At 65.0% G+C, this 56,390-nt stretch carries 52 protein-coding genes (1 of these 52 running past the window's edge); 24 read left to right on the top strand and 28 right to left on the bottom strand.

Annotated elements, in window-relative coordinates:
• Positions 1 to 1,049, top strand: the 3' portion of a protein-coding gene (locus CYD53_RS15045) for a patatin-like phospholipase family protein (protein WP_103719072.1). Its footprint begins 91 nt before the window's first position; 1,049 of the gene's 1,140 nt are visible here — the last part of the coding sequence; its start codon lies beyond the left edge, outside the window; the stop codon is at positions 1,047 to 1,049.
• 924 nt (positions 1,050 to 1,973) lie between these two features.
• On the opposite strand, the gene CYD53_RS15040 is transcribed toward CYD53_RS15045, so the two are convergent.
• Together CYD53_RS15040 and CYD53_RS15035 are read right to left on the bottom strand one after the other, a co-directional pair.
• Entirely contained in the window at positions 1,974 to 2,615 is a 642-nt protein-coding gene (locus CYD53_RS15040) for an NrsF family protein (protein ID WP_103718914.1), read from the bottom strand.
• An 81-nt stretch (positions 2,616 to 2,696) separates the two neighbouring features.
• Complete coding sequence (locus CYD53_RS15035) at positions 2,697 to 3,269, bottom strand: sigma-70 family RNA polymerase sigma factor (protein ID WP_103718913.1); 573 nt, start codon at positions 3,267 to 3,269, stop codon at positions 2,697 to 2,699.
• Positions 3,270 to 3,807: 538 nt separating this feature from the next.
• Here CYD53_RS15035 and CYD53_RS15030 point away from each other — a divergent pair.
• The 3 genes from CYD53_RS15030 (at position 3,808) to CYD53_RS15020 (ending at position 6,533) form a co-directional block, all read left to right on the top strand.
• Complete coding sequence (locus tag CYD53_RS15030; RefSeq protein ID WP_245928250.1) at positions 3,808 to 5,457, top strand: thiamine pyrophosphate-binding protein; 1,650 nt, start codon at positions 3,808 to 3,810, stop codon at positions 5,455 to 5,457.
• A gap of 84 nt (positions 5,458 to 5,541) precedes the next feature.
• Entirely contained in the window at positions 5,542 to 6,027 is a 486-nt protein-coding gene (locus CYD53_RS15025; RefSeq protein ID WP_146055925.1) for a hypothetical protein, read from the top strand.
• 23 nt (positions 6,028 to 6,050) lie between these two features.
• Positions 6,051 to 6,533, top strand: a complete 483-nt coding sequence (locus tag CYD53_RS15020; RefSeq protein ID WP_103718910.1) for a YHS domain-containing (seleno)protein — start codon at positions 6,051 to 6,053, stop codon at positions 6,531 to 6,533.
• Between the two features lie 81 nt (positions 6,534 to 6,614).
• Here the strand turns inward: CYD53_RS15020 and CYD53_RS15015 are convergent, their stop codons facing one another.
• The 3 genes from CYD53_RS15015 to CYD53_RS15005 form a co-directional block, all read right to left on the bottom strand.
• Positions 6,615 to 7,289, bottom strand: a complete 675-nt coding sequence (locus tag CYD53_RS15015) for a peroxiredoxin-like family protein (RefSeq protein ID WP_103718909.1) — start codon at positions 7,287 to 7,289, stop codon at positions 6,615 to 6,617.
• Positions 7,290 to 7,364: 75 nt separating this feature from the next.
• Positions 7,365 to 8,135 carry an enoyl-CoA hydratase/isomerase family protein gene (locus CYD53_RS15010; RefSeq protein WP_103718908.1) on the bottom strand — a complete coding sequence of 257 codons (771 nt, stop codon included), beginning with the start codon at positions 8,133 to 8,135 and terminating at the stop codon, positions 7,365 to 7,367.
• Between the two features lie 35 nt (positions 8,136 to 8,170).
• Complete coding sequence (locus CYD53_RS15005; protein ID WP_103718907.1) at positions 8,171 to 8,809, bottom strand: glutathione S-transferase family protein; 639 nt, start codon at positions 8,807 to 8,809, stop codon at positions 8,171 to 8,173.
• Between the two features lie 111 nt (positions 8,810 to 8,920).
• Between CYD53_RS15005 and CYD53_RS15000 the strand changes: the two genes are divergently transcribed.
• The 5 genes from CYD53_RS15000 to CYD53_RS14980 all read left to right on the top strand — a co-directional run bounded on the left by CYD53_RS15000 (position 8,921) and on the right by CYD53_RS14980 (position 13,395).
• Positions 8,921 to 9,808 (top strand): LysR family transcriptional regulator, encoded by an 888-nt coding sequence (locus CYD53_RS15000; RefSeq protein ID WP_103718906.1) that lies wholly within the window; start codon positions 8,921 to 8,923, stop codon positions 9,806 to 9,808.
• Positions 9,809 to 10,228: 420 nt separating this feature from the next.
• On the top strand, positions 10,229 to 10,624 hold the full coding sequence (locus tag CYD53_RS14995) for a thioredoxin family protein (protein ID WP_103718905.1): 396 nt from the start codon (positions 10,229 to 10,231) through the stop codon (positions 10,622 to 10,624).
• Positions 10,625 to 10,637: 13 nt separating this feature from the next.
• Positions 10,638 to 11,354, top strand: coding sequence for a cytochrome c biogenesis CcdA family protein (locus CYD53_RS14990; protein WP_103718904.1), 717 nt, complete (start codon positions 10,638 to 10,640; stop codon positions 11,352 to 11,354).
• Between the two features lie 123 nt (positions 11,355 to 11,477).
• A complete protein-coding gene (locus CYD53_RS14985; protein ID WP_103718903.1) occupies positions 11,478 to 12,668 on the top strand; it encodes a YeeE/YedE family protein in 1,191 nt (396 codons plus the stop codon).
• A 22-nt stretch (positions 12,669 to 12,690) separates the two neighbouring features.
• Positions 12,691 to 13,395 (top strand): haloacid dehalogenase type II, encoded by a 705-nt coding sequence (locus CYD53_RS14980; RefSeq protein WP_103718902.1) that lies wholly within the window; start codon positions 12,691 to 12,693, stop codon positions 13,393 to 13,395.
• A 928-nt stretch (positions 13,396 to 14,323) separates the two neighbouring features.
• On the opposite strand, the gene corA is transcribed toward CYD53_RS14980, so the two are convergent.
• On the bottom strand, positions 14,324 to 15,391 hold the full coding sequence (gene corA / locus CYD53_RS14975) for a magnesium/cobalt transporter CorA (protein ID WP_103718901.1): 1,068 nt from the start codon (positions 15,389 to 15,391) through the stop codon (positions 14,324 to 14,326).
• A 182-nt stretch (positions 15,392 to 15,573) separates the two neighbouring features.
• Between corA and CYD53_RS14970 the strand changes: the two genes are divergently transcribed.
• Complete coding sequence (locus CYD53_RS14970) at positions 15,574 to 16,188, top strand: glutathione S-transferase family protein (RefSeq protein WP_103718900.1); 615 nt, start codon at positions 15,574 to 15,576, stop codon at positions 16,186 to 16,188.
• Between the two features lie 129 nt (positions 16,189 to 16,317).
• Here the strand turns inward: CYD53_RS14970 and CYD53_RS14965 are convergent, their stop codons facing one another.
• The 3 genes from CYD53_RS14965 to CYD53_RS14955 all read right to left on the bottom strand — a co-directional run bounded on the left by CYD53_RS14965 (position 16,318) and on the right by CYD53_RS14955 (position 21,888).
• Positions 16,318 to 18,123 (bottom strand): peptidoglycan L,D-endopeptidase MepK, encoded by a 1,806-nt coding sequence (locus CYD53_RS14965; protein WP_103718899.1) that lies wholly within the window; start codon positions 18,121 to 18,123, stop codon positions 16,318 to 16,320.
• Between the two features lie 180 nt (positions 18,124 to 18,303).
• Entirely contained in the window at positions 18,304 to 20,205 is a 1,902-nt protein-coding gene (locus CYD53_RS14960) for a L,D-transpeptidase scaffold domain-containing protein (protein WP_103718898.1), read from the bottom strand.
• Positions 20,206 to 20,394: 189 nt separating this feature from the next.
• Entirely contained in the window at positions 20,395 to 21,888 is a 1,494-nt protein-coding gene (locus CYD53_RS14955; protein WP_092175060.1) for a sigma-54-dependent transcriptional regulator, read from the bottom strand.
• A gap of 232 nt (positions 21,889 to 22,120) precedes the next feature.
• Here CYD53_RS14955 and CYD53_RS14950 point away from each other — a divergent pair, with 232 nt between their 5' ends.
• Positions 22,121 to 23,956 (top strand): M3 family oligoendopeptidase, encoded by a 1,836-nt coding sequence (locus CYD53_RS14950; RefSeq protein WP_103719071.1) that lies wholly within the window; start codon positions 22,121 to 22,123, stop codon positions 23,954 to 23,956.
• A 90-nt stretch (positions 23,957 to 24,046) separates the two neighbouring features.
• Here the strand turns inward: CYD53_RS14950 and CYD53_RS14945 are convergent, their stop codons facing one another.
• Entirely contained in the window at positions 24,047 to 25,570 is a 1,524-nt protein-coding gene (locus CYD53_RS14945) for an outer membrane beta-barrel protein (protein WP_103718897.1), read from the bottom strand.
• Between the two features lie 155 nt (positions 25,571 to 25,725).
• Between CYD53_RS14945 and CYD53_RS14940 the strand changes: the two genes are divergently transcribed.
• Complete coding sequence (locus tag CYD53_RS14940) at positions 25,726 to 26,700, top strand: KpsF/GutQ family sugar-phosphate isomerase (RefSeq protein ID WP_103718896.1); 975 nt, start codon at positions 25,726 to 25,728, stop codon at positions 26,698 to 26,700.
• A gap of 147 nt (positions 26,701 to 26,847) precedes the next feature.
• Here CYD53_RS14940 and serA read toward each other — a convergent pair whose 3' ends face one another.
• The 3 genes from serA to CYD53_RS14925 all read right to left on the bottom strand — a co-directional run bounded on the left by serA (position 26,848) and on the right by CYD53_RS14925 (position 29,728).
• On the bottom strand, positions 26,848 to 28,104 hold the full coding sequence (gene serA, locus CYD53_RS14935) for a phosphoglycerate dehydrogenase (RefSeq protein ID WP_103718895.1): 1,257 nt from the start codon (positions 28,102 to 28,104) through the stop codon (positions 26,848 to 26,850).
• Between the two features lie 188 nt (positions 28,105 to 28,292).
• Positions 28,293 to 28,742: an NfeD family protein gene (locus tag CYD53_RS14930; protein ID WP_103718894.1), complete on the bottom strand. Its 450-nt coding sequence runs from the start codon at positions 28,740 to 28,742 to the stop codon at positions 28,293 to 28,295.
• An 8-nt stretch (positions 28,743 to 28,750) separates the two neighbouring features.
• Entirely contained in the window at positions 28,751 to 29,728 is a 978-nt protein-coding gene (locus CYD53_RS14925; protein WP_103718893.1) for an SPFH domain-containing protein, read from the bottom strand.
• Between the two features lie 146 nt (positions 29,729 to 29,874).
• On the opposite strand from CYD53_RS14925, the gene CYD53_RS14920 reads away from it, so the two are divergent.
• A complete protein-coding gene (locus CYD53_RS14920) occupies positions 29,875 to 30,147 on the top strand; it encodes a hypothetical protein (RefSeq protein ID WP_103718892.1) in 273 nt (90 codons plus the stop codon).
• 166 nt (positions 30,148 to 30,313) lie between these two features.
• On the opposite strand, the gene secA is transcribed toward CYD53_RS14920, so the two are convergent.
• Positions 30,314 to 33,094: a preprotein translocase subunit SecA gene (gene secA, locus CYD53_RS14915; RefSeq protein WP_103718891.1), complete on the bottom strand. Its 2,781-nt coding sequence runs from the start codon at positions 33,092 to 33,094 to the stop codon at positions 30,314 to 30,316.
• Positions 33,095 to 33,470: 376 nt separating this feature from the next.
• Between secA and CYD53_RS14910 the strand changes: the two genes are divergently transcribed.
• The 3 genes from CYD53_RS14910 to mutT all read left to right on the top strand — a co-directional run bounded on the left by CYD53_RS14910 (position 33,471) and on the right by mutT (position 36,291).
• Positions 33,471 to 34,319 (top strand): peptidylprolyl isomerase, encoded by an 849-nt coding sequence (locus CYD53_RS14910; protein ID WP_103718890.1) that lies wholly within the window; start codon positions 33,471 to 33,473, stop codon positions 34,317 to 34,319.
• A gap of 114 nt (positions 34,320 to 34,433) precedes the next feature.
• Positions 34,434 to 35,684, top strand: coding sequence for a bifunctional glutamate N-acetyltransferase/amino-acid acetyltransferase ArgJ (gene argJ / locus CYD53_RS14905; RefSeq protein WP_103719070.1), 1,251 nt, complete (start codon positions 34,434 to 34,436; stop codon positions 35,682 to 35,684).
• A 202-nt stretch (positions 35,685 to 35,886) separates the two neighbouring features.
• Positions 35,887 to 36,291: an 8-oxo-dGTP diphosphatase MutT gene (gene mutT / locus CYD53_RS14900; protein WP_103718889.1), complete on the top strand. Its 405-nt coding sequence runs from the start codon at positions 35,887 to 35,889 to the stop codon at positions 36,289 to 36,291.
• A gap of 15 nt (positions 36,292 to 36,306) precedes the next feature.
• Here the strand turns inward: mutT and CYD53_RS30730 are convergent, their stop codons facing one another.
• From CYD53_RS30730 to CYD53_RS14845, 12 genes are all read right to left on the bottom strand, one after another.
• On the bottom strand, positions 36,307 to 36,954 hold the full coding sequence (locus CYD53_RS30730; RefSeq protein WP_245928249.1) for a DUF930 domain-containing protein: 648 nt from the start codon (positions 36,952 to 36,954) through the stop codon (positions 36,307 to 36,309).
• Positions 36,955 to 37,002: 48 nt separating this feature from the next.
• On the bottom strand, positions 37,003 to 38,019 hold the full coding sequence (locus CYD53_RS14890) for a serine hydrolase domain-containing protein (RefSeq protein WP_103718888.1): 1,017 nt from the start codon (positions 38,017 to 38,019) through the stop codon (positions 37,003 to 37,005).
• 77 nt (positions 38,020 to 38,096) lie between these two features.
• Positions 38,097 to 39,323, bottom strand: a complete 1,227-nt coding sequence (locus tag CYD53_RS14885; protein WP_103718887.1) for a winged helix-turn-helix domain-containing protein — start codon at positions 39,321 to 39,323, stop codon at positions 38,097 to 38,099.
• Between the two features lie 126 nt (positions 39,324 to 39,449).
• Entirely contained in the window at positions 39,450 to 39,875 is a 426-nt protein-coding gene (locus CYD53_RS14880; RefSeq protein WP_103719068.1) for a GNAT family acetyltransferase, read from the bottom strand.
• 88 nt (positions 39,876 to 39,963) lie between these two features.
• Positions 39,964 to 40,236, bottom strand: coding sequence for a hypothetical protein (locus CYD53_RS14875; protein ID WP_103718886.1), 273 nt, complete (start codon positions 40,234 to 40,236; stop codon positions 39,964 to 39,966).
• Between the two features lie 9 nt (positions 40,237 to 40,245).
• On the bottom strand, positions 40,246 to 41,256 hold the full coding sequence (locus tag CYD53_RS14870; RefSeq protein ID WP_103718885.1) for a WD40 repeat domain-containing protein: 1,011 nt from the start codon (positions 41,254 to 41,256) through the stop codon (positions 40,246 to 40,248).
• Between the two features lie 173 nt (positions 41,257 to 41,429).
• Positions 41,430 to 42,392 carry a CobW family GTP-binding protein gene (locus CYD53_RS14865; protein ID WP_103718884.1) on the bottom strand — a complete coding sequence of 321 codons (963 nt, stop codon included), beginning with the start codon at positions 42,390 to 42,392 and terminating at the stop codon, positions 41,430 to 41,432.
• Positions 42,393 to 42,588: 196 nt separating this feature from the next.
• On the bottom strand, positions 42,589 to 43,533 hold the full coding sequence (locus CYD53_RS14860) for a metal ABC transporter substrate-binding protein (RefSeq protein ID WP_103718883.1): 945 nt from the start codon (positions 43,531 to 43,533) through the stop codon (positions 42,589 to 42,591).
• Positions 43,534 to 43,570: 37 nt separating this feature from the next.
• Positions 43,571 to 44,452, bottom strand: a complete 882-nt coding sequence (locus tag CYD53_RS14855) for a metal ABC transporter permease (RefSeq protein ID WP_103718882.1) — start codon at positions 44,450 to 44,452, stop codon at positions 43,571 to 43,573.
• Positions 44,453 to 44,467: 15 nt separating this feature from the next.
• The gene (gene aztA, locus CYD53_RS14850; protein ID WP_069693271.1) at positions 44,468 to 45,202 is read right to left on the bottom strand and encodes a zinc ABC transporter ATP-binding protein AztA; all 735 of its coding nucleotides are present in this window, start codon (positions 45,200 to 45,202) and stop codon (positions 44,468 to 44,470) included.
• A gap of 39 nt (positions 45,203 to 45,241) precedes the next feature.
• A complete protein-coding gene (locus tag CYD53_RS30315; protein ID WP_181011875.1) occupies positions 45,242 to 45,388 on the bottom strand; it encodes a hypothetical protein in 147 nt (48 codons plus the stop codon).
• A 184-nt stretch (positions 45,389 to 45,572) separates the two neighbouring features.
• Positions 45,573 to 47,207 carry an OpgD/OpgG family glucan biosynthesis protein gene (locus CYD53_RS14845; protein WP_103718881.1) on the bottom strand — a complete coding sequence of 545 codons (1,635 nt, stop codon included), beginning with the start codon at positions 47,205 to 47,207 and terminating at the stop codon, positions 45,573 to 45,575.
• Positions 47,208 to 47,482: 275 nt separating this feature from the next.
• On the opposite strand from CYD53_RS14845, the gene CYD53_RS14840 reads away from it, so the two are divergent.
• The 3 genes from CYD53_RS14840 to CYD53_RS14830 all read left to right on the top strand — a co-directional run bounded on the left by CYD53_RS14840 (position 47,483) and on the right by CYD53_RS14830 (position 51,110).
• On the top strand, positions 47,483 to 48,451 hold the full coding sequence (locus CYD53_RS14840; RefSeq protein ID WP_103718880.1) for a TAXI family TRAP transporter solute-binding subunit: 969 nt from the start codon (positions 47,483 to 47,485) through the stop codon (positions 48,449 to 48,451).
• A 158-nt stretch (positions 48,452 to 48,609) separates the two neighbouring features.
• Positions 48,610 to 50,748 (top strand): TRAP transporter permease, encoded by a 2,139-nt coding sequence (locus CYD53_RS14835; protein WP_103718879.1) that lies wholly within the window; start codon positions 48,610 to 48,612, stop codon positions 50,746 to 50,748.
• Entirely contained in the window at positions 50,745 to 51,110 is a 366-nt protein-coding gene (locus tag CYD53_RS14830; RefSeq protein WP_103718878.1) for a DUF1850 domain-containing protein, read from the top strand. The genes CYD53_RS14835 and CYD53_RS14830 overlap by 4 nt, the downstream gene beginning before the upstream one ends.
• A 10-nt stretch (positions 51,111 to 51,120) precedes the next feature.
• Here CYD53_RS14830 and CYD53_RS14825 read toward each other — a convergent pair whose 3' ends face one another.
• Complete coding sequence (locus CYD53_RS14825) at positions 51,121 to 51,360, bottom strand: hypothetical protein (protein WP_092175382.1); 240 nt, start codon at positions 51,358 to 51,360, stop codon at positions 51,121 to 51,123.
• 142 nt (positions 51,361 to 51,502) lie between these two features.
• Between CYD53_RS14825 and CYD53_RS14820 the strand changes: the two genes are divergently transcribed.
• From CYD53_RS14820 to CYD53_RS14800, 5 genes are all read left to right on the top strand, one after another.
• Complete coding sequence (locus CYD53_RS14820; RefSeq protein ID WP_103718877.1) at positions 51,503 to 53,098, top strand: gamma-glutamyltransferase family protein; 1,596 nt, start codon at positions 51,503 to 51,505, stop codon at positions 53,096 to 53,098.
• A gap of 5 nt (positions 53,099 to 53,103) precedes the next feature.
• Positions 53,104 to 54,300, top strand: a complete 1,197-nt coding sequence (locus tag CYD53_RS14815) for an amidase (protein WP_103718876.1) — start codon at positions 53,104 to 53,106, stop codon at positions 54,298 to 54,300.
• Positions 54,301 to 54,457: 157 nt separating this feature from the next.
• Positions 54,458 to 55,084, top strand: coding sequence for a nitrile hydratase subunit alpha (gene nthA, locus CYD53_RS14810; RefSeq protein ID WP_103718875.1), 627 nt, complete (start codon positions 54,458 to 54,460; stop codon positions 55,082 to 55,084).
• Positions 55,081 to 55,740 (top strand): nitrile hydratase subunit beta, encoded by a 660-nt coding sequence (gene nthB, locus CYD53_RS14805; protein WP_103718874.1) that lies wholly within the window; start codon positions 55,081 to 55,083, stop codon positions 55,738 to 55,740. The genes nthA and nthB overlap by 4 nt, the downstream gene beginning before the upstream one ends.
• Positions 55,727 to 56,116: a nitrile hydratase accessory protein gene (locus tag CYD53_RS14800; RefSeq protein ID WP_245928248.1), complete on the top strand. Its 390-nt coding sequence runs from the start codon at positions 55,727 to 55,729 to the stop codon at positions 56,114 to 56,116. The genes nthB and CYD53_RS14800 overlap by 14 nt, the downstream gene beginning before the upstream one ends.
• A 52-nt stretch (positions 56,117 to 56,168) precedes the next feature.
• Here the strand turns inward: CYD53_RS14800 and CYD53_RS30310 are convergent.
• A partial coding sequence (locus CYD53_RS30310; protein WP_210202346.1) for a hypothetical protein occupies positions 56,169 to 56,390 on the bottom strand: 222 nt, incomplete at its 5' end.

The raw sequence follows: 56,390 nt of genomic DNA, 5'->3' as shown, positions 1-56,390 counted from the left end.
AGGCCGGGGTCTACCAGGCCCTGCATGAGGCGGGCATCGAGCCGGACTGGGTCATCGGCATCTCGATCGGCGCGATCAATGCCAGCCTGATCGCCGGCAACGCGCCGGAAAACCGGCTGGAACGCCTCAGGGAATTCTGGCGGCGCATTGCGCAGGAGCCCCACCTGGATTTCATGTCCGGGATGCCCTGGCTCGGGCGGATGCTGCCGAACTGGAGAACCATTACCAATGGCGTCGAGGGCTTCTTCAAGCCCAATCCGCTCGCCTTCCTCGGCATGCATGCGCGGCTCGCTCCCGATGCGGCGGGCTATTATTCGACGCGCCCGCTCGAGGCGACGCTGACCGATCTCGTCGATTTCGAACGCCTGTCCGATCACGGCGTGCGCCTGACGGTCGGTGCGGCGAATGTTCGAACAGCCCAGATGCGCTATTTCGACAGCCGCGACACCGCGCTGACGGTTCGCCATGTGATGGCGTCGGGCGCGCTGCCTCCGGCCTTTCCGGCGGTGCGGATCGATGGGGAGCTCTATTGGGACGGCGGCATTCTATCGAACACACCGGTCGAGGCCGTGTTCGACGATAATCCCCGGCGCAACTCGCTGATCTTCGCCGTGCATGTCTGGAATCCGCAGGGCGACGAACCGGAAACGATCTGGCAAGTGATGAACCGGCAGAAGGACATCCAGTATTCCAGCCGCGCTGTCAGCCATATTGCGCGGCAGAAGCAGATACACACGCTGCGCCACATCATCGCCGACTTGGCACGACGCCTGCCAGATGGCGAGCGCCAGAGCGAAGCCGTCCGAGCGCTTGCGGCCTATGGTTGCCTGACGCAGATGCACGTGGTGCGCCTGCTCGCGCCGCAGCTCGACAACGAAGACCACACCAAGGACATTGACTTCAGCCCAGCCAGCATCAGGGAACGCTGGGAGGCCGGCTTTGGCGCGACCGCACGCATGCTGGAGACGACGCCCTGGGAGCAGGAAGTTGACCCCTTGGAGGGGTTCTATCTCCATGAGGCGAACCGATCAGACAAGACTGCTGGCTAGCTAGCTGACAATGCCGAAACTACCAAACATCAGCTTAGTCACGGTTCTTTTACTTCGTGGGCCTCACCATGCGTTGTGCTGCACGCACCCGGCCGCCTCTATTACGCGTCCCAGGACAGGCTGAACCACATAAACAGTACGCTACGCGGCAAACGCTTGCCGCTGCGGTTGAGCATCTTTAGCATAATGTCTTTTCGACGATCTTGGTGATGCTTGGCGCCGCCGCTACCGCTACAGCATTTGGTTGCCCGCTGCTGCCCGTCGCTATGAAGCTAGCTTGGTCGGCGGCGCGATCGTGATCCTGTTAGACTACTGCGTAGTAGCCCGCCCTGCCGGCGAACCTGACGGACCACGACAGTCCGTCATCCGGCAGCAGATCCACGATCTCCACCAAATGTCGGAAAATCCGCTTCGCCGACTCCATTGGTCACTGCCCGGCGCCTCATCCACGGGCCGCACCTCTGCTGATCGCCGTTCCCCAAGAAGCCATCGACCTCTTCACGGGCGTAGCACAGCTACCAGGCCTCCTCATCCATGCCAGCAGTCGTTGAGCTTGTCGTGAAGACACCCCCCGTCTGCAAACTCAAATGCCTCTCGGCAGGCTGAGCGTTGCCCTTTATCCAGAACGGGCAGTGCTGATTCATGCGCTGCCTCCCTGAGTTAGAGCCCAGTCGTCGATGTCGCATTCAATCGAGACCATGCTAACGCGGCGACCATTCATGCTGCTGGATATATCCGACCATCCTACGCATTGCTGCGTGCAGACCCGGTAATCGCCGTCCCGCCCGACATCCTTGCAGCTGCTACCTCCTGCCCTCGCCGGACAGCAGGGGGGGGGGCAGATGCCGACCACCCTGATCAGTGAAACGATTGCCTCAGAACTTCAGCACTGGAGATTGTCAGCGCTCTCCTGGATATGCTGATTCACCATCGAACAACGCGCGGGAAGAGTAAGGCACCAAGACCAGCGGTTGCCGCCATGGCAAGCGGGTACCAGCTTCCGAGGAACGGTGCCGAGTCGTCCGGGCAATGAAGACTATAGGCAATGGCAGCGAGGCCGGCAGAAGCCATGCCTGCACATAGCCCGGTCAGGTGCCCATTGACCGGCGCGCCCCGACGCGCCAGCGCAAGCAGGACAACGAATGGACAAATCGCGTAGAGCGGAACGGCAATAAGGCAGGCACGCCAGCTCCTCCCAAAAGTCAGCGCACTCCATTGGTCGAACGGCGCCTGCGATAGCGAAATGAACGCCCAGCCTGCAATCAGCCCAACTGGGACCGCCATCAACCACAGGAGGCGTGCCGGCTTCAGTCCGGGGCGCAGGCTGCTCTGGAAGACGCTGAGCGCCACCGCTGCGATGCTAGCGCCGAGCAGGACTTTTGCGATGACAGGGAGCGTCATCCAGGCACTGGCGATGTCGTGGCGCACGCCGAGCGTGAGCAGGACTAGGCCGGCCGTTGCGATCAATGCAATGAGAGCGGAAAGCCAAGTCGCGCGCGACAACCAGCCGGTATCCACCGGGTGGTTGCTTGCGGCCATGAGGGAGATCAGATCGTCAGTTTTCATGTCGGGCCGGGGGATGAACTCTCGATAAGCGGGACTTCGCAGGAAGTCGGCAAAAGGTTACAGAGCGTACTGTCAGAAGCCTCATATCGACGTGGCACCCCGTTTCGACAGAAATTTTGCCATGGCCTGCAAGCCACGGTGAATAGCTACCTTGGCCGCCGTCTCGGTCATGCCGGTCGCGCTAGCTGCCTCCGCCACGCTCGTGCCTTGAAGCTTGACTCGATCGATCAAAGTTCGTGTCCGCTCCGGCAATGCCTGCATGGCACGCGCCAGGTCGAGCTTTGCGTCGGAGGCCGCTTCATCTGGCGCCGCCAACTGGTATTCCTCGTCATCAATCGGCAGGTTGGAAGCATGGCGGCCTGTGCGGCGCAGATGATCGACGAGCTTGTAACGCGCGATCGCACGGGCCCAGGCTGTCACCGGGCTAGCCGGGTCATAGGTGTGGCGGGAGAGATGTAGCGCCAAGAGCGTCTCTTGCAGCACGTCCTCCGTCTCGCTCATCTCGCTGCGTCCGACGCGTGCCAGCATCTGGCGGACGTAGCCGCGCAGGCGAGTGCTGATAGTATCGAGGAAGAGTCGGTAGGCCGCGGCGTCGCCGCCAAGCGCAGCGAGGAAAACGGGCCGAAGCTGCGTTTCGAGTTCAGCGAGCGACAAGGGTTAAGCGCTTTTCCCAGTAGGGCGGAATTCGCCTTATTCCGTCGCATGGCGACAAGAGGCTCACAAGCCTGCGCCGGGCTTTTGGGCACCATTCCCTCGTCAATTCGATCAGCCACGTCGGAGTTGTCGACGAAAATGGCGTATGTCAGGGGCTACCTAAAATTCGCGGCGGCTGTTGATCGCGAGTTCGGGCTGTTCCGGTTAGCAGCAAGGCGACATCATCAAGGGTCTCGTTATCCCTGCTGCTGGCGACCGAGCATTCTCGCGACGGTCAACGTTCGGCCCTCGCCGACGACCTATGCGACCTGCCAACTCGCCACCGACTGCGACGGCCGGGTGCGATCCGAGCTGTGTGAACCTCGGGGTTGCATCGCCGGATCCGCATGGATCGAGCAGGCCTGCAAGACGCCCATGCCATCAGATCTCCTCAACCATCACAGCGGTGAAGCTCACGTTTCCGTGAACATGTAACCGATGCGCATCGCAGAGCGATCTCTCACGGGAACCCAATGCCGCGACATGCGGGGGAGAGAAGATGCATCACGATACAAGTTCAGCGGCGGTGATGGCCCAACCAGTCCGAGTCGATCTCGTCACAGGCGCCGATCTGCTTGCTGCACGATTGGCGGCGGCTGGCGCGACGCATGCGTTCGGCATCCCCGGCGGCGAGGTGCTGGCGCTGATCGATGCGCTGGAGCGCGCGGGAATTCGGTTCCTCCTCGCCAAGCACGAAAACGCCGCCGGCTTCATGGCCGAGGGTCTCTGGCACACAACGGGAGCATTGCCGGTTCTGGTTGCAACGCTGGGACCGGGCGTAGCCAACGCCGTTAATGTCGTCGCCAATGCCCAACAGGATCGTGTGCCGCTGGTCTTCATCACAGGCTGTGTCGATCATGCCTTGGCCGAGAGCTACACGCACCAGGTCTTCGACCACCAAGCGGTATTGCGACCGCTGGTGAAGGCGAGCCTGCGCGCCGCGCCAGGCACAGAGGATCTTGTCGTCGAGAAGGCGATCGCCATTGCCAGGAGCGGCCGCCCAGGCCCGGTGCACATTGATCTGCCAATCTCCGTTGCTGAAGCGCGCACTGCAAGGCGTGGACCACTGGTTACGCCACAGCTTCAGGCCAACATCCCCGCCGATCTTTCGGTCGCCCGTGATTTGATCGCGAGTGCAAAGAGGCCCTTGGTGATAGCCGGACTCGACCTGGTCAATCAGGGGGGTGCCGCGGCGCTCGATGCGTTTCTGACGCGTACCGGGGCACCGCTTCTCACGACCTACAAGGCCAAGGGACTTGTGCCGGAAGGCGATCCGCGTGTTATCGGCGGTGTCGGCCTATCGCCGAAAGCCGACGCGATTGTGAAGCCGTTGATTGAGGCGGCCGATCTCATTATCTTAGCTGGCTACGATCCTATCGAGATGCGTCAAGGTTGGCGCAATCCTTGGCCTACGAGCAAGCGTGTCATCGATATCGTCGCGCAGGATATGCCCCACGGCATGCACCGCGCGAGCATTCTGCTGGAAGGCAATGTCGGAACGATCCTGACGAAGCTTGCCGAAGGACCAAGGCGCGGCAACGTCTGGTCGGGGGGCGAGCCCGAGAGGGCCAGAACGGCCATTCGCTCGGCCTTTGCCGATCGACCAGAATGGGGGCCGCACGCGGTATTTACGATCCTGCGGGAAGTGGCGCCGACAGGAACGGTAGCCACCGCCGACTCCGGCGCCCATCGAATCCTGCTCAGCCAGATGTGGAACAGCGATGGGCCGCGTCGGCTGCTGCAATCGACCGGGCTCTGCACCATGGGCTGCGCACTACCGCTGGCAACGGGCGCCGCACTCGGCTCGGGCCAACCAACTCTTTGCTTCGTCGGCGATGCCGGTCTCGAAATGGTGCTCGGTGAGCTAGCCACTCTTCGCGATCTCATGGTGCCTGTCGTGATCACCGTGCTTGTCGATGAGAGTCTCGGCTTGATCGCACTGAAGCAAAAACAGCTCGGCCTCAAGCGTGCCGGCGTCGAATTCGGCTCGTCCAATTTCGCAGCAGTGGCGGAAGCATTAGGCGGATACGGCGTCGCGGTCGCCGACCGCGAAGCCTTGAAACGCGAAGGGCAAGCTGCGTTCCAACGAGGTGGCTTTACTGTGCTTGCCTGCCGGATCGACGCCCAAAGCTACGAGGGAGCCTTCTGAAGTCTCGGTTCACAACGAGCAGGTGCGGCCGCCGTCGCAGCCCATTTTTCCCCTTCGATCACTTAACATACAGGAGTGCAGATCATGATCACCGCAACCATGCCGCGCAATTTCGCGCTGCCCTCTACGCGTACCGTCATTAGCCTTGCACTCGGCGGCTTTGCCGGCCTTGGATTTTGGGAATTGTTCGCAGCGGTTCCTACGGCCTGGTTCGCTGAATACCCGCTGGAGCCGCCAGAGTTGGTGAAGTCTCTGTTTGCGCACCAGTTCGGCCTGGACATTTCAACGCCGGTCGCCAAGCTGCTGCATTACCTTACGGGATTTCTGTTCTACCCGCTCGGCTACTACGGTCTGACGCGTTGGGTGAAAAGTTTCGGCATGCCTGCCGATGGCTGGATCTGGGGCATCATCACCTACTTCATCGCCTTGGGCTTCTTCGCTCCACTGGCCGGTCAGTACTTCCTTCTCAACGACGTGCCCCGCCTTTCTTTCATGAGCTTCGTCGGCCACGCGATCTACGGATATCTCGCCGCCTACGTCTTCGAGGTGCTCGAAGCGCGCGCTGCTTAAGCAACGAGCAGGGGAGATAAGACATGCTCAACAGGCGCAATTTCATCCGCCGCATCGGGGCCGCTGTTGCCACAGCTTCGCTTGGTGTCACCTGCGCGCGCGCTGAAAGCTACGGACCGGTCAATACTCTGGGATCGACCGACGGGACCGCAATCCAGGGCTTCGACCCAGTCGCGTATTTTCGCGACGGCGGTCCGCGCAAAGGTAAGCCCGAGTTCTCCGTTCGATATCGAGGCGCCACCTGGCGCTTCGCGAGCGCGGAGCACAAAGCGCTCTTCGAGGCAGATCCGATACGGTATATGCCAGCTTATGGTGGATTTTGCGCCTATGGCACATCGCGTGGTTACCTGGTCAAGATCGAGCCAGACGCCTGGTCGATAGTCGACGGCAAGCTGTATCTGAACTACGATCTTGACGTCCGTCGAACTTGGCTGCGCGACACCAAAAAATACCTCGCCCGCAGCGAAGCAGGCTGGCCTGGACTAACGGCGAAAGACATCCGCTAGGACCAGGTGGGAACGCCCGTCAGCCAAGATCGATGTCTTGGCTGACGTCAGTCTCCAGCGTTCCGGCGCAAGCGGGGGCCTCTAGCAGGCGGCAACGGCAGCGCGGCGCAGCGCTGGCAGCATGTCGTCAGGTTCCGGGCGAAGGGTATAGTCGGGATTGACCTCAGCGTAGAGGAGGATTCCGTCCCGCCCGATCACGAAGCGTGCGGGCATCGGCAACGTCCAGCTAGGGTCGCCGTTGAATGACGGCAGGTCGTTCTTGAGCTCCTTGTAAAGGGCGACCAGATAGTCGGGCAGCGAAAATCGCAGGCCGAAGGCGGCAGCGACATCGTTGTGCGGGTCCGACAGGATCGGGAAAGTGAGTTCGTTCTGGCGCACCGATTTACGGCTGTTGGCCGCGGTCTGAGGCGAAATGGCAACCAGCCTGGCGCCTAATTTCTCGAATGCGGGCAGCGCGGACTGCAGCGCCTGGAGCTCCATATTGCAATAGGGACACCAGACGCCACGATAGAAGCTGAGAACCAGCGGCCCACGAGCCAGCAGTTCAGCCGACGAGACCGCTTTGCCGTCAGAATCGTTCAGCGTGAAGACGGGCGCCTTATCACCGGCCTTCAACGTGCCCTGCACTGCGCCCGAAGCAATCAGTTCGGTGGTAGCGCGATGCATCGTCTCGATCACCGATCGGGGGACGCTATAAGGCGCCTTTCCCGCTTCGAAATCGGCCTTGAAGGCGTCAAGTTCGGCTTGAAGCGACATAGGGAACTTCCCTGATTTTGGAGTGTTGGAATCTCCGCCGATTGAAGGGACATCGGCGGAGAAAGACGCGAGCTGTCAGGCCTTGGTGGCCATTGTACGGGCGACTTCGGCTGCGCTGATGCCTTCGAGAGCGAGGCCGTAGCCCACGCCTTCATCGATGATCCGACGAAGCTTCTGTGTCAGCGCAATGCGCGTGTAACGGCCAGTCAGTGGTGGCAATGCGGCCAGCCCCTCGGCTATCTCACGGGCGCGGTCGAGCAATCGGTCGGCCGGTACGATCTCGTTCACCGCGCCGTATTCCCTCGCGGTTTCCGCATCGAGGATCTGACGCGTCAGAATGAAATAACGCCCACGGACGCTGCCTATCACCTCGGGCCAAAGCAGATTGACGCCATCACCCGGAACGATGCCGAAGTCGAAATGCGGCTTGTCTTGGAACACCGTCTCGGGCGTCGCCAGGATTATGTCCGCCAGCAGCACGTATTCCGAATGGAGCAACACCGGTCCGTTGAGCGCCGCGATCATCGGGACCTCGATGTCGAGGATGTTCATCAGGACCTTTTTGCCCTCCCGATAGATCTTGTCGTAGCCGCGGGGGGTGAAGAAATCGAAGCCTTCAGGGCTGATCGCATCCATGAAGGCATCGCCGGAGCCGGTGAGGATCACCACGCGATTGTCAGGATCCGACCCGATTGCGTGGAACAGGTCGACGAATTGCTCGTGGACTTGGCCGTCAAACACGAGCTTGCCGCCATTCGTGTGCAGCGCGACCTCCAGCACGCCGCTCAGAGAGCGCGTCAGTCGAGCATTGGGGAAGGCATCGCGGTAATTCTCGAAGCGTGACATGCGTCGATTCCTTGCTGAGGAGGCTGAGGGAGATTTCAAGCTTGGGAGATGAGCGCTTCGACACGGGAAAGCGCGCGCCGAACAGCGGGACGCTCGGCAATGCCTTCGAACCAGCGAGCCAGATATGGGCGCCCGTCGAAGCTCATGCCCGAAAAATCGCGCCGCCAGAGCCAGCCGAAATGAGCGATGTCAGCGATGCTGTAATCGTCGCCAGCCATAAATCGACGCTCACCGAGCATGACTTCCAACAGGTCGAGCACTCGTGCCGCTTCGGCAGCAAAACGTGCCTCAGCGAGGGGCTGCGGTTCGGAAACCAAACGCTTGAAGAAGCCAGCATTGCCGAAGGCGGGGCTGAGCGTCGAGGCGTGGAAGAACAACTGCTCGAAGACGCGCGCGCGATCGTCCCCGCCAGCCGGAAGCAGCTTGCCGGTTTTCTCGGCGAGATAGACGAGGATCGCCGCACTTTCGGTGAGCGTTACTGCCGTGCCTGTCGACCCTTGCGGGTCGATTAGTACCGGCACCTTGGCATTGGGATTGAGTGCGACGAACGCCGAAGTCTTCTGCTCGCCTTGGCGAATATTGACCCGCTTCAGCACGTAATCGACGCCCATCTCCTCAAGCGAAATAGGCACCTTGACGCTGTTGGGCGTCGCAAATGCATGAACTTCCATCATCTCTGGATTTCCCTGCGCCGTATCGTCGGCAATGGGAGGAGTTATGGCCATTCCTAACGAAGCGTGGCAGACAGGCGAGAGGGATGGAACTTATTCTCAGAAGGAATAACCATGGATCGCTTGCAGGCGATGACCACTTTTGTACGCGTGATCGAGGTTGGCTCGTTCTCGGGTGCCTCGAGGCTCCTGGGCGTAGGACAGCCTGCGGTATCGAAGACGATCGCGCAGTTGGAGGAACGACTGCAGGTTCGGCTGCTGCTGCGCTCAACGCATGGCCTCACGCCGACTGAGGCGGGGCTGCGCTTCTACGAGCGGGCACGTCTGGCTATCCAGGAAGTCGATGAAGCGGAGTTGGAGGCCCGCGGCGCAGGCGCAGGGCTCTCCGGCCGACTGCGCATCTCGGCGGCGCCAACCTTTGCGCGTCTACTGATCGTACCGCGCCTGCCCGAGTTCCTCACGCGTCACCCGGATCTGGAGATAGACGTAATCCTAGACGATCGGGTAATCGACCTAATTTCGGAAGGGATTGACGTATCCCTGCGCATGGGCGACCTGCCAGACTCAAACGCGGTCGCACGACGGATAGCGACCGGCGGCCGCTCTGTCGTTGCCACGCCGGCCTATCTTGCACGGGCCGGTACTCCGCGTGTGCCGGCCGACCTCGCTGGACACGAGGCAATTATCTATAGCCAGCTTAGCAACAACTGGGTCTTTCGACGGAGCGGCACCGAAGCATCGGTGGCGGTCCGCGGCCGCCTGCGGGTCAGCGCGGCAGAGGGTATCCGTGCGGCAGTGCTCGCAGACTTGGGGCTGGCAATTGCCTCCGACTGGATGTTCGGCCCCGAGTTGGCGAGCGGAGCCGTGCATCGGGTGCTGGAGGATTGGCTGCTGCCGCCGATCGACCTTTGGGCGCTGTTTCCCACGGGGCGCCTCGCCAGTACAAAGGCACGTGCATTCGCGGATTTCGTTGAGGCGATTATCAAGCGGCCAACGAACTGATCCCTTCAACGCCCGCCGTTCTCTTTGGCCGGGATTCTCAGCAAATCGTCGCCTGGTGGCAAGCTGGCGTGCACCGGAGAGGGCCAGAGACTCCCTCCCTCTCCTGGGTTAATTGCGCCAGGCGCAGAAACTCAGCTGCTGTCCAAAACGGAACTTTGCCGTCCGACTGCAGAGATGTTCGCTGCGCGACCGGCTTATAGTCGAAACCGCACCTGATCCTGTCTGCCTTCAGGGGTGCGCTCAAAACAGGCTCCGTTCCCTGCGCACTGATACTGGTCGGGCGCATCGCGCCGGTATCCTCGACCGAATGCGCGATCAACTCCGCGTGAGCGCTGTAACGAAGTCCGCCGTCATTTCGAATCCCCGTAGTCAGACACATGTCGGGCCTTCGCCGAGTCACGAACATAACTGAGGTCGCCTATGATCAACCGTCGTCATGCACTTGCCGCGCTTGCCGCATTCTCGCTCGCCTTGGTGGGGTGGGGGGTCTCCGCTCAGGAGGAGAAAGCTTACTCACCCGCGGCGCTCGACGCGGCGATCAAAGCCGGCAAGCCGGTTCTGATCGACGTCACAGCAACTTGGTGCCCGACGTGCAAGGCGCAGGCGCCGATCCTCTTGGAACTCGCCCAGCAGCCCAAGTTCAAGGACCTTGTCGTCTTCAATATCGACTTCGACAGCCAAAAGGACGCGCTCCGCAGTCTCAAGGTCCAACACCAGAGCACCTTGATCGTCGTCAAAGGCGGCGCCGAGGTCGGACGTTCCGTTGGGGACACGAACAGGGCTTCGATCGAAGCTCTGCTGTCGCGCGCTCTTTGAGGTAACCGGGCCAATGGCCACATCAGGCTTCGCACTGCTCGCCGGCATTCTGTCGATCCTGTCCCCGTGCGTCCTACCACTTCTGCCGATCATCCTTGGCACGGCGGTCTCCGAGCACCGTTTCGGCCCCGTCGCTGTGGCGGCGGGACTGGCGCTATCGTTTACCGCTATCGGCCTATTTGTGGCGACGATTGGCTTTGCGATTGGCCTCGACACCGGCATCTTCCGCATTGCCGCAGCAACCATGCTGATCGCGCTGGGCCTGGTGCTTATGTTGCCTGCGCTTCATGCGCGTGTAGCGGCCGCCGGCGGCCCGCTCAGCAACTGGACCGAACAGCGTTTCGGCGGATTTTCACCGAGCGGTCTGCAGGGCCAGTTCGGCGTCGGCCTGCTGCTGGGTGCCGTCTGGAGTCCGTGTGTCGGACCAACGCTGGGCGCAGCCTCGGTGATGGCAGCGCAGGGCCAGGACCTCGCGGCAGTCACACTGACTATGCTGTCATTCGGTGTGGGCGCAGGCCTGCCGCTAGTCGCGTTGGGGATGTTGTCCCGCGCGCGCCTCACGGCGATGCGGAATCGGATGATGGCAGCTGGGCAAGGCGTCAAATCCGCACTCGGCGGCTTTCTAGTCGCTGTAGGGCTTCTGATCCTGACCGGTTGGGACAAGAACCTCGAATCTAAGCTCGTAGCGGCTTCTCCCGAATGGCTAACCCGTTTGACGACATCGTTTTGAACGCGATGCATCGTGACACTGGCAAAGGCTAAACGGGATGTTCGTGCTCACTTGGTACTGTCTTGCGGTTGCGATCGTTGCGCGAATCGATGCCGTCGCCGGACGTTTGCTCCTGAGGTGGTGATGGCCGAAGCCACCTCGACCACCACCGCAGTAGACCCCAGTGGCGGTCGTGACATTCGCAGTGAAACCACCCAGCCGATCGTTGTCGTTGTGGCGACGGTCGCGGCTGCCGCCGTGGTCTTTGTACCGCTCTATCATGCCTCAAACTGGCGACTTCCGGTTCTTGCGCTCGTTGGCGCTGGCTTGGGTTTCGTTTTGTTTCAAGCGACCTTCGGATTTGCCGGCAGCTTCCGCGCCGCGCTGGAGCGTCGGGATTTTTCTGGCTTCCGCGCCCAGACCATTGCACTCGCCCTCACGAGTTGCATCTTCTTTCCGCTGCTTGCGGCGGGACATCTGTTCGGGCTCCCATTGTCCGGGTTCGTCACGCCGATCGGCATCTCGTTCATCGTGGGCGCCATACTTTTTGGCGTCGGAATGCAGATCGGCGGCGGATGCGCCTCAGGCACCCTCTTCGGTCTTGGAGGTGGCAATGTGCGCCTTCTCATGACGCTGGCATTTTTTGTCGTGGGCTCAGCAGTCGGCGCAGCCCATCTCGGATTCTGGTGGACGCTCCCTGCCGTCCAGACGGGGACGTCGCAGGACCTGCTCGGATGGCCACTCGCGCTAGCGATCCACCTGACGATATTCATGGCCATTATTCGCCTGGTGCCTGCGTCAGAGACCGATGTCCGCGCGCTATCGTGGCGCTGCCTATTTCGGGAACCGTGGCCGTTGGCTTGGGGAGCAATCGGCCTGGCCCTCTTGAATATCTCGACGCTGGTACTCGCCGGACGACCTTGGGGCGAGACGGCCGGATTCACCCTTTGGGGTTCGAAGCTGGCGGCGATCGTCGGCTTCGAGCCTGCGAACTGGCCCTATTGGCAGGGCAACGCCGGCCCTATCGCGACCAGTGTATTCGCTGACACTACGTCGGTGATGGACTTTGCGATGATAGCAGGCTCGGCTGTGGCAGCAGGGCTTAGCGGCCGCTTTGCTGCCCGATCGGGAGGCAGCGGTCGTGCTTGGTTTGGAGCCGCTCTTGGCGGATTCCTAATGGGCTACGGCGCGCGGCTGTCGGATGGCTGCAACATCGGTGCATATTTCTCGGCACTCGCGTCGGGTAGCCTTTCCGGCTGGGTCTGGGTCGCAGCTGCTTTTCTTGGCAGCGCCATCGGGCTGAAGCTGCGCCCCGCGTTTCACCTGGATCGATAGAAGTCCAGAATGGGAGGAATCCATGAACATTGAGCCCTTGCATGGCGTTAAAGGCTGCATTTTCGATGCGTACGGGACGCTGTTCGACTTCGCTTCGGCAACCCGCGCCTGCGAGGACGTTTTGGGAGATAAACTTGCTCCCCTGACAAACCTCTGGCGCGACAAGCAGCTTCAGTACACTTGGCTGCTCGCCGCACAGGAGCGGCATCGCGATTTCTACCAGGTTACCGCGGACGCTCTCGATTTTTCACTCGAAACGCTGAATGTGTCTTCTCCCGGGCTGCGCGAAAAACTGCTGAATCTGTACCTGTTCCTCAGCCCGTTCCCTGAGGTGGAAGGCGTACTCAAGCACTTGAAGGGCGCCGGCTTGAAGCTCGCGATCCTGTCAAATGGCACTCAGGCCATGTTGGATAGTGCTGTACGTCACGCTGAACTCGAAGGTTATTTTGATGCGGTACTCTCGGTTGAAGCCGTCGGTGTCTTCAAGCCGAGCCCCCGCGTATATCAATACGCACTGGACCGGCTGGACATGCCAGTGGGCGCGGTGACCTTCCAATCGTCCAACGGGTGGGATGCTCATGCCGCATCGGCCTTCGGAATGAAAACGATCTGGTGCAACCGGTACGGCCAGCGGCGGGAACGCCTGCCAGGATCTCCGGACAGGGAAATCACTACACTCTCAGCCATGCCGAGCCTTGTTGTCGGAAGCGAGGCGCCGACAGGGTAGCTGGGCGAGCTGATACAGCTCGTGGCCGCCCTTCTCCTGGTGCACGCCGCCTTCAACTGATTGGCAGACAATGCCCGGAGCCTCGCTAGCTAGCCTGCTTCAGTTGGGCGCGTCGCAATGCTCGAAGCCTCGGACAACGCTTGGGTCCTCCACTAGGCTGACGTTGTGTTTCAAAATACGGGTTCGAAATTGAAATTCCTGAATGAAATCAGTGCGGCTTATTTCAAAATATGGGTTCAAGCCTCACGGGCTAAGGGCCCCTGAGAGGCCTGCTATCGACGTTGTCGCTCTCCGAATAAGGCCGCGGAGGCCACGCCACTCGAGTGGCTGCTTTCATGAGGCTTTAAAGCAGAGTTGGATGTCGCGTTTCCGCGTGGAATGGCTAAGTCCTCTGCTCCCTAGGGCGTCGGGGCCCCAACATCTCAGACCAATCCGTTGAGGGAGAGCGGGCAATGCCGGTGCCGTTGAGCACAGGTCCATAGATCGCAGGATTCAAGCACTAGGGCCGTCTGCTTGCTCAGCTTGAAATGTGTTTCAGATTATGGGGTAACGAAGGGCACGCATGACCAAAATATGGGTCCCAAAGTGACAAAGTATGAGGGCACTTCGGGCGAAAAATCTCAATGATTTCAGTGATAACTTTTCAGGTTATGAGTACCTGCACATATTCCCCTCATCGTCATCGCGGGTAGAGCCCACGGGTTTGATCTTTGATCGGTCCAACGATAAACTCCACGCAAACCCGAGTTTCCAGGCGCGCCATGGTCGGGCTTGACCCGACCATCTCTGAATTCAGCTAGCTGGTCATGAGGTTCTCGGGGCAAGCCCGAGAATGACGATCTACGATCGATCCCGGATCGGAGCGACTTACGCCGCTTGTCCGGGACGACTGAGCGGGCGGTGCCGATTTCGGAGCGTGAAGGCCCGCTCACAGCCAGCCATTCTTCCGGAAGCGCCAATAGAGCACCGTGCAGGAGATCACGATCAGCACCAGGACGGTGTGATAGCCGAACTGGAGTTCGAGCTCCGGCATGTTCTTGAAGTTCATGCCATAGATGCCGGCGACCGCGGTCGGCACCGCCAGGATCGCGGCCCATGAGGCGAGTTTCTTGGTGATCGCGTTTTCCTGGCCCTGGCCGATGAGCAGGCTCACTTCGAAGGCGAAGGCGAGCACCTCGCGCAGGCTGTCGATCTTTTCCTGAACCGTGCGGACATGGTCGGTCACGTCGCGAAACATCGGCGCGAGCGTCGGACGCACCTGCGGTACGCTCGCATTGGCGAGGCGCTGGCAGACATCGACCAAAGGCGCGGCTGCGTTGCGCAGGCGCAGAAGATCGCGCCGCAGCATGTAGAGCCGCTCGATGTCGTCGCGGATCATCGGCTTCGCCAGCACCTTGTCCTCGATCTCCTCGACCTCCTCATGGATCGCCTCGAGCACCGGCATGTAATTGTCGACGATGAAATCGAGGATCGCGTAGAGGATGAAATCCTCCCCCTTCGCCAGCGAGGTCGGACAGGTCTCCCAGTGCTGTCGCACCGTCCTGTAGGAGGTCGAGGCGCCGTGGCGGACGCTGACGATATAGCCGTTGCCGACGAAGATATGCGTTTCGCCGAACGCGATGCGCTTGTCGACCAATTGGGCCGTGCGCGCGACGACGAACAGGGCATCGCCATATTGTTCGAGCTTGGGACGTTGATGAGCGTTCGTCGCGTCCTCGACCGCGAGCGGATGCAGGTTGAACTGCTGCTGCACGCGACGGAGCAGATCGGCATCGGGCTCGAGCAGGCCGATCCAGACGACATGACCGTCCTTGCGGGCCCATGCGCCCGCCTCCTCTACGGGTATGTCGGCGATGCGCACGCCATGGGCATAGACGCTGGAGGCGACGACGCCGGTCTCGTGGAGATGGCCTTGCTCGGGGACCTTGGCGGGCGCGGGTTCGGCGGGCGACGAAGACGGGGTTTCGGCGGCAAACCGCTTTTCGGCGACTGACATGGGCGCACCTCGTCCTGCCTGGAGCTTGTCCGACAGGCTAGCGCGTTTGTTAGCCCGGACAAGGGTTTTCGCGATTCGCGCTGGGCAGCATCACACCCCGTGATGCGTCAAATCACCCGAATTCGCGTGGCTTCACGCCGGTCTCGCAGCATTGTTGCGATGCACGCGAACCGGAGACCGCCATGTTGCTCGTTGGAATGCTGGACAGCCCCTATGTCCGCCGCGCCGCCGTCACAGGCAGGCTTCTGGGGCTCGATTTCGAGCACCGCTCGGTCTCGGTGTTCCGGCACATGGAAGCCTTCGCCAAGATCAACCCGCTGATCAAGGCGCCCTCGCTCGTCTGCGACGACGGCACGGTGATCACCGATTCCAATCTGATCATCCAGCATTTCGAGGATGTCGCCGGCCGCTCGCTACGCCCAGGCGATCCGGCAGCGCGGACACGCGATCTCGGCCTGACCGGCATCGGCATCGTTGCCGCCGACAAGGCCGTCTCGATCGAATATGAGCGCAAGCGCCCCGACGCACAGCGCTACGCGCCCTGGCAGGAGCGCATCGTCGCCCAGCTCGACACCGCGCTCGACCTGCTCGATGCCGCGGCCAGGCGCGGCGAACTCGGCGCAGGGCCGACGCTGCGGCCCGGCGACATCTCCGCCGCGATCGCCTGGGGGTTCTGCCGCTTCGTGATTCCGGAGTTCGCACCAGAGGAGCGCTGGCCGGCACTGGCCGCGCAAGCGAAGGCCTGCGAGGCGCTCGACGTGTTCAAGCACTGGCCGATCGACCGCGAGGAGCCATAGATCGCGCCCGCAGTTCGTTCTGGCGAGCCGGCTGGCGTGGGTGTCGAGAACCGGAGCGGAGCGGACTTAAGTCCGTGAGCACCGGAAGCGCAGACAACCGCATCAGACGGCCGTCAAAACGAACTGCGCTCAGTTCTGGACGAAATTCGTCGGCAGTGGCCTGACCGCCGGACCGCTGAACGAGCCCGTCTTGGCGTCGCTCGGCTCGGCATGGCTGAAGCCGAGGGAGGCAGCCGGTCCCGGAGCCTGAATCGGTCCGGCATTGCTGGCCGGCCCGGCCTTGGTGCGGGCGGTGGCGACCGTGACCACCTTGCCGGTGGTGGCCGGGCCGCGCGCGGCTGTCGCGAACAGCGAATCCAGCCCCGGCCGGTCGGCATCATATTGCGCGACGATCGGCGTCGGAGCCGGGCTCGGCGCATGCCGGCTGACGGATGGCACCGAGGCCAGCGCAAAACCGTCATCGCGCGGGCGGCCAGGCGGCAGCGGATGCGTGATCGTGACCAGACGCCCGACCGGCTGAACCTCCGGCGTCTCGGCGGAGGCGCCCGCCCCGCCGCGCAGATCCGCGAGCACCAGGTTGGCGAAGGCGGCGGGACGGGTCGGCGGCAGAGGCGCGTTCATCGGCTTGCCTTCCACCACGGCCTCGATGAGCGAAACCATCTGGTCGGGCCGGCGCGGCGGCAGCGAGGCCAGGACGAGCTTCTGATCCTCGGCGGTCGCGCCTTGCGGGGCGAAGGCGAGCGCGCCGCCGGAGGCCGGCAAGGCTGCGACCTGGATCGAATCGCCGGGCTGCAGCGGCATGCTCAGGCCGCGCGGTCGCGCCAGCGGAAGAGGCGCGTCGGTCAGCCTCGGCCGCTTGTCGTCGGCCGGCGGCGCCGGCGCAGCAGCAGGCGCCATGGCGACGGCCTGCGCCGGCTGTGGCTCGACGATTCTCGGCGCCAGCCGCTCGGAGCGCTCGCGCACGACCGTGCGGGCCGCCGCTTCCGGAGCGGACTCCTGCACCGAGACGGCGAAGCGTCCGCCATCATTGGAATTGCTGTCATCCCGGACCGGTGAGGCATAGGCCATGACGGCCGGTTGGGGTTTTGGCGAATTGCCGCGACCACGCGTCGGGCGCGCATCCGCCTCCTCGTCATCGCCGCCGAAAAGGGCCGCCCACAGGCTCTTGCGGCCCGACGAGATCACCGCGCCTTCATCGGAATCGGCAGATGCGTAACCGGCGACCGAGCCGCCACGCGCCAACACATCGGCCTTGGCCAGCTCATAGCCCGCGAGAGGATGGCCATCAGCCGGCAGGTGCACCGTCTTCTCGTCCGGGAACAGCCGCACCAGTTGGTCGCGCGTCATGCGCGGCCAGGAGCGGACCGAGCCGGCATCGAGGTGGACGAAGGGCGTATGCGCGCCGGGATAAAAGCCGACGCCGCCGCGCTGCAGCCGCATGCCGGCCTCGCGGATCTTGGCCGTGGGCGTGTCCGGCAGATAGAAATCCATCGCCTTGCCGAGCATGTGCTGGCTGTTCTTGGCGACAGCGCGCGAGCGCCGCCGCAGCATCGAATTGGTGCCCGGCGAGCGATAGGCCGAGACGACGTGGAAGGCTTCCTGGGAACCGACCGCCCGCTGCACCTCCCAGGCAAGGTCGAACAGGCGCGGATCCATCCGGATCGGCTCGTCGGTGCGCCAGTCGCGCAGCGCCCAGTTCAGCTTCTCCAGCGCCGCGGAATCATAACGACCGTCACGCTTGAAGGTGACGGTCGTCTCCTCCTTGGTGTGCATATGCGTGATCGTGATGGTGCGCGTGTCGCCATTGGCGACGGCATCCTGCGTGCCGCGCACGCCGAGCATCAGAGCCGTGGCCGCCACGCTCAGCGCCAAGAACTGGCGGAAGCCCGGCTTCGGCAGCGCCGAAAGCCGTCTCGAACGCGTGGCGATAGACATGCCCAATCTGCTTGACCCGTCTCGGTGCACGCCTGACGCGGCGCGATGAACGTGAACGAACAGTTGCGGAGAAGAGTTAATCCAAGGTTACTAGACCGGCAATCGCCATACCCCGACTTTTCCGCCGAATTCCGCTAACCGCGGAACGTGGCGAAACCGTGCTCAGCCCGCAGGATGGTTTCAGCCGCGCTGCTCCAGCGCCTGCCGGACGAGCCGATGGAAGCCGTAGAGATCGTCGAAAACCGTCAGATGTCCGTCGGCGCCTACGACATGGGTATTGTAGACCAGATGGATCGGTAATGGCTGCGGCAGCTTGATCATGCGCTCGCCCGAGCCGATCAGGCGCTTCAGCCGCTCATGCGGCCAGTCCGGCCCGAGCACCTGATCCGCCAGCAGGAAGGGATTGTCGACGCGCACGCAGCCATGGCTGAACGCGCGACGCTCGCTTGCGAAAAGCCGGCGGTTCGGCGTGTCGTGCAGATAGACGGCATGGTCGTTGGGGAACATGAACTTGATCCAGCCGAGCGCGTTGCGCTCGCCCGGAGGCTGGCGGACGGAGATGTTGTTGCCGTGCCGCGTCACCACATAGCCGCGCTTGGCGGCATAGTTCGGATCGGCAGCGAGCCCCGGCAGGAACTCCTTCTTCAGGATCGAGGGCGGCACGTTCCAGGACGGATTCACGATGACGTGGTCCATCTTGTGCGAAAAGATCGGCGTCGCCGTATCGGGCTTGCCGACAATGGCACGGGTCTGGTGCACCACCTTGCCGTCGCGCACGACGCGGACCATGAACTCCGGCACGTTGACGATGATGTGGCTCTCGCCGAGATCTGGCGGCAGCCAGCGCCAGCGTTCCATCTGGGCGATGATGTCCTGCTCGCCACGCGCGGTCGCCGGCGTACCCAGCGCAGCCAGCGTGCGCTCGCTGAGCACGCCATTGGCCGGAAGCCCGGCCTTCTTCTGGAAGTCGGCGAGCGCCAGCGCGGTCGAACGGTCGAAAACCGGCTCCTCTGACGGGCCCAGGCCCAGCCGCGCCCGCACCAGCGCCACGCGCTCGTCGCGCATGCCGAGCTTCAGCGGCGGGCCAGCCGGAATGCGCACCAGCGGCGTATCGTCGAGATGATCGCGCAACTCGGCGAGCTTGGCCTTGAGACGGCGATACTGCTCATGCGGCGGATTATAGGCAGCAAGTGCAGCGCCTGGATCCTGCACCGCCGTCAGCTCCGACAGCACCTCGGTAGCGGAGGGCAGATAGAGCGTCGGCGTGATCAGCTTCGACAGGCGGCGCGGGTCGATGCGGCCGCCGCGCGCGTCACGGGCATAGAGCACGGCCAGTGCCGAGAGCCTGACATCGGCTTCTGCGAGCTTGCCCTTGTCGCTCGCCTCGAAAACCGGCAGCGGATAATCGGTCGGCCTCAGCCCGTCCTCTGCAGCGCGGCCGAGCTGGGCGACGAGATGCCTGGCGGCCTCGCTCCAGCCCTTGCCGTCGATCCAGAGCGGCCGGTTCTCCTGCGCCTGGTAGGCGGCCTGGATCTCGTTGCGCTCACGTTCGGCCAGGCGCGGCAGCGCCAGCCCCTCGGCCATGCGCGCCGCGATATCACCGGCAAGACCGGAACCGGAGGGCAATTCGACCACAACCTTGGGCAGGTCCGGCGGGGGGATCGTGACCTCGCTTGGCGCAGCCGAGCGCAGCGGCTCGGGCGGCGACAGCGCCGGATCAAGCGGCGGCAGATCGACGGCCGGGATGTTTGTAGCTGGACTATCGAGCGCTGCGGGACGGTCATCGACCCCGGGCGTCGTCGCAAGCGTTGGCTGCGGCTCGGGCGTCACGAGATTGGTCTGAGGCACCACCGAGGGAGCCACCGTTCCCGTCACCATGCCCGGCTCTTCACGCGAGGCCTCGGCTGGCCGCTCGTCGCGCAGGATGACCAGGGCCGGCTGCTCCGGCAACGCAATGCCGAGCGTGGGGTCCATGGTTGCAGGCGCTGGGGCAGAAGGCGCTTGCGCACGCGCTGCCGTCAGCCCCAGCGCAAGCGCCAGAACCGAGGCTGAACCCAAGCCCGCCCAGTGGCGACGACGCATGCTCGCTATCCTCGAATGTTCGCCGAGATCTCACCGCTTCTGCGTGAGTCATCGGGTTTGGACAAGATGCGGCGGCGCAACAGCCCCCGCTATTCAGACAGTGCCGATCGGCTTTAAATTTTTAGTGTGACCTCGGCGCAAACCGACCCCGTCCTTCGCGAATACGGGGCTTCGGTTGCGCCTCATGCGTCAGGCCGCATCCTCGCCTTCGGCGCCGGACTCGTTCTCGATCAGCCCGTAATCCTTGAGTTTGCGATAGAGCGTCGAGCGGCCGATGCCGAGCTTGCGCGAGATCTCCGACATGTGGCCGCGATAATGCGCCAGCGCGAATTTGATGATCTCGCGCTCGAGATCGTCGAGCTTGCGCATGTCGGAGCCTGCGACGAGTTCGAGCGAATTGGGGTCGCGCACCGGCATCTGGATGATGCGCGGCGTGTCGTTGCGCATGTCCTGGCGCATCAGCGAGGCCGACACCGGCGGGATGCGGACGTCGAAGCCCTCCATCTGGGCCGCGATCTGCGGGAACTCTGCCACGGTCAATTCGTCGCCATCGGCCAGGACCACCGCGCGGAACATCGCGTTCTCGAGCTGGCGGACATTGCCTGGCCAGTCATAGCCGCTGATCAGTCCAAGCGCCTCGGCGCTGAGACCGCGCAGCTTCTTGCCTTCCTCGGCGGCGAAGCGCGCCAGGAACCCGCGCGCCAGATCGGCGATATCCTCGCGGCGCTGGCGCAAGGGCGGCAGCGTGATCGGGAAGACGTTGAGGCGGTAATACAGATCCTCGCGGAACTCGCCCTGCTTCACCTGGTCCAGCAGGCTCTTATTGGTCGCGGAGATGATGCGGATATCGACGCGCACCGACTTCTTGGCGCCGACAGGGTCGACCTCGCCCTCCTGGATGGCGCGCAACAGCTTGACCTGCGCGTCGAGCGGCAATTCGCCGACCTCGTCGAGGAAAAGCGTGCCGCCATTGGCCTCGACGAATTTGCCGATATGGCGCTCGGTCGCGCCGGTGAAGGCGCCTTTCTCATGGCCGAACAGGATCGACTCGACGAGATTATGCGGGATCGCGCCGCAGTTCACCGTGACGAAAGGCTTGCCCTTGCGATCGCTGGTGCCCTGGATCGCGCGCGCCAGCACCTCCTTGCCGACGCCCGATTCACCCTCGACCAGGATCGGGATGTTGGATTTTGCGGCGCGCTCGGCCAGGCGCACCACCCGCGCCATATCGGCACTCTTGGTGGCGAGGTCGCGGAAACCGAGCGTGCCGGAGACGCGCCGCTTGATGTGGCGCAGTTCATGTTCGAGCGCGCCCAGCTTCAGCGCGTTCTTGAGCGATATCTGCAGACGTTCCGCGCCGACCGGCTTGACCACGAAATCGACCGCGCCGGCGCGTATCGCCGAGACGACGGTCTCGATCGAGCTATGCGCCGTCTGCACGATGACCGGCGTCTCGATGCCGCGCTCGCGCAGCGCCGCGAGCACACCCATGCCGTCGAGCTCCGGCATGACGAGATCGAGCACCACGGCATCGAACCTCTCGCCCTCACCATGGCCAAGCAGATTGATCGCCTCGCTGCCGCTCTCGACGACGACCACGTCGTAACCAAAACGCTTCAGCATCGCGTCGAGCAGACGGCGCTGGACGGGATCGTCGTCGACGACGAGAACGGTGGCGGACATGAAACCTCGAAGGCCAGGCAGTGCGAAAACGACATCGCGAGACGGAATCGGCTGTTCCGTTCTGGGTCATCCTCGGCCAGAACGGTTAAGCGGCGCTTAAGCGCCACAGCCTGCGTCAAACCACCTCTGCCCGGCGCTCCGGCGTTGATCGCAAACGCCGCTCCGCGCATATGAGAAGCAAGGCCTATCGGGCCAGCGAGGTGTTGCAGAGATGAATTTCGCCGTGACAGGGATGGTTGAGCCCGCCGCTTTCGCCACAGCTGCCGAGCGCTCGGCGCATAGCGCCAAGGCACTGGGCCCGCTGCCGGAATGGGATCTGAGCCATCTCTACCCGGCGATGGATTCGCCGGCTTTCAAGGCCGATCTCGAACGCGGCTTGTCCGAATCACAGCGCTTCGCCGAGCTCTATCGCGGCAAGCTCGGCCCGCTTTCCCAGCGCGAGGACGCCGCGACCGTGCTGGCCGAAGCGGTCGCCGGTTATGAGACGCTCAGCGACCTGCTTGGGCGAATCGGCGCCTATGCCGGCCTGGTCTATTCCGGCGATACCACCGACCCGCAGCGCGCGAAATTCTATGGCGACACCCAGGATCGCCTGAACGCGGCCGTAACGGAATTGCTCTTCTTCGAGTTGGAGCTGAACCGGATCGACCCCGCGCTGATGGCACGCATCTCGGCCCAGGCGCCGCTTTCGCATTGGAAGCCCTGGCTCGACGATCTCGCCAAGGACAAGCCGCACCAGCTCGAGGACCGGATCGAGGAATTGTTCCACGAGAAGTCGATGACCGGACAGGCTGCCTGGAACCGGCTCTTCGACGAGACCATCGCCTCGCTGCGCTTCAAGCTCGACGGCGAGGAATTGACGCTCGAACTGACGCTGAACAAGCTGCAGGATGCCGATGGTGCCGTCCGCAAGGCCGCGGCCGAAGCGCTGAGCGAGGTCTTCCGCGGTCAATTGCGCACCTTCGCGCTGATCACCAACACGCTCGCCAAGGACAAGGAGATTTCCGACCGCTGGCGCAAATTCGAGGATGTCGCGGATTCCCGCCATCTGGCCAATCGCGTCGAGCGCGAGGTGGTCGATGCATTGGTCTCAGCCGTGCGCGAGGCCTATCCGCGCCTGTCGCATCGCTACTACAAGCTCAAGGCCAAATGGTTCGGCCGCGAGCAGCTCGATTTCTGGGACCGCAACGCGCCGCTGCCGCAGGTCGAGCAGCGCACCATTCCCTGGACCGAAGCGCGTGACACCGTGCTCGACGCCTATCACGCCTTTTCGCCCGAGATGGCCGGCATCGCGCGGCGCTTCTTCGACGAACACTGGATCGACGCCCCGGCCCGCCCCGGCAAGGCGCCGGGCGCGTTTGCTCACCCGACCGTGCCCTCGGCGCATCCCTATGTGCTCGTGAACTATCAGGGCAAGCCGCGCGACGTGATGACTCTGGCCCATGAGCTCGGCCATGGCGTCCATCAGGTGCTGGCCGGCCCCAACGGCGCATTGATGGCGCCGACACCCTTGACGCTGGCCGAGACCGCCAGCGTCTTCGGGGAGATGCTGACCTTCCGCCGCCTGCTCGACGGCACCAGGGACGCAAAGCAGCGCAAGGCGATGCTGGCGGCCAAGGTCGAGGACATGATCAACACGGTCGTGCGCCAGATCGCCTTCTACTCCTTCGAGCGCAAGGTCCATGAGGCGCGCAAGGGGGGCGAGCTGACGGCCGAGACTCTCTGCGAACTCTGGATGAGCGTGCAGGCCGAGAGCCTGGGACCGGCGATCAGGCTTTCGACCGGCTACGAGCCGTTCTGGTGCTATATCCCGCACTTCATCCATTCGCCCTTCTACGTCTACGCCTATGCCTTCGGCGATTGCCTGGTCAATTCGCTCTACGGCGTCTACCAGAACGCGGCGGAGGGCTTCCAGGAGCGCTATTTCGCCCTGCTCTCGGCCGGCGGCACCAAGCACCATTCCGAACTGCTCGCGCCCTTCGGCCTCGACGCGCGCGATCCCGCCTTCTGGCAGATCGGGTTGAAGATGATCGAAGGGATGATCATCGAGCTGGAAGGGATGGAGTAGGCAACTCCCGTCATGGTCGGGCTTGACCCGACCATCTTTTGCCAGAGATTCTCGGGTCAAGCCCGAGAATGACGGCGAAACGCTCGTCCCTCAGAACTGCACCCTCAGCCCCACCTGCGCGACATTGGCGGTGTAGTCCGAGCCCTGGGCGGTCGAGTTCAGGCGCTCATGGGTGAAGCTCGCCCGCACCGAGAAGGTGCGGGTCAATTTGTACTCGACGCGCGCGCCGATGCTGGACAAGTCCTCGCGCAGGCCCTGCCCGTCATACTCGGTGCGGCCGAAATTGGCGAAGCCGGTAACGGTCAGGTTGCGGCGCAGCGCATGCGCGATTTCAAGCGAGACGCGCCTTGCCGTCGTGCCCGACGAGCCGGCGATGGTGGTGTCGCCGAGCTCCGAGGTGCCGCGCAGGGTCACCGTTGTCAGCGGCGTCGGCGACCACAGGATCGCGGCGTCGCCGACGAAGCCGCGCAGGTTCTTCAAGCGATCGTCGTCATAGGCCCGGTCCTGATAGCCGGCCGAGACTTCGCCCGTGACCAGCCGGCTGAGCTCGAAGGTCGAGCCGACCCGCCCCGTCAGGCCGTTGGAAGAGCGCTGATAGCCTGAGGAATCGACGGACTGGTCGAATTGCCGCGTGTCGATCTCGCCCTGGATGAAGGGCTTGAAGCCCGGCGTCAGCTCATAGGCGGCGCGCAGCCTGACGCCATATTGCGTCTGGTTGCGGTCCTTCTGGCTGAGCGTCGTTCCGCTGGTGAGCTTGGCGTCCTCATAGTCGCTGCGGTCGACCGAGCCGCGCAGTGTCAACTGCAGCCGGTTCATGTCATGGGTCACGCCGGCCGAGGCGCCGTATTGATAGACCAAGGGGCGCCCGGTAACCGAAGCCGTCAGATCCGGTGAGCCCGGGCGCTGCGTGTCCAGCTTGAACCGGCTCTCGAGCAGGATGCGGGTGTCGCGCGTCGCGTCGAGCCGCAGATCGAGCTTGCCCTCGCCATCGGGGCGCGAGGCATCCCTGTCGCGGAAATAATCTGAATAGCCGGCGCGCAGCGAGCCCTTCAGCTCGTTGGTGTTCCAGTCCGACTGGATGGCGAGATCGCCCTCATAACGGGCGAACGGCGAGCTGTTGCGCGGGGAACCGCTGATCCGTTCCGGATTGGTGTCATAGCCGATCGAACTGGTGAATCCCGGCCTCAGCGTGATGTTGCCGAGCCGCAGGCCGAGCGGTGCGTAGGGATCCTCTTCGACGGCCGTCCTGCGCCGGCGTGGCGGCGGCGGCTCGGGGGCCGGCGGCAGGCCGGTGACGATGCGCTGCGGCGCGCGGAACTGGCGTTGCGTGACGCCGCGCAGGCCAGGCGCCTGCACCGGCCGGCTCGCGCGCGGCGGCGCCTTGCGCGACACCACCGAATTCTGGTCCTGGATCGGGGCGGCGGGGTCGGCGACACCGCTCGGCGTGCCCGGAAAGCCCGAAGGCGACGGCGACGCAGGCACCTCCTGCGCGACATAGGCCGGCGTCCCGGTGCGCAAGCCCGCCGCGCGCATCTGCGCCTGCACGCCGGCCGTGGCGAGCATGAGGCTTGTCGCGGTGACCCCCGACAGCAGAATGATGACGCGACGGGACACGCGGAGGCTCTCGCTCCAGACACAGGCGGGCGCACCGGCATGGCGCGCATGGTTAAGAGAGTTAGAACGAAGAGGGTTAATGGCGCGTCAATGCACCGGTCGGCGTGGCGAGGAATGGTGGCGCGGCGGCCAGTCCTCGTGCTAGAGCGCCGCTCATGACGGCCGACATCCGCGCTTCCGCGCTTCGCACCATCGCCACCGAGCGCTCCGGGCTCGACACGCTTCACGAAGCGCTCGCCAATGGGCTGGGCCAGCCCTTCGCGGCAGCCGTGGAGCTGATCCGCAGCGCCAGCGGCCGCGTCGTTGTCACCGGCATGGGCAAATCCGGCCATGTCGGGCGCAAGATCGCTGCGACCCTGGCCTCGACCGGCACGCCCGCGCATTTCGTCCACCCGGCCGAAGCCAGCCATGGCGATCTCGGCATGGTTCAGCCCGAGGATGTGGTGATCGCGCTGTCCTGGTCGGGCGAGACGGCGGAGCTCGCTGCCATCGTCGGCCATACCCGGCGCTTCCGCGTCGGGCTGATCGGCCTGACCTCGAACGCCGACAGCGCGCTCGGGCGCGAGGCCGATATCGCGCTGATCCTGCCCAAGGCGGCAGAGGCCTGCCCGAATGGGCTGGCGCCGACCACATCGACGACGATGCAGATGGCGCTGGGCGACGCACTCGCCGTTGCCCTGCTGGAGGCGCGCGGCTTCTCGCGCCAGGATTTCTTCGTCTACCACCCCGGCGGCAAGCTCGGCGCCCAGCTCAAGACGGTCGAGAGCATCATGCATCGCGGCGAGGCGCTACCGCGCGTCGGGCTTGACGCCGCCGTCGCCGACGTCGTCGAGATGATTTCGGCCAAGGGGTTCGGCTGCGCCATCGTCGTCGACCTCGACGGCCGGCTGGCAGGCGTGGTCACAGATGGCGATCTGCGCCGAAAATTGACCTCGGGCAACGTCACCGCGCGCCGCGCTCGCGACGTGATGACGCAAAATCCACGCCGCATCGCGCCCGACGCACTGGCGGTCGAGGCGCTGGAGATGGTCAACCGGCTGCGCATCACCGCGCTGATCGTCGCCGATGGCGAGGACAAGCCGGTCGGGCTCGTCCATGTCCACGACCTGCTGACGCTCGGCGTGGCTTAAGGCTGCGGCCGGCTTCCCCCTCAGCCCTCATCCCGAGGAGCCGCGTAGCGGCGTCTCGAAGGATGTTCCAGAGCGCACTGAAGCATCCTTCGAGACGCGGCCTGCCGGCCGCTCCTCAGGATGAGGGCTGTGCGTGAAGATGACGCCTCACGCCCGCTGATACAGAAGCCTTGCCCTGATCGTGCCGTCGAGCGCCGCGATCTCGCGCAGGATGTCGCGCGCCTCGGGGCCGACGCTGTCGGCCTCCATCACGACATAACCGATCTCGCCATCGGTCTGGTAGTTCTGCGCGGAGATGTTGACCTCGCGGGCGGCGAAGACGTCGTTCAGGCGCCGCAACATGCCCGGCACATTGCGCTGGACATGGATGAAGCGCGTGCCGGCGGGACGCGGCGTAAGCTGGACCTGCGGGAAATTCACCGCGCCGACGGTCGAGCCGATATCGGAATAGTCGACGAGCTTGCGCGCGACCTCAGCGCCGATGCGCTCCTGCGCCTCCTCCGTCGAGCCGCCGACATGGGGGGTGAGGATGACATTGGCCAGGCCCTGCAGCGGCGAGACAAAGCGCTCGGCATTGGAGGCGGGCTCGATCGGGAAGACGTCGACGGCTGCGCCCGCAAGCCGCCCCTCGCGCAGGGCCACGGCCAGCGCCTCGAGATCGACCACCGTGCCGCGCGAATTGTTGATGAGGTAGCTGCCCGGCCGCATCTGCGCGATCTGCTCGGCCCCGATCATGCCAGCCGTCTGCGGCGTCTCCGGCACGTGCAGCGAGACGATGTCGGCACTGCCGAGCAGTTCGGCGAGGCTGTCTACCGGTTCGGTGTTGCCGTGGCGCAGGCGGTCGGTCTGGTCGAAATAGATCACCCGCATGCCCATCGCCTCGGCGAGCGTCGAGAGCTGGCTGCCGATATTGCCGTAGCCGACGATGCCAAGCACCTTGCCGCGCACCTCGAAGGAGCCGTTCGCGGATTTGTCCCAGCCGCCTGTATGGGCCGAGACCGAGCGGTCGGTGATCTTGCGCAGCAGCATGACGATCTCGCCGATCGTCAGTTCGGCGACGCTGCGAGTGTTGGAGAAAGGCGCGTTGAAGACGGGCACGCCGCGCCCGCGCGCCGCCTGCAGATCGACCTGATTGGTGCCGACGGAAAAGCAGCCGACCGCGAAGAGCCGGCTCGCCTGTGCGAAGACCGGCTCCGTGAGCTGCGTGCGCGAGCGGATGCCGAGCACATGCACGCCCTCGACCGCCTTGAGCAGCGCGTCATGGTCGAGCGCCTTGGGCAGGCGGACCATATTGGTATAGCCGGCCTGGACCATCAGATCGGCGGCGGAATCATTGATGCCCTCCAGAAGCAGGACCTTGATGCGGTCCTTGGAGAGGGACAGGCGTTGCGTGCGGAGTGTCATGGAACGATCGGGCTGACGACGGAGCGTTCGCTATAGACCCGCCAGCGCGCCGGACAACCCGATTCTTTGCCTGCCAGGCGCGAGAAACCGTCGCGGCCTCAGGGACCCCTTGAGATCTGAGCCCTCATCCTGAGGAGCCGCGAAGCGGCGTCTCGAAGGATGAGGGCTGAGGGCGATCTGAAACGGCCTCAGGCCTTCTCGACCACAAGCGTCGCGCCCTCGACCCGCACCACCCTGATTTCGCTGCCCACCAGCAATTCCGGACCGATGACGCGCCAGGAGGAATCGCCGACGCGGATGCGGCCCTCGCCTCCGGTCATCGGCGCCTCCAACCGGAAAACCTTGCCGATGAGCTGGCGGCCACGATCGTTGAGACCCGTCGCAGCGTCGGGCTCCTCGCCCTTGTGCCGCGTCAGGCGCCGCCCGGTGAGCACGCTGGCGACGCAAAGCACCGCGAAAACCAGAGCCGCGCTCTGCCAACCGATGCCCAACAGCCCGACGACCACGCCCGTCAGCAGCGCGGCGAGGCCGAGCCAGATCAGGAACACGCCCGGCGCCAGCAATTCGCCGCCGATCAGCACGAGGCCGAGCACCACCCAAGCCCAGCCGCCAAGCGAGGAAAACCAGTCCAGCAGCATGACCGGCCTCACCCGTTCGTGCGGCCGGACGGCGGGACCGAACCGGCGCGGCGCGTCGCGACCGCCTCCTCGCCGAAGACCGCACGGGTCAGTTGCGCGATGCCGCCGACCGTGCCGGCGAGCGCGGCGGCCTCGATCGGCACGATCACCACCTTGCTGTTATGGGCGGAGGCGATCGCCTTCAGAGCGTCGGTATAGCGCTCTGCGATAAGGAAATTCGCGGCCTGGATGTCACCCTTGCTGATCGCCTCCGAGACCATCGCGGTCGCAGATGCTTCGGCCTGGGCCGAGCGCTCGCGCGCCTCGGCATCGCGGAAGGCGGCTTCCTTGCGACCCTCGGCGGCGAGGATCTGCGACTGCTTCTGGCCCTCGGCCTTGAGGATCTCGGCCTGCCTCAGGCCTTCCGCCTCCAGCACGGCGGCGCGCTTCTCGCGCTCCGCCTTCATCTGCCGGTTCATCGCCCCGGCAATGTCGGCCGGCGGCAGGATATCGCGGATCTCGATGCGCGTGACCTTGACGCCCCAGGGCGAGGCGGCAGCGTCCATGACGCGCAGCAAGCGCTCATTGATCTCGTCGCGATGCGAGAGCAATTGGTCGAGGTCCATCGAGCCGACCACGGTGCGGATATTGGTCATGGTCAGGATCATCAGCGCCTGGCCGAGCGAGGAGACCTCGTAGCAAGCTTTTGCCGCGTCGAGCACCTGGTAGAAGGCGGCCGCGTCGATGCGCACGCCGGCATTGTCCTTGGTGATCGCCTCCTGGCTGGGAACGTCGAGCACCTGCTCCATGACGTTCACCTTGTGCCCGACCCGGTCGAAATAAGGCACGATCAGCCCGAGCCCCGCGCCGAGCGTGCGCGAATAGCGGCCGAAGCGCTCGATCGTGTAATTATAGCCCTGCGGGACGGTACGCACGCCGAGCGCGATCGTCAGGATGACGAGCGCCACCAGCACCACGACGACGATGTCGAAACCGTTGAACACCATCCCGTCAGCCCTCCCCAGGCAATGCACGCATTTCGCGTCGCGGCCAACAACCTGACGATTGCAACGGGCCGATGCAAGGCCGCCCACGCTGGGCTGCTCCGCTCACCCGATGCGTGCTATTTTTGGACGAAACCGGAGGGATCAGAATGAGACCTTCCCTGCTCCTGGTTTTGCTCTTGCTGGCAGGCTGCGACGACAGCCCCGGCGAATGGGCCGCCATCGTCTATCCCGATCAGACCAACCGCGCCCAATTCGACGTGACGCCGCGCTTCAAGAGCTTCAGCTACTGCCGCGATGCCGCGATCGACCGGATGAAGCTGATCCAGACAGGCCGGGGCGGCGATTACGAATGCGGCTTCAGATGCCAGCTCTCCGGCGATCCTCACAGGATGAACATCTGCGAGGAGAAGCGGAAATGAGCGGGCGAAATCCCGCCGACGTTTCCGCGACGGCAGGTTAAGAGGCTGGCGGAGCGCCGCGAGGCAAGAGTTGTAGTGGCCCGCATCCGTTGACACAGGATGCGGCGCGTAGAGGGAGTTATCCTCGTTTCCGACAGCCTTGTCCGGAAACGCTGCCTTTACCGCCTCAGACGAACTGGCCGTGGCAGTGCTTGTACTTCTTGCCGGAGCCGCAGGGGCAGGCCTCGTTGCGGCCAACCTTGCCCCAGCTTGCGGGGTCGGCCGGGTTGCGGTCGAGCACGGCCATGTCGCCCTCGATCGCCGCATATTGCAGGCCCGTGCTGCCGTAATCGCCGCCGCCGAAGCCGGAGCCGGCTTCATCCTGCGGCGGCAGGCTGCCCGGCTCCTCGGGCGCATCGAACCGCACCTCGATGCGCATCAGATTGCCGGTGACCTGTTCGCGCAGGCGGTCGGTCAGCGAGTCGTACAGCTCGAAGGCCTCCTGCTTGTACTCGTTCAGCGGATCGCGCTGGGCATAGCCGCGCCAGCCGATGACCTGGCGCAGGTGGTCGAGCGTGACGAGATGCTCGCGCCAGAGATGGTCGAGCGTCTGCAGCAGCACCTGCTTCTCGACATAGGTCATCACCTCGTCGGTGTTGCGCTCGATGCGAGCCGCGTAGTCCTCGTCGGCGATCTTGCGGATGCGCTCGCGCAATTCGGTGTCGGCGATGCCCTCTTCCTTCGCCCACTCCTCGATCGGCAGATCGAGATTGAGGAATTGCATCACGCCTTCCTTGAGCGCGGCGGTATCCCACTGCTCCGGATAGGCCTCCTCGGGGATATGACGCGCGACGAGATCCTCGGCGACGCCCTGGCGCATGTCGTCGATGGTTTCGCGCACGGACGGCTGGCGCATGAAGTCGCGGCGCTGCTCGAACACGACCTTGCGCTGGGAGTTCATGACGTCGTCGTATTTCAGAATGTTCTTGCGGACGTCGAAGTTGCGCGCCTCGACCTTGCCCTGGGCCTTCTCGACCGCCTTGTTGATCCAGGGATGGACGATCGCCTCGTCCTCCTTGAGGCCTAGCTTCTGCAGCATGCCGTCCATCCGGTCGGAGCCGAAGATGCGCATCAGGTCGTCCTGCAGCGACAGGAAGAACTTTGACCGGCCCGGATCGCCCTGGCGACCGGCGCGGCCACGCAGCTGGTTGTCGATGCGACGGCTCTCATGCCGCTCGGTGCCGACGATGTAGAGCCCGCCCGCCTTGATTACGCGCTGCTTGAAGTCGATCACCTCGGCGCGGATGCGGTTCGCCTCGGCCTCCCGCTCCGGCCCCTCCGCCATGCCGGCGAGATCGTGATTGATGCGCATCTCGGCATTGCCGCCGAGCTGGATATCGGTGCCGCGGCCGGCCATGTTGGTGGCGATGGTGATGGCGCCGGGCACGCCGGCCTGCGCCACGATATAGGCCTCCAGCTCGTGGAAGCGGGCATTCAGCACGGCGAAAGCCTTCGAGGGCTTGCCGGCGCGGGCCGCGGCGTAGATCGGCTCCAGCCCGCTGGGGTCGCTGAAATCGATCTGCTTGAAGCCTTCCTTCGCCAGCATCTCGGCGACGAGTTCCGAGCGCTCGATCGAGGTCGTGCCGACCAGCATGGGCTGGCCGCTCTCCTGCGCCGCCTTGATCTCGCGGATGACACCGCGGACCTTCTCCTCGAAGGTGCGGTAGACCTCGTCATCCTCGTCCTTGCGGGCGACCGGGACATTGGTCGGAATCTCGACCACTTCGAGCTTGTAGATCTCGAAGAACTCGTCGGCCTCGGTCGAGGCCGTGCCGGTCATGCCGGCGAGCTTGGAATAGAGCCGGAAATAGTTCTGGAAGGTGATCGAGGCCAGCGTCGCGTTCTCGGGCTGGACGGTGACGTGCTCCTTGGCTTCGAGCGCCTGGTGCAGGCCTTCCGAATAGCGCCGGCCCGGCATCATGCGGCCGGTGAACTCGTCGATGATGACGACCTCGTCATTGCGGACGATGTAGTCCTTGTCGCGCTGGAACAGCGAATGCGCGCGCAGGCCCTGGTTGACGTGGTGGACCAGCGTGACGTTCTGGGCGTCGTAGAGATCGCCCTCCTTCAGCAGGTCGGCTGCGCGCAGCAGCTCCTCGATATGCTCGTTGCCGGCTTCCGTCAGCGAGACGGCGCGCTGCTTCTCGTCGACCTCGAAATCCCCGGCCACCAGCCCGGGCAGGATCTTGTCGATCGCGACATAGAGATCGGATTTGTCGTCGAGCGGTCCGGAGATGATCAGCGGCGTGCGCGCCTCGTCGACCAGGATCGAGTCGACCTCGTCGACGATCGCGAAATGGTGGCCACGCTGGGACATCTGCGCGACGTCGTATTTCATGTTGTCGCGCAGATAGTCGAAGCCGAATTCGTTGTTGGTGCCGTAGGTGATGTCGCAGGCATAGGCGCGCTGGCGCTCTTCATCATCGATGCCGTGGACGATGATGCCGACGGACAGACCAAGGAAATTGTAGAGCTTGGCCATCCATTCCGCGTCGCGGCGGGCAAGGTAGTCGTTGACCGTGACGACATGCACGCCCTTGCCTTCGAGCGCATTGAGATAGGTCGGCAGGGTCGCGACCAGCGTCTTGCCTTCGCCGGTCTTCATCTCGGCGATGGCGCCCTCATGCAGCACCATGCCGCCGATGAGCTGGACGTCATAGGGCCGCTGCCCAAGCACGCGCTTGGCCGCCTCGCGCACCGTGGCGAAGGCCGGCACCAGGAGATCGTCGAGCTTGGCGCCATTGGCGAGTTGCTGGCGGAACTCGGCGGTGCGCGCCTGCAGGGCCTCGTCGCTGAGCGCAGCGACCTCGTTTTCGAGCGCGTTGATCGCCGCGACACGAGGGCCATAGCCCTTGACCCGCCGATCGTTCGACGAGCCGAAGAGTTTCTTTGCAAGCGCGCCAAGCATTGTTGGGCCTTTCGATAGTGCAGCTTTCGCCTTGCGTCCGCGGTGACCCGCGCGCGGGCGAAAGCCCGATAATTCTCAATTCGACCGCGTGTTTAGACGCGTGCGGGGGCGGGGTCCAGCACCGCTTTGCACCAAATGCGAGCCTTGTTTGCAGCAAATGCAAGCCTTGGCCGGCGGCGGAATTCGCAACCGATGTGGGGTTTTCGCCGCGCAGTTCCAAGGGAGACGCGCCATCGAACTGCGCAGGCCGCGCAAAGGCCGGCAAAGCATCGCGCCGCGAAAGCTTTAAACCACGCAGCTGCCTTGCCTTTGCCGCGTTCAACTGGCAGTGCAGCGCAAATGACCGGTTTTTGCTGCTTGCGGAAGGTTTGACCCGATGACGCTGTCACGTCTCGCCATGATATCTCTCGGTTTCGTGCTCGCCGCGACACCTGCCGCGCTGGCTCAGGCCGACAAGATCGTGGCCAAGGTCAACGGCATCGCCATCACCGAGCGCGACGTCGCGCTGGCGACGGAGGATCTCGGCGAGCGGCTCGCGCAGGTTCCCGAGGCGCGCAAGCGCGACGAGGTGGTGAATTATCTCGTCGACCTCAAGCTCGGCGCCAAGGCCGCGACCGACGCCAAGGTCGCCGAAGGCCCCGATTTCGCCGCCCGCCTCGCCTATAACCGCGACAAGGTGCTGCTCGACGAATATCTCCAGCGCGAGGCCAAGAAGGCCGCGACCCCCGAAGCCGCCAAGAAGCTGTTCGACGACACCGTCAAGGCATTGCCGCCCGAGGAGGAGATCCACGCGCGCCATATCCTGGTCGAGGACGAGACCCAGGCCAAGACGGCCGCCGAGCGCGTCAAGAAGGGCGAGGATTTCGCCAAGGTCGCAGCCGAGCTGTCCAAGGATCCCGGCTCCGGCAAGGAAGGCGGCGATCTCGGCTGGTTCAGCAAGGAGCGCATGGTGCCGGAATTCGCCGAGGCCGCCTTCAAGCTCCAGAAGGGCCAGATCTCCGACCCGGTGAAGAGCCAGTTCGGCTGGCATGTCATCAAGCTCGAAGACCGCCGCACCAAGCCGACGCCGGACTTCGCCGCGGTCAAGCCGCAGATCGACCAGTATCTCGAGCGCAAGGCCCAGCAGGACATCGTGCTGGCGCTGCGCGAGAAGGCCAAGGTCGAGCGGCTGGACCAGCCCGCCGCTGCCACGCCTGCTCCTGCGGCCGAGCCGAAGAAGCCCTGAGAGGCTTCGGCCACGACCATCCCATAGACGAAGAAGGGCGGCGCATGCGCCGCCCTTCTTGTTTTCGTCATCCGCCTGCGGCACATGGGCTTTCTCGATCTGGAGGTGCTTTTCATGGCTGGCAAGGATGTCCCCGTTTCCCCGCTCGCGCCCAAGCGCCAGCCCAAGGTCCCGGCGGTGCCGGGCGTGCGCTTCGCGACCGCCGAGGCGGGCATCCGCTACAAGGGCCGCACCGATGTCGTGCTGATGCTGCTCGACCAGGGCACGCAAGCCGCGGGCGTCTTCACCCGCTCGAAATGCCCCTCCGCCCCGGTCGACTGGTGCCGCGAGAATCTGGCGCAAGGCTCGGCCCGCGCCATCGTCGTCAACTCCGGCAACGCCAACGCCTTCACCGGGCTCAAAGGCCGCGACTCGGTCAAGCTCACCGCCGAAATCGCCGCCAAGGCAGCTGGCTGCAAGCCCTCGGAAGTCTTCATCGCCTCCACGGGCGTGATCGGCGAGCCGCTCGACGCGACCAAATTCGAGGGTGTGCTGAGCGACTGCGCCAGGCGCGCCGCGGACGGCCCCTGGATCGACGCCGCCCGGGCGATCATGACCACGGACACCTTCCCCAAGGCGCTCTCGCGCAAGGCCAAGATCGACGGCAAGGAGGTCGTGCTGGCCGGCATCGCCAAGGGCGCCGGCATGATCGCGCCCGACATGGCGACGATGCTCTCCTTCGTCTTCACCGACGCACCCATAGCCGCACCCGTCCTGCAGGCGCTGCTCTCCAAGGGCGTGAAGGGCTCGTTCAACGCGGTCACGGTCGACAGCGACACCTCGACCTCCGACACGCTGATGCTGTTCGCCACGGGCAAGGCGGCCGAGCGCGGCGTGCCTGCGATCACCCAAGTCAACGATGCCCGCCTCTCCGGCTTCAAGCGCGCATTGAATTCGCTGCTGCTCGAGCTCGCCCATCTCGTCTGCAAGGACGGCGAGGGCGCCCGCAAATTCGTCGAGATCCGCGTCGCGGGAGCAACCTCCGCGCGCTCGGCCAAGCGGGTCGCGCTCTCGATCGCCAATTCGCCTTTGGTCAAGACCGCGATTGCCGGCGAGGACGCCAATTGGGGCCGCATCGTCATGGCCGTCGGCAAGGCCGGCGAACCCGCCGACCGCGACAAGCTCGACATCTCCTTCGGCGACATCATGGTCGCCCGGCAGGGCGCGCGCGCCCCGTCCTATGACGAGCAGGCGGTCTCCGCCTACATGACCGGCGAGCATATCGTCATCACCGCCGATCTCGGACTGGGCCGGGGCAAGTCCACGGTCTGGACCTGCGACCTGACCAAGGCCTATGTCGAGATCAACGGCGACTATCGCTCCTGAGTGAAGCGAGCGCTCACCCCACCCTCGGCCTGAGTCGCTCCGCCTTCGAGAAACTAGCCCTGGGCGCGAAATTCGTTCTCGGGTGATCTGAGGTGACGAGACGTCGCTCGTCCACGAAGGCGGCGCAGCCTATGACATCGTGGGCGTGACGGGTAAGGAGACAGACCCGTCCACCACATCCTCTCCGGACACCGACAACCGCGTGAAACTCCTCCTCGTCGTCGCCTGCGCCCTGATCGATTCCGACAACCGCGTCCTCGTCGCGCAACGCCCCGAGGGCAAGGCGCTGGCGGGCCTGTGGGAGTTCCCCGGCGGCAAGCTGGAGGCCGGCGAACGGCCCGAACCCGCACTGATCCGCGAACTCTCGGAAGAACTCGGCATCACCGTGAAAGAGGCCTGCCTCGCGCCACTGACTTTTGCGAGCTACGCCTATCCGGACTTCCACCTGCTGATGCCGCTCTATATCTGCCGGCGCTGGGAAGGTACCGCCATCTCGCGCGAGGGCCAGGCCCTGAAATGGGTCCGCGCCGGCAAGCTCAGCCAGCTGGCGATGCCACCGGCCGACGAACCCCTGATCCCGCATCTGATCGACCTGCTCGGGGCTTGAGGCCGCCCATTCGCCTCAATGACTCGCCGGCAGGCCGCGCCTCTCCCACTGCGCACGCGGCACCGGATCGCCGACGCGGAATTCGAAGGCCACGACCTGCTTGCGGTCGGGCGTGAACCCGCATTTGAAGCGCAGAGTGTACCAGCGCTGCCTGCTGCGGAAGGCCGCGCCTTCGGCGAGTAGCTCACGGCCGGAAAGCTTCGTGCCGGCCATGGCATAGGCGACCAGCCTGTCAGGCTCGAATTCGGCCTTCCAGGCATGGATCTGGCTCATCGCCTCCAGCCCGCAAAGCTGCTCGACGCGCTCCTCCTCGGCGAGATGGGTAAGGGCTTCCCGCGCCTGCCGGCTGAGGGGGCTGGCGAGGGCAGCCGCCGCCATGAGCCGGGAGGCCTTGATCATGGCGCCGGGTTCGAGCGGGGACTCGCTCGCCGGCGGAACCACAGGCGCGACCTTCTCCGGAGCCGTTTGCGGCGGCGCCGGCGATTGCGGCTTCGGCGCTTCCTCGACAGGCTTCGGCCGGATCATCGCCTCGAATTGCGGAGAGCTCAGCAGCTCGACATCGACGCTGCTTTCCGGGTGCGGGACGATCTCCTCCCTCGGACGCAGGGCCGCAAGCCCGAGCAGCGACAACAGCACCAGATGCAGCAGGAGCGAGGCAGGCAAACCACGCGCAAACGCCCTCGCCCGCACAAGCGCCCATGCCGACCTCATTCAGGGTGCCGCGTTCGCAATCAATCGCAGAAGAGCCAGGAACTTGCTCGAGCGCAAGCCTCTCGACTTCTGCCGCAGATCGACCGTCTGGACCACCACCAGCCGCTTCGACGGGATGATCGCAATGATCTGCCCGCCAAAGCCCGAGGCGATGACGGCGCCGGCGCCCCACTCCTCCGGAGACAACGTCCACCAGAGATAGCCGTAGCCACGCCCGCTCCGGTCAGTTCGGGAATAGGTGCGCGTCGCCTCCTCGATCCAGGCGGAGGGGACAAGTTGTCGCCCCTGCCAGCGGCCGCGATCGAGGATGAGCAGGCCGAACCGCGCCGCGTCGCGCGCGCTCAAGCTGAACGGGTAGGCTGGATGGATCGACGCGCCCTCCAGGACATAGCTGCCGTCGTGGTGCTGGAAATCCTGCATGCCGATCGGCTTGGCGATGCGGCTGTCAAAACTTTGGAAAATATCCTCGCCCGTCTCCTGCCGGTAGATCGTGCCGAGCGCGTTGAAGTCCCAGTTGTTGTAGAACCAGAAACTGCCGGGGGCGTGGCTGCCACGCTCGGGCCGCTTCTCCCGCATCTCGGCCGTTTCATAGGCGGCCAGGTGGTAGATGCCCGAACGGGCCATGAGCAGGTCGCGGATCGTGGCCTGCTTCTCCGCATCCGTCAGGCCAGGCGCCTTGTCGTCGATGCGCAGATGCGCCAGCGTGCTGGCAAGGTTGATCCGCCCCTCCGCAACCGCAACGCCGTAGAGCGTGCTGAGGATGCTCTTGCGGACAGAGCGCATATTCACTTTGCGGCCGGTATCGCCCCAATTGGCGATGGCCCGGCCGTCCCGCACGATCATGAGTGCGGTCGGGCCGAGCCGTTCGAACTCGGTCCGGGCGGCCTTCAACCCTTCCGCAGACCAGCCGGAGCTTGCCGGATCGGCGTTCTGCCAGGGTCCCGCGGGCTCGGCACGCACATGAGCGGCCAGGACAACGATGACAACGAAGACGATCGCGAAAAGGCTCGATCTCACCGGACGGCTCCCTGCGCTTGCCGTGCGGCATGCGGCAAGACGGCGGAAGAACCCGGCATTTTTGCGGCAGAGACACCCTAGGCGCGAAGCGCGACGAGGCTCTCCTCCTCGGGCGGGACCTCCGCGAAGGCTGGCTCGCTCTCGCTGCCGAGCGCGAGCTGGAACCGCTCGAAGCGCGCCAGCTCAACCTCGATCGCCGCCTTTGCGGCCGGCGTCTCCTCCCCCGCAAGCCAGCTCCATTGCTGGATCAGGAGCTTGCCGGCTGCGCGGTCGGTCTTCAGGTCGAGCACCGCGACGATCCGGTCCCCGAGCAGGACCGGCAGGGCGAAATAGCCATAGACCCGCTTCTCCCGGGGCAAATAGGCCTCGAACAGGTGCTGGTAGCCGAAGAACAGGCTCAGTCGCTTGCGCTGAATGATCAGGGGATCGAAAGGCGAGAGGATATGGACGAGGCCGGCATCAGGGGGAGCGGCTGCCTCCAGAGCTTCGGGGCTCGCCCAATGCGGTGCCTTCTCGGCGCCCTCGATCCGCACCGGCACGAGCTCCTTGCGCCTGACCCGTCCCGCGATCAGCTCGGCCACGGCCTTTTTGGCGGGGGCATCGAGATGGCAGATCGAATCGAGGCTGACCACGCCCTGCGCCCGCAGCGCCCGGTCGAGTTTGTAGGCGACGACCTGGCGCTCGCTCGCCGGCGCGGGCTTCTTCTCCCAGCCGAAATGCCGGTCGATCAGTTCATAGGTCTTGAGCATGCCGGCGCGAGCCGAAATGACGAGCTCGCCATCGTAGAAGGCGCGCTCCAGCAGGCCCTTGGACGGCTTCTTGCTCGCCCAGAGATGAGCTTTCTCGACCAGCACGTCGGTGTCGATGTCGCGGATGGTGAGCGCGCCCTCCTTGCGGATGCGCCGGAGCAGCTTGCGCGCCTCCTCGGGCGAGCCGACCGCCGACCAGCGCTTGGGCTCCTCGCGATGGGCCTTCATCGCACCGAGGAAGAAGCGGATATCCGCAGTCGGGACATAGGAGAGCGCATGCGTCCAGTATTCGAAGACGCTCTTATCCAGCGATTGCGCCTGCGCGAGATCGGCGCGGCGATAGGCCGGAATACGGCTGTAGAGGATGTGGTGGTGGCAGCGCTCGATCACGTTGATCGTGTCGATCTGGACATAGCCGAGATGCGCCACCGCGGCCCGCGTCGCCTCCGGCCCCGCGCCGAAGGGTTCGCGCTCGTCGAGGCGCTGCGCGCGCAACCAGATTCGGCGAGCCTCTGCGGCGGGGAGGACGGGCGGTGATTTCGGACGTCTGGCCATGATGCGCAGAGGCTAGCCGCGTTTTGCCCCGCTGTAGAGCCGTCGCAGCCAGCTCTGCTGACAGGCTGCGTCAGCGCCGAAACAAGGGCCCGGCCAGCGGAAGCCGGTTTTCGGAACGCCTGAGACTCAGGGCGCGATCACCTTCTGGAAGCAACTCGACTTCGTGTCGGTATAGCCGAGATGCTCGTAGAAGCGCTTGACCTTGTCGTTGTCGCCGCGAACCAGCAATTGCAGCTTCCAGACGCCACGCCCGACCAGCCAGGCTTCGGCGGCCGCCATCATCGCCCGGCCGAGACCAGCGCCCTGCATCGCGGGATCGGCGGCGACGTAATAGACCCAACCGCGATGCCCGTCCTCGCCGACCATGACGCTGGCGACGATACGGCCTTCGATCTCGGCCACGAGGACGGTCGAATGCGCATCGCGGCGGGCGAAGACGATGTCGCGCTGCGGATCGTTCCAGGGCCGGGTGATACCGGCCGCATGCCAGAGCGCGATCACGGCCTCGATATCGGCATCGGCGATCTCGCGGATCGAAGGTGTGAGATTCATCGGCGGCATTCCAGGCGGAGACAGACCACCTCGCCTCGCATGCCATGCGCCTGCGCGCCAGTCCGCCGGCGCGGCGGTGCGGCGCCCCTTAGCCGGCCAGGGCCGCGGCGAGCATCTCCCGGGTCGCCTCGGCCATGGCGCTCTGCAGCTTGAACGCTCTCGTCTTCTCGCCGGGGTTCATCACCAGGATCACCGTCTCGGTGCCCGGGCAGGCCGGGTCGGCGCAGAGGATTTCATTGACCGCGATCACCGCGTCCTCGGGCAGGCCGAGCAGGTCGCGGACATCCGCCTTGATCCGCGTCGCGGCCTCGGAAGCCACGACCTTGTCCGCAGCGCCTTTCCCGAACAGGCCAAAGCGCATCCCGGGCCCTCAGCCGGCCGGCAAGGTGAGCACGCCGGCCACACCGTCCTCGGTCCCGAAGGCCAGGCGCTTGCCGAGCTTGTCCCAGGCGAAAGCGGTGACGCCGCTGCCCTTGATCGCCGGCCGCACAAGGAGCTCGGAGGCGTCGGTCAAGCGGATCATCAGGATACAGCCGTCGTCATAGCCGACGGCCAGCACCAGAGCCTTGGGATGAAAGGCCACGCGCGTGACCTTGGCGTGGCGCGCGCCGCATTCGCGTGGCGCCTTGCCGGTCGGCCCCTCCCCCTGGAACGGCCAGACGATCGCGGCATCCGCGCCCGACGAGGCGAGCCAGAGCCCATCATGCGACCAGGACAGCGAACGCGGCTTGGCCGGGTAGCCTGTCATGCGCATATGCGTCGGCTTGTCGCCGAGCCGCCAGCCATGCAGTGCGTTCTCCTGCATCGAGGAGACGACGAAGCGGCCGTCGGGCGACCAGACCACATCGAGATGCGAGCCCTTCCACTCCAGGAATTCCGGCTTGGCCTCGGTGTTGGGATACCACAGCGAGACGCCGTTCATCTGGGCGACCGCGAGACGGTAGCCCTTCGGCGCAAAGACCAGCCCTTGCGGCGTCGTGACGAAATCGAGCGACTTGACCCGGCCCTTGTCGTCGCGGGAATGCACGGTCTTGCCGGTGTTCCAAGCAAGGCTGCCGCTGCCCGAGAGCGTCACCGCATCGATCCAGCGACGCTTGGGATCTTGCGCGATCTCGGTCGGTTCGCCCTCGGCCCCGGTCGCGACCACGCGCCCGTCATCGCCGCCGGTAATCAGTCGCTCGCCATCCGAGCAGGCGCTGAGGATGCCGCCGGCATGGGGCTCGACGCTCTCGGCCCCGCCATCGCGCCAGCGCAGCACGCGCCCATCGGCAAGCGCCAGCGCCAGCGTCGATTTGAGCCAATGGGCGGCGACGACATGCGCCCCGGCCTCGACGGGGACGACATGTTCGCGCAGCGAAACGGGTTTGGTGATCGTATCCATGAGCAACGCTTTAGCTTCAGCAGAGTGTTTCGCAAACCTCTGTCATTCCGGGGCGGCCCGCAGGGCCGAACCCGGAACCCACGATCAGGTGCGACGCTATCCACCAGCAGAAGGACTGGCCCGGTCGTGGGTTCCGGGTCCATCGCTGCGCGATGCCCCGGAATGACATCGCATCACGCCGCGCAGGCCAGAAATCCCTTGCGCAATTCGCTCTCGTCGAGATCGCGGCCGATGAAGACGAGGCGGGAATTGCGCGTCTCATCCGCCTTCCAATCGCGCTGCAGATCACCGTCGAGGATCATGTGGACGCCCTGGAAAACGAAGCGGCGCGGCTCGTCCTTGAAGGCGAGAATGCCCTTGGAGCGCAAGATGTTGGGCCCTTGCGCCTGGCTGATGTCGTTGATCCAGGGCATGAACTTGTCGGGGTCGACATCGCCGGGGATCGTGAACGACATCGAACGCACCTCGTCGGAATGATGATGATGGTGTCCGGATTCGAGAAAATCCGGCTCGATGTCGAGGATGCGGTCGAGATCGAAGGCGTTGCGGTCGAGCAACTGATCGATCGGCAGCTGGCAGCGCGTCGTCTTGTGCAGCTTGGCATAGGGGTTGATGGCGCGGATCGCGGCCTCGACCTCGGCCAGTTCCTCGGCTGAGACGAGATCGACCTTGTTGAGGATGATGACGTCGGCGAAGGCGATCTGGTTCTTCGCCTCGGGCGCATCCTTCAGCCGCTCGGTCAGCCATTTGGCGTCCGTCACCGTGACGACGGCGTCGAGTTTGGTCGCATCGCCGACATCCTGGTCGACGAAGAAGGTCTGCGCCACCGGAGCCGGATCGGCCAGGCCGGTCGTCTCGACGATGATCGCATCGAACTTGCCCTTGCGCTTCATCAGGCCGTCGAGGATGCGGATCAGGTCGCCGCGCACGGTGCAGCAGATGCAGCCATTGTTCATCTCAAAAACTTCCTCATCGGCGCCGACGACGAGGTCGCCATCGATGCCGGTCTCGCCGAACTCGTTGACGATCACGGCGAATTTCTTGCCGTGATCCTCGGTGAGGATGCGGTTGAGGAGCGTGGTCTTGCCGGCGCCCAGATAGCCTGTGAGCACCGTGACGGGGATTTTCTCGGACATGGGTTCGACCTGGTTATTGAACGGGCAAAGCCGGAGCACTCGATATCCGCCCCGGCCCTGGAAACCTTCAGCCCTCATCCCGGGGAGCGATCCGCAAGGGTCGCACCCCGAAGGATGCTCCAGCACGCCTTGAACCATCCTTCGAGACGCCGCTTCGCGGCTCCCCGGGATGAGGGCTGGAGATGAGGACCGACGCTCAGGCCGGACCGGCGCCGAGCGCCTTCTCGAACTGGCTTATATTGTGTTTCATCATCGCGATGTAAGTCCCGGCCGGACCCGAGGCTTCCGAAAGCGCATCCGAATAGACCCGGCCGCCGATCCTGGCGCCGCTCTCTTTGGCGATCTGCTCGATCAGGCGCGGATTGGTGACGTTCTCGAGAAAGACCGCCGGAATCTTCTCGGCCTTGACCTGCCGGATGATACGCCCGACATCCTTGGCCGAAGCCTCGGCCTCGGTCGAGACGCCCTGCGGCGCGATGAAGTCGATGCCATAGGCCTTGATGAAATAGCCGAAGGCGTCATGCGAGGTGATCGCCCTGCGCCGGTCGGCAGGAATGCGCGCCACCGCCGCCTTGATCTCGCCGTCGAGGGCATCGAGCTTGGCGAGATAGGCCGTCGCATTGGCCTCATAGACGGCTTTTCCCGCCGGGTCGGCCGCGATCAGCGCGTCGCGGATATTGGCGATGTAGATCTTGGCATTGGCGACGTTCTGCCAGGCATGCGGGTCCTCCCGGCCGGCGTGGTCGTGACCATGGGCGTCCTTCTTGCCGGGCTCCTCCTCGGCGGGCAGCGCCTGCGGCGTGATGCCCGTGGTCGCGACCGCGACCGTGCCCTTCGCGGCCGAGGATTTGATCAGGCGCGTCATCCAGCCCTCGAATTTGAAGCCGTTGACGACGATCAGCTTGGCGCCGGCCATGCTCTTGGCGTCGGCCGGCGTCGGCGAATAGACATGCGCATCGCCATTGGGCCCGACCAGCGTCGTCACCGAGACGCGTTCGGCCCCGATCTCCCTTACGAAATCGCCCAGGATCGAGAAGCTCGCGACGACCGGGAGCTTCTCCTGCGCCCGCGCTGCCAGTGGAGCGGCAGCGAGGATCAATCCGGCAGCAAGGCACGCGACGAGTTCGCGACGATTCGGCATGGCTTCTCTCCAGGCAAATTGAAACACTATAACATTACTAGCGCTGGAGATGGGGTCGAGGCAAGAGCCGCCGCGCAAGGCCGCCCTGCGAGCCGATCAGGAGCGAGCCGAGATAGAGCGTCCCGGCAGCAAGGATGATGGCGGGGCCGGCGGGGAGATTGCTGCCCGCCGCATAGGAGACGACGAGCCCGGCATAGCCGGAAGCCATGCCGAAACCTGCGGCGAGCAGGATCAGGCGCGTGATGTCGGCGGTCCAGAACCGTGCGGCGGCGGCCGGCAGCATCATCATCCCGACCGCGAGCAAGGTGCCCAGCGCATGGAAGCCGGCGACGAGGTTCAGCACCACGAGCGCGAGAAAGGTCAGATGGACCCAGCCGCCGGAGCGGCTGACCGAGCGCAGGAAGCCGGGATCGACGCATTCCATCACCAGCGGGCGATAAAGCGCCGCCAGCAGCAGCAGCGTCAGCGTCGTCACGCTGGCCAGCAGGACGAGCACGTCGTCATCCAGCGCCAGCACATTGCCGAACAGGACATGGAAGAGGTCGATCGCCGAGCCGCGCAGCGAGACGATGGTGACGCCGAGCGCGAGCGAAATCAGGTAGAAGGCGGCAAGCGACGCATCCTCCTTCATCACCGTCACCCGCGCCACCGCGCCGGCCGCCAGCGCGACCGCAAAACCCGCGACGAGGCCGCCAAGCGTCATGGCCGAGAGCGAGAAGCCGGCGACGAGATAGCCGATCGCAGCCCCAGGCAGGATGGCATGCGCCATGGCGTCGCCGGTCAAGCTCATCCGCCGCAGCATCAGGAAGACGCCGATCGGCGCGGCAGCGACCGAGAGCGCAGAGATCCCGACCAGCGCGCGGCGCATGAAGTCGAATTCGGCGAAGGGGCCGATGAAAAGGTCGTAGAGTTGCGTCATGGCAGGTAAGCCCGATCAGGCGGCGTCGCGCTCGCAAGGGGCGGCATGGCTGTCGAAGGCCTCGACCATCTGGCGCGCCTTCAGCAGATTGGCGGGGGTCAGCACCTCGGCGGTGGCGCCCCAGGCGACCGTCTCACGTGCCAGCAGCAGAGTCTGCGGAAAGGCGCGGCGGACCGTCTCGATATCATGCAACACCGCGACGACGGTGCGGCTCTCGCCATGCCAACGCTGCACCAGGGCGAGCAGATCCGACGTGGTGCGCGCATCGATCGCGGTGAAAGGCTCGTCGAGCAGGATGATGTCGGCATCCTGCAGCAAAAGCCTGGCGAACAGCACGCGCTGCATCTGCCCGCCGGAAAGATTGCTGATCGGCCGGCGCTCGAAGCCGGTGAGGCCGACGGCCGCGATCGCCTGCTCGATCCTGGCCTTCGCGCCAAAGCCGATGCGGCCGAAGATGCCCGCCGAGCCCCACAGGCCCATCGCCACGAGATCATAGACATGGATCGGGAAGGAGCGATCGAGATCGGCCGATTGCGGCAGATAGGCAAGCCGCTTGCCCTTGGCCAGCGTCAACCCTCCATCGAGCGGCGCCAGCGCGCCGGCGATGCCCTTGAGCAGCGTCGACTTGCCGGCGCCATTGGGACCCACGATCGCCGTCAGGCTGCCCTGGGCGATCTCGCCGCAGAGATGGTGCACCGCCGGATGGCGGTCATAGCCGAGCGTCAGATCGTCCAAGCGGATGGCGGGCACGGGCTCAAACACCTTTGTCAAAGAATCACCGCACCTTCGTCAAAGGATCACGGCGAGCGTCGCCGCCCAGACCAGCACGATCACGGCGGCAGCCAGGCCAAGCCGGGCCGCAGCCGACAGGCGCAGCAGCGACCAGCCCGGATCCTCCGAGGCGGCGCGACGGGCATGGCTATGCGACTGGCTCATATGGAATGATATAATGTTACGAACGGCGGCGAGCAAGCGGAGTCTGCGGATGGTCGCGTTGGTCCACCATCATGCTTGCCCTTGTGGAGAGAATCCGTGTCTTGAACATCGCCCTCGAAAGCGATGACGTAGATGGTCGGGACAAGCCCGACCATGACGGCAAAGTCAGGCTAGATCGCCGCCATCAGAACGGCAGGTACTGGTAGAGCCAGGTCTCGGTCAGCACCTTGTCGCCGCCGCGCATGAAGCAGCGCATCTCGACCGGCTCATTGCCCTCGACGGTGAGGTCGAACTGCGCCCGCCAATGGCCCGGCACATCGTCGGGCACGGCTTCCGCGAAGACATAGGAGAAGGTCCCGCGCGAGGTCGAGAGCACGACCTCCGGCTTGACGCCGAAGGGGATCGTCTCCAGCGCCGGCCCCAGAAACTCGACCATGAACTTGCGCACGCCCTTGGGCCGGACCGTGCCGGGCTGGCCGCCATTGCCGAGCCGGGTCGCCACGACCCGCCCGAGCGCCGGCGGAAAGGGCTCGTCGGCAAGCCAGTGCAGCTTGTAGCGGAACTCGAAGGAGGCGCCCGCCTTGGCCGGGGCGGAGGGCACCCACATGGCGACGATGTTGTCGTGGATCTCGTCGTCGGTCGGGATTTCGATCAATTGGACCGCGCCCTTGCCCCAATCGCCCTGCGTCTCGACCCAGAGGCTCGGCCGGCGCTCATAGAACACGCCGTCGAGATAATGGCCGACCTCGCGGTCACGCTGCAGCAGGCCGAAACCGCGCGGATTCTCGTCCATGAAGGCCGAAGCCGTGGTCCGGTGGGGATTGTTGAGCGGCCGCCAGGCGCGTTCGCCCGCACCCGTCCAGAGTGCGAGCCCGTCGGAATCATGCACTTCGGGCCGCCAGTCGACAGCGGTCGCTTTAGCCGTCTCGGAGTACCAGTACATCGAGGTCAGCGGCGAAATGCACAGGCGTTCGATATCCTTGCGCAGATAGAGCGCTTTCTCGATCTCCATGGTGACGCCCTTGCCGCGATGCATGCGGAAGCGATAGGCGCCCGCAACGCTGGGGCCCGACAGCAGGGCATAGACCACGACATATTCGGCGCCGGGCTGAGGCGTCTCGAGCCAGATATGGGTGAAGTCGGGGAACTCCTCCGGCTTGCCGGCAACAGCAGGATCGATCGCAAGCCCGCGTGCCGAGAGCCCGTATTGGTAGAGCTCGCCGATGGCGCGGAAATAGGATGCGCCGAGGAAGGCGACCCAGTCGTTCTTCTGCCAGTCGAGCTTTTCGCCCTTGCGGCCGGGATGGCCCGAGCGGCTTTCCTGGAAGCGGAAGCCGGCAAAGCCGGCCCCCGTCGGCAACTCGCGCGCCGGGGAATCGGCCGGCATCTCGAAATAGCTCTCGTCATAGACGATCTCGCGCGCCTGGCCGGCGTCGAGGACATGCATGCGCACCGGCTTCTGGAAGTAGCGGCCGAGATGGAAGAAGGTCACCGGCCAGGGCGACGGGCCATTCGCCCACAGCGCCATCTCCGGCTTGAACTTGATCTTGCCATGCGCGTCGTAGTCGATCCGCTCCAGCACGTCGGCTCGCGGCGACGGCGGAGCCTGATAGGGCCGGGATGCCAGGTCGCGCGCCCGCGCCTTCAGCCCCTCGAAGCCGAACGCCTCCGCCACGCCGAGCTTCAGGCCTTGCTGCGCCAGCGCGGCTGGCGAAAAGCCGAGCGCAGCCAGCGTCGCGGTTGCGCTCGCCCCAGCGAGCAAGGTGCGGCGGTCGAGGGCGGGCGCAAAGGAAGGTCTTGCTGAAGAGCGGTCCGGCATGTCTGGCGAGGCTCGTTGGCTGTGCGATGGCATGGGCTGTCCGGGCTAACCTGTCCCGCAGGCCAGAGCAACCGAGGAGGCGCAACTGGCGAGAAGCGGACAGCCGGAAAGGGGGAGGCCGTTTCAATGCACGCCAAAAGTGGCGAAAGCATCACGCACCACCGACAAAAGTAGAAAGGCGCTGTGGTCCTTTGGCTTTCCTTTTGCGTTCGGCCTGACCTACAAAAGGATTAAGCACGGCCGGCAAGGCCGGAAGAAATCGTCTGGGAGGACACATGAACCGCTTCATTCGCGCCCGAAGGATTGCAGGCCTCGCCACCGCTGTTCTGCTCGCCGCCGCGCCGGTAACGGCCCGCGCCGAGGATTTCATCAACATCCTGACCGGCGGCACCTCGGGCGTCTATTACCCGATGGGCGTCGCACTCTCGAAGATCTATGGCGAGAAGATCCCCAATGTCCGCCCGACCGTGCAGGCCACCAAGGCCTCGGTCGAGAATCTCGTCCTGCTGCAGCAGGGCCGCGGCGAAGTCGCCTTCACGTTGGGCGATTCCCTCGACGCCGCCTGGAAGGGCGATGAGGAAGCCGGCTTCAAGACCCCGCTCAAGAAATTGCGCGGCATCACCGCGATCTACCCGAACTACGTCCAGATCGTCGCCTCGAAGGATAGCGGCATCAAGACCCTGGCCGATCTCAAGGGCAAGCGCCTCTCCGTCGGCGCGCCGAAATCCGGCACCGAGCTGAATGCGCGCGCCATCCTCGCCGCTGCCGGCATCACCTACAAGGATCTCGGCAAGATCGAGTATCTGCCCTTCGCCGAATCGGTCGAGCTGATGAAGAATCGCCAGCTCGACGCGACGCTGCAATCGGCAGGGCTCGGCGTCGCCTCGATCCGCGACCTCGCGGCCTCCGTCGAGATCATCGTCGTCGAAGTGCCCAAGGCGGTGATCGACAAGGCAGGGCCGCCCTTCGTCAGCGCGCCGATCCCCGCCAACACCTATGGCGGCCAGACCGCCGACGTGAACACCGCCGCCGTCGTCAACTACCTCGTTACCCATGAAGGCGTGAAGGAGGAGACCGTCTACCAGATGACGAAAAACATCTTCGAGAATCTGGGCGAGATCGGCGCGGCACATTCGGCCGGCAAATCGATCAAGCTCGAAAGCGCGCTGGAGGGCATGCCCGTGCCGCTTCATCCCGGCGCGGCGCGCTATCTGAAGGAAAAAGGTCTGAAGGTCGGTTCATAAAGCGCGTCATCCCGTGCGCGCTGCGGCACGTCAGTGCTGCGGCGCAGACACGGGACCGCAGGACGACGAGGCGCCTCTTTTCTGAATGCGGTCCCGCATCTGCGCCGCAGCACTGACGTGCCGCAGCGCGTGCGGGATGACACCGGCAGGACACCGCAATGACCGCCCAGACCGACCAGCTGCACGAACTCTCGGGCGCGCAGCCCGTGGAGATCGAAAACCCGGCGCTCGACAATTTCGAGCACGGCTTTCCACCCGGCTTCGGCCCGGGACGCTGGGGCCTGTTCGCCTATGCGATCGCCTTGATTTTCGCCTGTTTCCAGATCGCGATCTCGGCCTGGCATGTCCTGCCGAGCCAGGCTGTGCGTGGCATCCATGTCGGCTTCCTGCTGCTCCTGACCTTCGGCCTCGTCGCCAATTTCAAGGCGAAATCCCAAACCGGGCGCTGGATCGGCTGGGCGCTGGGCGGGCTCGGCTTCTGGCTCGGGCTCTATCAGCTCGTCTTCTACCAGGATCTGATCCTGCGCGACGGCGACCCGACGACGATGGATCTCGTCACCGGCACCCTGCTGATCGTGCTCATCTTCGAAGCCGCGCGCCGACTGATGGGCAACGCCTTGCCGATCATGTGCGGCGTCTGCCTGCTCTACTGGTTCTTCGGGCAGTACCTGCCCGCCCCCTTCAATCACCGCGGCTATGATTTCGACCAGGTCGTCAGCCATCTCTCCTTCGGTACCGAGGGGTTCTACGGCGTGCCGATCTATGTCTCGGCGACCTATATCTTCCTGTTCATCGTCTTCGGCTCCTTCCTCGAGAAGGCCGGGATGATCCATCTCTTCAACGACGTCTCGCTTGGCCTCTTCGGCGGCGCGCGCGGCGGGCCGGCCAAGGTCGCCGTGTTCTCTTCGGGGTTGATGGGAACTATCTCGGGCTCGGGCGTCGCCAATGTCGTGACGGTCGGGCAGTTCACGATTCCCCTGATGATCAAGTTCGGCTATCGCCGCGCCTTCGCAGCCGGCGTCGAGGCCACCGCGTCGATGGGCGGGCAGATCATGCCGCCGGTGATGGGCGCAGCCGCCTTCATCATGGCCGAGACGCTGGGCGTCGAATATTCGGCGATCGTCAAGGCGGCCGCCATTCCCGCCATTCTCTATTTCGCCTCGGCCTTCTGGATGGTGCATCTCGAAGCCGGCAAATACGGCCTGAAAGGCGTCGAGCGGCATTTGCTCCCGAGCCCGCTGAAAGCCCTGCGCGAGCGCTGGTACCTGGCCCTGCCGCTCGCCGTCTTGGTTTTCATGCTGTTCCATGGCTTCACGCCGCTCTTCGCCGGCACGATCGGGCTTGCGCTCACGGTCGGGCTCATCCTGGGCGCCGGCATTGCGCTCGGGCTCGCGACGACGACTCTGCGCGTGATCTTCTGGGTCGGGCTCGGCCTGATCGCGGCTGCCCTGTTCCGCGAGGGCATGGATATCAGGATCGTCGCCGGGTTGATCGCCCTGCTGATCGCCATCAACGCCTTGACCATCGGCGGGCGGGCGACATTGGTGACCTGCCGCAATGCTTTGGCCGACAGCGCCAAGACGGCGCTTCCCGTCGGCATCGCCTGCGCCATCGTCGGCACCATCATCGGCTTGATGACTCAGACCGGTATCGGCACCACCTTCGGCGCCTGGGTCATCGGGCTCGGCCAGACCAGCCTGTTCCTGGCGTTGGTGCTGACGATGGTGCTCTCGATCCTGCTGGGCACCGGTATACCGACGATCCCGACCTATATCATCGTCGCGGCGCTGGCCGCCCCTGCCCTTGAAAAGCTCGGCGTGCCGCTGATCGTGAGCCATATGTTCGCGTTCTATTACGGCATCATGGCCGATCTCTCGCCGCCCGTGGCGCTGGCGGCATTGGCCGCCGCGCCGATCGCCAAGGAGAACCCCGACAAGATCGGCTGGGAGGCGATGCGCGTCGCGCTGGCGGGCTATGTCATCCCCTTCATCGCGGTCTATTCGCCCGCCTTGATGCTTCAGCCCGGCGACCCGCTGGCGAATCTGATCGGCTTCTGGCCGGCCGTGGCCTACGCCACGATCAAGGCCAGCGTCGCCATCGCTCTCTTCGGCATGGTGGCCATCGGCTATCTTTTCGGTCGGCTGACCCTCATCGAGCGGCTCGTGGCCTTCATCGCCTCGGTCTTCATCCTGGGGGAGTTCGCCTATAGCGACCTGCTCGGCTACGTCCTCGCCGCCGCCATGGTCGGGCGGCATTGGTGGCTCGTCCGCAACCAGCTCACCGAGAGGCCTGCGTGAGCCTCTGCCTGGCCGCCGGCGCGCTCATCGTTGCGCTCGGCAGCGACGAGATCACGCTAAGTTGGCGGCATTCCGTGCAGAAGACCGTGTGGGAAGAACTCTGGCGCAACGGGCCGGACGGCATGCGACTTGTCGAGGCGCGCATCCAGGGCTCGGGCGCCGGCATGGACCCGCCCGACGGCGCGAAGCTCGTCGACGGCTTCTGGCGCTGGACGCCGAAGCTTCCCGCATTGCCGGAGGTCGTGATGCGGCGCTCGGGAGCCACCGCTGACTGGCGCGTCTGCATCGCCGGCGCCTGCCGGCCGATGGGAGCCTATTTGCCTGAAGAAGCAGACCCGGTCGTCCTGAGGTCCTGCGGTTGAAGCGCTTGCCTCAGTTATCGCCGATCATATGCTCGACCTTGAGCACGCGGCGCATCAGATTGATCATGGCATAGCCGGCCACGACCGAGAACAGCGCCATCAGGACATAGCCGACGACATGGCCGAGATCGAGCAGGCCGGCGAGCGCCCAGCCCGAGGCGAGCGCGACGCCGAACAATTCGACCGCGATCAGGATGCCCAGCGATATCACCATGATCAGGGTGCGCCAGTTGGTGCGCCTTACGGCCATCGGTCCCATTCCTCAAACGCTCATGCACGGCACGGCCTAGCGGAGGCCGCGGCGGCATGCAACAAAATCGCGCGCCCCGTCACAATGCAGAAGCTCTGCGTTTGGCGAAATAGTCCCGACCGCCCAGCTTGAAAAGACCCCGATGATCGAGACGCCCGTCTTTGGTGCCAGTGCCGCCGCCGCGCCCCACCATCTCGCCTCCGAGGCCGGGCGGGCCGTGCTGGCTGAGGGCGGCAACGCGATCGAGGCGATGGTCGCCATGGCCGCGACGATCGCGGTGGTCTACCCGCATATGAACGCGATCGGCGGTGACGGCTTCTGGCTGGTGCATGAGCCCGGCGGCAAGGGCCGGGTTCATGCGATCGAAGCCTGCGGCCCGGCCGGTGCGCTTGCGACGATCGAGCGCTATCGCGAGATGGGCCATGACACGATCCCCGCGCGCGGACCCGACGCCGCCGTGACGGTCGCCGGCGCGATCGGCGGCTGGCAGACGGCTCTGGAGCTCTCCAGGAGCCTGGGCGGCAGGATGCCGCTCAAGGACCTGCTCAGTAATGCGATCGCCCATTGCGATCTGGGCTATGCGATCTCGGATTCGGAGCTGCGCACCTGGCCCCAGCAGGTCGAGGCGGCCAAGCTCGCGCCCGGCTTCAGCGAATTCTTCTGGCCGGGCGGCGAGCAGCCCAAGGCGGGCGCGCGCCGCAGGCCTGAGGCGCTCGGCGCCACCTTCAAGCATCTCGCCGATGCCGGCCTCGACGATTTCTACCGCGGCGATATCGGCCGCGAGATCGGTGCCGACCTCGCGGCGATGGGCGCGCCTGTGACGCGCCAGGACATGGCTGCCTTCAAGGCGCGCCTCGTCCAGCCGCTCGCGATCCAATTGCCGGGTCTGGCCGTCTACAACTTTCCGCCGCCGACGCAGGGGCTCGCCTCGCTCCTGATCCTCGGCATCTTCGAGAAGCTCGGCATCGAACGGGCCGAAGGCTTCGACCATCATCACGGCCTGGTCGAGGCGACCAAGCGCGCCTTCGCCATCCGCGACCGCTATGTCACCGATCCCGCCCATCTGCAGATCGATCCTGCGAGCCTTCTCAGCGACGCCGTCTTCGCCCGCGAGGCCGCCGCGATCGACCGCAAGCGCGCGGCAAGCTGGCCGTTCAGGACCGGTGATGGCGACACGGTCTGGATGGGCGCGATCGACGCGTCGGGCATGGCGGTGTCCTATATCCAGTCGATCTACTGGGAATACGGCTCGGGCTGCATCCTGCCCAGGACCGGCGTGAACTGGCAGAATCGCGGCGTCTCCTTCTCGCTCGACAAGCGCGCGCTGAACCCGCTCGCGCCCGGCCGCAAGCCCTTCCATACGCTCAACCCCGCCTTTGCGCGCTTTGCCGACGGGCGCATCGTCTCCTATGGCGCGATGGGCGGTGACGGCCAGCCGCAATTCCAGGCGCAGATCCTGACGCGCTACCGCTTCGGGCAGAACCCGGCGGCGGCCGTCGATGCGCCGCGATGGCTCTTCGGCCGGAGCTGGGGGGCGGGCTCGCTCTCGCTGAAGCTGGAGAGCCGCTTCGACCCGATGCTGCTCGCCAGGCTGGCCGCCGCCGGCCATCCGGTCGAGGAATACAGCGAAGCCTATTCCGATCAGTTCGGCCATGCCGGCATGCTGGTGAAGCATCCCAAGGGCCATGTCGAAGCCACCCACGATCCACGTTCAGACGGCGACGCAAGAGGACTTTGACGCCTATGCCTACCGAAGATCCTTTCCGCTGCTTCGTTCCCTATCCGGATGCGCCGGTGAAGAACGCCGCCTTCGGCCCGCTCGCCGGGCTGACGCTGGCGGTGAAAGACCTGTTCGACGTCAAGGGCTATCCGACCGGGGCGGGCTCGCCGACCGTGCTGGCCCAATCCGGCATCAAGACCAGGACCGCGCCGATCGTGAAGACGCTGCTCGATGCCGGAGCGCGCTTCGTCGGCAAGACCCATACCGATGAACTCGCCTTTTCGCTCAACGGCAAGAACGCCCATTTCGGCGCACCGATCAATCCGTCCGCGCCTGACCGCATCACCGGAGGCTCGTCCTCGGGCTCGATGGCCGCCGTCGCGGGCCGCCTCGCCGATATCGCTATCTGTTCCGACACCGGCGGCTCGGTGCGCGCGCCGGCGAGCTATGGCGGCCTCTTCGGCATCCGTCCGAGCCATGGCCGGCTCTCACTCAAGCACGCCTGGCCGCTCGCCGAGAGCCTGGACACGCCGGGCTGGTTCGCCCGCGACGGCGAAACCTTCGCCCGCGTCGCCGAGGTCGTCTTCGGCAAGGATCGTATCGCCCTGCCCGAGATCCCGCGCATGCTGCTGGCTGACGACATGTTCGCCCAGGCCGTGCCGGACGCCGAGAACCTCCTGCGCAATGTCGTCCAGCGCGCCGTACCCGCGCTCGGCCAGCCCGAAAGCATCAGGGTCGCGCGCGATCTCGAAGCGCTCTATTGGGCCTTCCGCTGGGTGCAGGGCCGCGAGGCCTGGATTGCCGATGGGCCGATGATCGAGCGCTTCGCGCCGCCGCTCGGACCAGGCGTCGCCGAGCGCTTCGCCTTCTCGAAATCGGTGACGGACGCCGAATACGCCAAGGCCGAGACCACCCGGAAGAGCTTCCGCGCCAAGCTCGCGCGCTGGCTTGGGCGGGATGGCGTGCTGATCCTGCCGACCGTGCCCGACATCGCCCCGCTCGTCAGTGCGCAGGAGCCCGAGCTCGACGATTTCCGCAACCGGGCGCTGCGCCTGCTCTGCCTTGCCGGCTTGTCGGGTTTCCCGCAGGTGACGATGCCGGTGGCGCAGCGCGAGGGCGCGCCGCTCGGCCTGTCCCTGATCGGGCCGAAGGGCTCGGACAAATCCCTTGTCGCCTTCGCCGTGAAATTCGAGCGGGCGGCGCGGATCCGGATCGCATGAGATATCTTCAGCCCTCATCCTGAGGAGCCGCGCAGCGGCGTCTCGAAGGATGGTCCAGGAGGCTCCTGCAGAAGCTGGAGCATCCTTCGAGACGCAGCCTTCGGCCGCTCCTCAGGATGAGGGCTGAGAATTTGGCAGGTTGGAAGGAAGGAAGACGATGAGCGGTCATCATCACCACCACGACCATGATCACGACAACCACTTCACACCGATCGAAGCGCGGGTGAAGGCGCTGGAAACGCTGATGGTCGCCAAGGGCTATGTCGACCCGGCCGCGCTCGACGCGATCATCGACACCTATGAGACCAAGATCGGCCCGCGCAACGGCGCCCGCGTCGTCGCCAGGGCGTGGAGCGACCCGGCCTTCGCCGCAAGGCTGAAGGCGGACGGCTCAGCGGCTGTCGCCGAGCTCGGCTATGGCGGGCGTGGCGGCGAGCACATCGTCGCGGTGTTCAACACCCCCGAAGAACACAACCTCATCGTCTGCACGCTGTGCTCCTGCTATCCATGGCCGGTGCTCGGCCTGCCGCCGGTCTGGTACAAATCCCCGCCCTATCGCTCCAAGGCGGTGATCGATCCGCGCGGCGTGCTTGCCGATTTCGGCGTCACATTGCCGGAAGGCCAGAGCATCCGCGTCTGGGATTCGACCGCCGAGACGCGCTTCATCGTCATCCCGATGCGCCCGGCCGGCACCGAGGGCTGGTCGGAGGAGCAGCTTGCCGCCATCGTCAGCCGCGATTCGATGATCGGCACGGGGCTGGCCACCACGGAGGCCCGGTCATGAATGGCGGGCAGGATCTCGGCGGCCAGATGGGCTTTGGCCCGGTCCGGCCCGAGCCGAACGAGCCGGTCTTCCATGGCGACTGGGAAAAGCGCGTGCTGGCGCTCAACGTCGCCGCCGGCGCGATGGGGCAATGGAGCATCGACGAGAGCCGGCATGCCCGCGAGAGCATTCCGCCGGCCGACTACCTCTCCTTCTCCTATTACCAGATCTGGCTCGCAGGCTTGCAGAACCTGCTGCTGCGGCATGGCTTCGTCACGCAGGACGAGCTCACCGAGGGCAAGCCGTCAGCCCCGCCAAGGCCGCCCAAACGCGTGCTGAAGGGCGAGGACGTCGCGGCCGTGCTGCGGCGCGGTTTTCCCTATGAACGCGCAGCGCAGGCGCCGGCGAAATTCAGCGTCGGCGACAGCGTGCGCACCATCGTGATCCATCCGCAGCACCATACCCGCCTGCCGCGCTATGCCCGGGGCAAGCTGGGGGTGATCGAGCGCGTCAGCGGCTGCCATGTCTTCCCCGACACCGGGGCGCAGGGCCAGCCCGAGACGGCGCAATGGCTCTACACCGTGGTCTTCACCGGGCCGGAGCTATGGGGCCGCGACGCCGACCCGACCACGCGCGTCAGCATCGAAGCCTGGGAGAGCTATCTTGAACCGGCCTGACACCGATCTCGCCACGGCGCTGGCAGCCGATACGCCGATCCCGCGCGATGCCGACGGCCCGGTCTTCGCCGAGCCCTGGCAGGCGCAGGCCTTCGCATTGGTCGTCGCGCTGCAGAACAAGGGCGTGTTCACGGCCGAGGAATGGGCTCAAGCGCTGGGCGCCGAAATCGCCGAGGCGGTGGCGGAAGGCGGCTGCCGCGACGGCTCGGATTACTATGAGCGCTGGTGCGAGGCGCTGGAACACCTGCTGATCGAAAAGGGCCTGGCTTCGCATGACGGTGTCGACGCGCTCGCCGCCTCCTGGGCGCGGGCCGCCGAGGCGACGCCGCATGGCAAGCCGATCGTGCTGGAGAACGATCCGGAGCGGGGGCGATAGGCGGCGCCAGCTCCTGAAACCGAGGGCCGCTGACGAGCCCTGCTCGGCCCCGTCAGAACTCTTCCCAACCCGCGTCGCTGGCGCGACTGTTGACGACTTTCTTCGCCGGAGCGGATCTGGCTGGCGCCTCCGCCCTGGTCTGCGCGAAGGCGGCTTCGGCGAGCTTGCGCAGGCGCGCGGGCTCGGAGGCCGGTTCATGAGCCTGGGCAGCGCTTGTCCTGGCGGCCGGGCGCGGCACCGGGGCGTAGCTGGCCGATGAGGCGGTCGCGCCGTC

The organism is Allobosea psychrotolerans, assembly GCF_002917105.1.
Taxonomy (GTDB): domain Bacteria; phylum Pseudomonadota; class Alphaproteobacteria; order Rhizobiales; family Beijerinckiaceae; genus Allobosea; species Allobosea psychrotolerans.
The sequence above is the reverse complement of the archived record's forward strand: the minus strand, read 5'-3'. Positions and strand labels throughout refer to the sequence as shown.

What these genes read in the sequence shown, in the direction of transcription:
- CYD53_RS15030 (WP_245928250.1), top strand. Translation starts at nt 3,808, where the DNA reads ATGCATCACGATACAAGTTCAGCGGCGGTGATGGCCCAACCAGTCCGA.
- CYD53_RS14855 (WP_103718882.1), bottom strand. Translation starts at nt 44,452, where the DNA reads ATGACGCAACTCTACGACCTTTTCATCGGCCCCTTCGCCGAATTCGAC.
- nthA (WP_103718875.1), top strand. Translation starts at nt 54,458, where the DNA reads ATGAGCGGTCATCATCACCACCACGACCATGATCACGACAACCACTTC.
- CYD53_RS14930 (WP_103718894.1), bottom strand. Translation starts at nt 28,742, where the DNA reads ATGCTGCTGGACTGGTTTTCCTCGCTTGGCGGCTGGGCTTGGGTGGTG.
- CYD53_RS14845 (WP_103718881.1), bottom strand. Translation starts at nt 47,207, where the DNA reads ATGCCGGACCGCTCTTCAGCAAGACCTTCCTTTGCGCCCGCCCTCGAC.
- CYD53_RS14925 (WP_103718893.1), bottom strand. Translation starts at nt 29,728, where the DNA reads ATGGTGTTCAACGGTTTCGACATCGTCGTCGTGGTGCTGGTGGCGCTC.
- CYD53_RS14950 (WP_103719071.1), top strand. Translation starts at nt 22,121, where the DNA reads ATGGTTGAGCCCGCCGCTTTCGCCACAGCTGCCGAGCGCTCGGCGCAT.
- CYD53_RS14940 (WP_103718896.1), top strand. Translation starts at nt 25,726, where the DNA reads ATGACGGCCGACATCCGCGCTTCCGCGCTTCGCACCATCGCCACCGAG.
- CYD53_RS14840 (WP_103718880.1), top strand. Translation starts at nt 47,483, where the DNA reads ATGAACCGCTTCATTCGCGCCCGAAGGATTGCAGGCCTCGCCACCGCT.
- CYD53_RS14820 (WP_103718877.1), top strand. Translation starts at nt 51,503, where the DNA reads ATGATCGAGACGCCCGTCTTTGGTGCCAGTGCCGCCGCCGCGCCCCAC.
- CYD53_RS14995 (WP_103718905.1), top strand. Translation starts at nt 10,229, where the DNA reads ATGATCAACCGTCGTCATGCACTTGCCGCGCTTGCCGCATTCTCGCTC.
- CYD53_RS14990 (WP_103718904.1), top strand. Translation starts at nt 10,638, where the DNA reads ATGGCCACATCAGGCTTCGCACTGCTCGCCGGCATTCTGTCGATCCTG.
- CYD53_RS14885 (WP_103718887.1), bottom strand. Translation starts at nt 39,323, where the DNA reads ATGGCCAGACGTCCGAAATCACCGCCCGTCCTCCCCGCCGCAGAGGCT.
- CYD53_RS15015 (WP_103718909.1), bottom strand. Translation starts at nt 7,289, where the DNA reads ATGTCGCTTCAAGCCGAACTTGACGCCTTCAAGGCCGATTTCGAAGCG.
- CYD53_RS14825 (WP_092175382.1), bottom strand. Translation starts at nt 51,360, where the DNA reads ATGGCCGTAAGGCGCACCAACTGGCGCACCCTGATCATGGTGATATCG.
- CYD53_RS14835 (WP_103718879.1), top strand. Translation starts at nt 48,610, where the DNA reads ATGACCGCCCAGACCGACCAGCTGCACGAACTCTCGGGCGCGCAGCCC.
- CYD53_RS14985 (WP_103718903.1), top strand. Translation starts at nt 11,478, where the DNA reads ATGGCCGAAGCCACCTCGACCACCACCGCAGTAGACCCCAGTGGCGGT.
- CYD53_RS14955 (WP_092175060.1), bottom strand. Translation starts at nt 21,888, where the DNA reads ATGTCCGCCACCGTTCTCGTCGTCGACGACGATCCCGTCCAGCGCCGT.
- CYD53_RS15025 (WP_146055925.1), top strand. Translation starts at nt 5,542, where the DNA reads ATGATCACCGCAACCATGCCGCGCAATTTCGCGCTGCCCTCTACGCGT.
- CYD53_RS15000 (WP_103718906.1), top strand. Translation starts at nt 8,921, where the DNA reads ATGGATCGCTTGCAGGCGATGACCACTTTTGTACGCGTGATCGAGGTT.
- CYD53_RS14870 (WP_103718885.1), bottom strand. Translation starts at nt 41,256, where the DNA reads ATGGATACGATCACCAAACCCGTTTCGCTGCGCGAACATGTCGTCCCC.
- argJ (WP_103719070.1), top strand. Translation starts at nt 34,434, where the DNA reads ATGGCTGGCAAGGATGTCCCCGTTTCCCCGCTCGCGCCCAAGCGCCAG.
- CYD53_RS14960 (WP_103718898.1), bottom strand. Translation starts at nt 20,205, where the DNA reads ATGCGTCGTCGCCACTGGGCGGGCTTGGGTTCAGCCTCGGTTCTGGCG.
- CYD53_RS30315 (WP_181011875.1), bottom strand. Translation starts at nt 45,388, where the DNA reads ATGAGCCAGTCGCATAGCCATGCCCGTCGCGCCGCCTCGGAGGATCCG.
- CYD53_RS14980 (WP_103718902.1), top strand. Translation starts at nt 12,691, where the DNA reads ATGAACATTGAGCCCTTGCATGGCGTTAAAGGCTGCATTTTCGATGCG.
- CYD53_RS14920 (WP_103718892.1), top strand. Translation starts at nt 29,875, where the DNA reads ATGAGACCTTCCCTGCTCCTGGTTTTGCTCTTGCTGGCAGGCTGCGAC.
- CYD53_RS14970 (WP_103718900.1), top strand. Translation starts at nt 15,574, where the DNA reads ATGTTGCTCGTTGGAATGCTGGACAGCCCCTATGTCCGCCGCGCCGCC.
- CYD53_RS15020 (WP_103718910.1), top strand. Translation starts at nt 6,051, where the DNA reads ATGCTCAACAGGCGCAATTTCATCCGCCGCATCGGGGCCGCTGTTGCC.
- secA (WP_103718891.1), bottom strand. Translation starts at nt 33,094, where the DNA reads ATGCTTGGCGCGCTTGCAAAGAAACTCTTCGGCTCGTCGAACGATCGG.
- CYD53_RS14965 (WP_103718899.1), bottom strand. Translation starts at nt 18,123, where the DNA reads ATGTCTATCGCCACGCGTTCGAGACGGCTTTCGGCGCTGCCGAAGCCG.
- CYD53_RS14880 (WP_103719068.1), bottom strand. Translation starts at nt 39,875, where the DNA reads ATGAATCTCACACCTTCGATCCGCGAGATCGCCGATGCCGATATCGAG.
- CYD53_RS14860 (WP_103718883.1), bottom strand. Translation starts at nt 43,533, where the DNA reads ATGCCGAATCGTCGCGAACTCGTCGCGTGCCTTGCTGCCGGATTGATC.
- CYD53_RS14815 (WP_103718876.1), top strand. Translation starts at nt 53,104, where the DNA reads ATGCCTACCGAAGATCCTTTCCGCTGCTTCGTTCCCTATCCGGATGCG.
- CYD53_RS14875 (WP_103718886.1), bottom strand. Translation starts at nt 40,236, where the DNA reads ATGCGCTTTGGCCTGTTCGGGAAAGGCGCTGCGGACAAGGTCGTGGCT.
- CYD53_RS14865 (WP_103718884.1), bottom strand. Translation starts at nt 42,392, where the DNA reads ATGTCCGAGAAAATCCCCGTCACGGTGCTCACAGGCTATCTGGGCGCC.
- serA (WP_103718895.1), bottom strand. Translation starts at nt 28,104, where the DNA reads ATGACACTCCGCACGCAACGCCTGTCCCTCTCCAAGGACCGCATCAAG.
- CYD53_RS14910 (WP_103718890.1), top strand. Translation starts at nt 33,471, where the DNA reads ATGACGCTGTCACGTCTCGCCATGATATCTCTCGGTTTCGTGCTCGCC.
- nthB (WP_103718874.1), top strand. Translation starts at nt 55,081, where the DNA reads ATGAATGGCGGGCAGGATCTCGGCGGCCAGATGGGCTTTGGCCCGGTC.
- CYD53_RS15010 (WP_103718908.1), bottom strand. Translation starts at nt 8,135, where the DNA reads ATGTCACGCTTCGAGAATTACCGCGATGCCTTCCCCAATGCTCGACTG.
- corA (WP_103718901.1), bottom strand. Translation starts at nt 15,391, where the DNA reads ATGTCAGTCGCCGAAAAGCGGTTTGCCGCCGAAACCCCGTCTTCGTCG.
- CYD53_RS15005 (WP_103718907.1), bottom strand. Translation starts at nt 8,809, where the DNA reads ATGATGGAAGTTCATGCATTTGCGACGCCCAACAGCGTCAAGGTGCCT.
- CYD53_RS15040 (WP_103718914.1), bottom strand. Translation starts at nt 2,615, where the DNA reads ATGAAAACTGACGATCTGATCTCCCTCATGGCCGCAAGCAACCACCCG.